Source organism: Flavobacterium sp. T50_26 (assembly GCF_057652995.1).
In genome coordinates, this window is the sequence record NZ_JBYFCC010000003.1 from 115,344 (window position 1) to 173,014 (window position 57,671).

Annotated in this window: 59 protein-coding genes and 1 other RNA gene (2 of these 60 cut by a window edge); 26 read left to right on the top strand and 34 right to left on the bottom strand. The window is 33.0% G+C overall.

The window, feature by feature from the left end; translation table 11 throughout:
* Positions 1-210: the start of an ABC-F family ATP-binding cassette domain-containing protein gene (locus AC23MC_RS02705; RefSeq protein ID WP_487566894.1), read on the bottom strand. The gene continues 1,407 nt to the left of window position 1, outside the view; 210 of the gene's 1,617 nt are visible here — the first part of the coding sequence; it begins with the start codon at positions 208-210; the stop codon falls past the left edge of the window.
* Between the two features lie 154 nt (positions 211-364).
* Here AC23MC_RS02705 and AC23MC_RS02710 point away from each other — a divergent pair, with 154 nt between their 5' ends.
* Positions 365-1,771 (top strand): TlpA family protein disulfide reductase, encoded by a 1,407-nt coding sequence (locus AC23MC_RS02710; protein ID WP_487566895.1) that lies wholly within the window; start codon positions 365-367, stop codon positions 1,769-1,771.
* 64 nt (positions 1,772-1,835) lie between these two features.
* On the opposite strand, the gene fsa is transcribed toward AC23MC_RS02710, so the two are convergent.
* Positions 1,836-2,492, bottom strand: a complete 657-nt coding sequence (fsa, locus tag AC23MC_RS02715) for a fructose-6-phosphate aldolase (protein WP_487566896.1) — start codon at positions 2,490-2,492, stop codon at positions 1,836-1,838.
* Between the two features lie 217 nt (positions 2,493-2,709).
* Entirely contained in the window at positions 2,710-3,513 is an 804-nt protein-coding gene (locus tag AC23MC_RS02720; protein ID WP_487566897.1) for an SDR family oxidoreductase, read from the bottom strand.
* A gap of 100 nt (positions 3,514-3,613) precedes the next feature.
* On the opposite strand from AC23MC_RS02720, the gene AC23MC_RS02725 reads away from it, so the two are divergent.
* A complete protein-coding gene (locus AC23MC_RS02725; protein ID WP_487566898.1) occupies positions 3,614-4,069 on the top strand; it encodes a hypothetical protein in 456 nt (151 codons plus the stop codon).
* 80 nt (positions 4,070-4,149) lie between these two features.
* On the opposite strand, the gene AC23MC_RS02730 is transcribed toward AC23MC_RS02725, so the two are convergent.
* Together AC23MC_RS02730 and ffs are read right to left on the bottom strand one after the other, a co-directional pair.
* Positions 4,150-5,145 carry an enolase C-terminal domain-like protein gene (locus tag AC23MC_RS02730; protein WP_487566899.1) on the bottom strand — a complete coding sequence of 332 codons (996 nt, stop codon included), beginning with the start codon at positions 5,143-5,145 and terminating at the stop codon, positions 4,150-4,152.
* Positions 5,146-5,417: 272 nt separating this feature from the next.
* Positions 5,418-5,516: signal recognition particle sRNA small type (gene ffs / locus AC23MC_RS02735), an RNA gene on the bottom strand.
* Positions 5,517-5,603: 87 nt separating this feature from the next.
* On the opposite strand from ffs, the gene AC23MC_RS02740 reads away from it, so the two are divergent.
* Positions 5,604-6,677: a glutaminyl-peptide cyclotransferase gene (locus AC23MC_RS02740; RefSeq protein ID WP_487566900.1), complete on the top strand. Its 1,074-nt coding sequence runs from the start codon at positions 5,604-5,606 to the stop codon at positions 6,675-6,677.
* 64 nt (positions 6,678-6,741) lie between these two features.
* On the opposite strand, the gene AC23MC_RS02745 is transcribed toward AC23MC_RS02740, so the two are convergent.
* On the bottom strand, positions 6,742-7,605 hold the full coding sequence (locus AC23MC_RS02745) for a hydroxymethylglutaryl-CoA lyase (protein ID WP_487566901.1): 864 nt from the start codon (positions 7,603-7,605) through the stop codon (positions 6,742-6,744).
* 281 nt (positions 7,606-7,886) lie between these two features.
* On the opposite strand from AC23MC_RS02745, the gene hemN reads away from it, so the two are divergent.
* Entirely contained in the window at positions 7,887-9,245 is a 1,359-nt protein-coding gene (gene hemN / locus AC23MC_RS02750; RefSeq protein ID WP_487566902.1) for an oxygen-independent coproporphyrinogen III oxidase, read from the top strand.
* 74 nt (positions 9,246-9,319) lie between these two features.
* On the opposite strand, the gene AC23MC_RS02755 is transcribed toward hemN, so the two are convergent.
* The 8 genes from AC23MC_RS02755 to AC23MC_RS02790 all read right to left on the bottom strand — a co-directional run bounded on the left by AC23MC_RS02755 (position 9,320) and on the right by AC23MC_RS02790 (position 20,580).
* Positions 9,320-11,449, bottom strand: a complete 2,130-nt coding sequence (locus AC23MC_RS02755) for an elongation factor G (protein ID WP_487566903.1) — start codon at positions 11,447-11,449, stop codon at positions 9,320-9,322.
* Between the two features lie 144 nt (positions 11,450-11,593).
* The gene (locus AC23MC_RS02760; RefSeq protein WP_487566904.1) at positions 11,594-12,295 is read right to left on the bottom strand and encodes a sulfite exporter TauE/SafE family protein; all 702 of its coding nucleotides are present in this window, start codon (positions 12,293-12,295) and stop codon (positions 11,594-11,596) included.
* Positions 12,296-12,579: 284 nt separating this feature from the next.
* Positions 12,580-13,026, bottom strand: a complete 447-nt coding sequence (locus AC23MC_RS02765) for a FixH family protein (RefSeq protein ID WP_248433368.1) — start codon at positions 13,024-13,026, stop codon at positions 12,580-12,582.
* 59 nt (positions 13,027-13,085) lie between these two features.
* On the bottom strand, positions 13,086-14,504 hold the full coding sequence (gene ccoG, locus AC23MC_RS02770) for a cytochrome c oxidase accessory protein CcoG (protein WP_487566905.1): 1,419 nt from the start codon (positions 14,502-14,504) through the stop codon (positions 13,086-13,088).
* A gap of 50 nt (positions 14,505-14,554) precedes the next feature.
* Complete coding sequence (locus AC23MC_RS02775) at positions 14,555-15,511, bottom strand: cbb3-type cytochrome c oxidase N-terminal domain-containing protein (protein WP_487566906.1); 957 nt, start codon at positions 15,509-15,511, stop codon at positions 14,555-14,557.
* 197 nt (positions 15,512-15,708) lie between these two features.
* A complete protein-coding gene (ccoN, locus tag AC23MC_RS02780; RefSeq protein WP_487566907.1) occupies positions 15,709-17,901 on the bottom strand; it encodes a cytochrome-c oxidase, cbb3-type subunit I in 2,193 nt (730 codons plus the stop codon).
* A 2-nt stretch (positions 17,902-17,903) separates the two neighbouring features.
* The gene (gene ccoS / locus AC23MC_RS02785) at positions 17,904-18,098 is read right to left on the bottom strand and encodes a cbb3-type cytochrome oxidase assembly protein CcoS (RefSeq protein WP_291093639.1); all 195 of its coding nucleotides are present in this window, start codon (positions 18,096-18,098) and stop codon (positions 17,904-17,906) included.
* Positions 18,099-18,156: 58 nt separating this feature from the next.
* Positions 18,157-20,580, bottom strand: coding sequence for a heavy metal translocating P-type ATPase (locus tag AC23MC_RS02790; RefSeq protein ID WP_487566908.1), 2,424 nt, complete (start codon positions 20,578-20,580; stop codon positions 18,157-18,159).
* Positions 20,581-20,687: 107 nt separating this feature from the next.
* Between AC23MC_RS02790 and AC23MC_RS02795 the strand changes: the two genes are divergently transcribed.
* From AC23MC_RS02795 to AC23MC_RS02805, 3 genes are all read left to right on the top strand, one after another.
* The gene (locus AC23MC_RS02795; RefSeq protein WP_487566909.1) at positions 20,688-21,368 is read left to right on the top strand and encodes a Crp/Fnr family transcriptional regulator; all 681 of its coding nucleotides are present in this window, start codon (positions 20,688-20,690) and stop codon (positions 21,366-21,368) included.
* Between the two features lie 84 nt (positions 21,369-21,452).
* Positions 21,453-22,439 (top strand): bestrophin family protein, encoded by a 987-nt coding sequence (locus AC23MC_RS02800; protein ID WP_487566910.1) that lies wholly within the window; start codon positions 21,453-21,455, stop codon positions 22,437-22,439.
* A gap of 18 nt (positions 22,440-22,457) precedes the next feature.
* Complete coding sequence (locus tag AC23MC_RS02805) at positions 22,458-23,087, top strand: carbonic anhydrase (protein WP_487566911.1); 630 nt, start codon at positions 22,458-22,460, stop codon at positions 23,085-23,087.
* A gap of 70 nt (positions 23,088-23,157) precedes the next feature.
* Here AC23MC_RS02805 and AC23MC_RS02810 read toward each other — a convergent pair whose 3' ends face one another.
* The 8 genes from AC23MC_RS02810 to AC23MC_RS02845 all read right to left on the bottom strand — a co-directional run bounded on the left by AC23MC_RS02810 (position 23,158) and on the right by AC23MC_RS02845 (position 27,322).
* Positions 23,158-23,460, bottom strand: a complete 303-nt coding sequence (locus AC23MC_RS02810; protein WP_487566912.1) for an antibiotic biosynthesis monooxygenase family protein — start codon at positions 23,458-23,460, stop codon at positions 23,158-23,160.
* 17 nt (positions 23,461-23,477) lie between these two features.
* Positions 23,478-24,257 (bottom strand): nucleoside triphosphate pyrophosphohydrolase, encoded by a 780-nt coding sequence (mazG, locus tag AC23MC_RS02815; protein WP_487566913.1) that lies wholly within the window; start codon positions 24,255-24,257, stop codon positions 23,478-23,480.
* A 75-nt stretch (positions 24,258-24,332) separates the two neighbouring features.
* Positions 24,333-24,764, bottom strand: a complete 432-nt coding sequence (locus AC23MC_RS02820; RefSeq protein ID WP_487566914.1) for a DUF5606 family protein — start codon at positions 24,762-24,764, stop codon at positions 24,333-24,335.
* A 27-nt stretch (positions 24,765-24,791) separates the two neighbouring features.
* Positions 24,792-25,379 carry a peptide deformylase gene (gene def / locus AC23MC_RS02825; RefSeq protein WP_487566915.1) on the bottom strand — a complete coding sequence of 196 codons (588 nt, stop codon included), beginning with the start codon at positions 25,377-25,379 and terminating at the stop codon, positions 24,792-24,794.
* Between the two features lie 104 nt (positions 25,380-25,483).
* Complete coding sequence (gene ruvX, locus AC23MC_RS02830; RefSeq protein WP_487566916.1) at positions 25,484-25,900, bottom strand: Holliday junction resolvase RuvX; 417 nt, start codon at positions 25,898-25,900, stop codon at positions 25,484-25,486.
* Position 25,901: 1 nt separating this feature from the next.
* Positions 25,902-26,183 (bottom strand): type II toxin-antitoxin system RelE/ParE family toxin, encoded by a 282-nt coding sequence (locus AC23MC_RS02835; protein ID WP_487566917.1) that lies wholly within the window; start codon positions 26,181-26,183, stop codon positions 25,902-25,904.
* On the bottom strand, positions 26,173-26,406 hold the full coding sequence (locus tag AC23MC_RS02840) for a hypothetical protein (protein ID WP_248433352.1): 234 nt from the start codon (positions 26,404-26,406) through the stop codon (positions 26,173-26,175). Before AC23MC_RS02840 ends, AC23MC_RS02835 begins: the two co-directional genes overlap by 11 nt.
* 28 nt (positions 26,407-26,434) lie before the next feature.
* Positions 26,435-27,322: a copper resistance protein NlpE N-terminal domain-containing protein gene (locus AC23MC_RS02845; RefSeq protein WP_487566918.1), complete on the bottom strand. Its 888-nt coding sequence runs from the start codon at positions 27,320-27,322 to the stop codon at positions 26,435-26,437.
* Between the two features lie 125 nt (positions 27,323-27,447).
* Here AC23MC_RS02845 and AC23MC_RS02850 point away from each other — a divergent pair, with 125 nt between their 5' ends.
* Positions 27,448-28,263, top strand: coding sequence for a 2,3,4,5-tetrahydropyridine-2,6-dicarboxylate N-succinyltransferase (locus tag AC23MC_RS02850; protein WP_487566919.1), 816 nt, complete (start codon positions 27,448-27,450; stop codon positions 28,261-28,263).
* Here the strand turns inward: AC23MC_RS02850 and AC23MC_RS02855 are convergent.
* A complete protein-coding gene (locus AC23MC_RS02855) occupies positions 28,260-29,003 on the bottom strand; it encodes a glycosyltransferase family 2 protein (protein ID WP_487566920.1) in 744 nt (247 codons plus the stop codon). The two genes, AC23MC_RS02850 and AC23MC_RS02855, sit on opposite strands and share 4 nt — an antisense overlap.
* Before the next feature lie 129 nt (positions 29,004-29,132).
* On the opposite strand from AC23MC_RS02855, the gene AC23MC_RS02860 reads away from it, so the two are divergent.
* Positions 29,133-30,212 (top strand): glycosyltransferase family 9 protein, encoded by a 1,080-nt coding sequence (locus tag AC23MC_RS02860; RefSeq protein WP_487566921.1) that lies wholly within the window; start codon positions 29,133-29,135, stop codon positions 30,210-30,212.
* Here the strand turns inward: AC23MC_RS02860 and AC23MC_RS02865 are convergent.
* Genes AC23MC_RS02865 through AC23MC_RS02875 form a run of 3 tightly spaced genes read right to left on the bottom strand, consistent with a single transcriptional unit; the run spans position 30,209 to position 32,683 of the window.
* Positions 30,209-31,021, bottom strand: a complete 813-nt coding sequence (locus tag AC23MC_RS02865) for a glycosyltransferase family 2 protein (protein ID WP_487566922.1) — start codon at positions 31,019-31,021, stop codon at positions 30,209-30,211. The two genes, AC23MC_RS02860 and AC23MC_RS02865, sit on opposite strands and share 4 nt — an antisense overlap.
* A 44-nt stretch (positions 31,022-31,065) precedes the next feature.
* Positions 31,066-31,827 carry a lipopolysaccharide kinase InaA family protein gene (locus AC23MC_RS02870; protein ID WP_487566923.1) on the bottom strand — a complete coding sequence of 254 codons (762 nt, stop codon included), beginning with the start codon at positions 31,825-31,827 and terminating at the stop codon, positions 31,066-31,068.
* Between the two features lie 4 nt (positions 31,828-31,831).
* Positions 31,832-32,683: a glycosyltransferase family 17 protein gene (locus AC23MC_RS02875; protein WP_487566924.1), complete on the bottom strand. Its 852-nt coding sequence runs from the start codon at positions 32,681-32,683 to the stop codon at positions 31,832-31,834.
* A 56-nt stretch (positions 32,684-32,739) separates the two neighbouring features.
* On the opposite strand from AC23MC_RS02875, the gene AC23MC_RS02880 reads away from it, so the two are divergent.
* From AC23MC_RS02880 to AC23MC_RS02910, 7 genes are all read left to right on the top strand, one after another.
* On the top strand, positions 32,740-33,537 hold the full coding sequence (locus tag AC23MC_RS02880) for a glycosyltransferase family 2 protein (RefSeq protein ID WP_248433344.1): 798 nt from the start codon (positions 32,740-32,742) through the stop codon (positions 33,535-33,537).
* Between the two features lies 1 nt (position 33,538).
* Entirely contained in the window at positions 33,539-34,450 is a 912-nt protein-coding gene (locus tag AC23MC_RS02885; RefSeq protein ID WP_487566925.1) for a glycosyltransferase family 2 protein, read from the top strand.
* 2 nt (positions 34,451-34,452) lie between these two features.
* Complete coding sequence (locus AC23MC_RS02890; RefSeq protein WP_487566926.1) at positions 34,453-35,022, top strand: L-threonylcarbamoyladenylate synthase; 570 nt, start codon at positions 34,453-34,455, stop codon at positions 35,020-35,022.
* Positions 35,023-35,139: 117 nt separating this feature from the next.
* Entirely contained in the window at positions 35,140-36,561 is a 1,422-nt protein-coding gene (locus tag AC23MC_RS02895) for a CCA tRNA nucleotidyltransferase (protein ID WP_487566927.1), read from the top strand.
* A gap of 72 nt (positions 36,562-36,633) precedes the next feature.
* Positions 36,634-37,653 (top strand): COX15/CtaA family protein, encoded by a 1,020-nt coding sequence (locus AC23MC_RS02900; protein WP_487566928.1) that lies wholly within the window; start codon positions 36,634-36,636, stop codon positions 37,651-37,653.
* A gap of 42 nt (positions 37,654-37,695) precedes the next feature.
* Positions 37,696-38,466, top strand: a complete 771-nt coding sequence (locus AC23MC_RS02905; RefSeq protein ID WP_487566929.1) for a CDP-alcohol phosphatidyltransferase family protein — start codon at positions 37,696-37,698, stop codon at positions 38,464-38,466.
* Positions 38,467-38,520: 54 nt separating this feature from the next.
* Complete coding sequence (locus AC23MC_RS02910) at positions 38,521-40,284, top strand: ABC transporter ATP-binding protein (RefSeq protein ID WP_487566930.1); 1,764 nt, start codon at positions 38,521-38,523, stop codon at positions 40,282-40,284.
* 178 nt (positions 40,285-40,462) lie between these two features.
* Here the strand turns inward: AC23MC_RS02910 and AC23MC_RS02915 are convergent, their stop codons facing one another.
* Positions 40,463-42,172 carry a DUF6029 family protein gene (locus tag AC23MC_RS02915; RefSeq protein ID WP_487566931.1) on the bottom strand — a complete coding sequence of 570 codons (1,710 nt, stop codon included), beginning with the start codon at positions 42,170-42,172 and terminating at the stop codon, positions 40,463-40,465.
* A gap of 3 nt (positions 42,173-42,175) precedes the next feature.
* Positions 42,176-42,655 carry a TlpA family protein disulfide reductase gene (locus AC23MC_RS02920; protein WP_487566932.1) on the bottom strand — a complete coding sequence of 160 codons (480 nt, stop codon included), beginning with the start codon at positions 42,653-42,655 and terminating at the stop codon, positions 42,176-42,178.
* 234 nt (positions 42,656-42,889) lie between these two features.
* Between AC23MC_RS02920 and AC23MC_RS02925 the strand changes: the two genes are divergently transcribed.
* From AC23MC_RS02925 to AC23MC_RS02935, 3 genes are all read left to right on the top strand, one after another.
* The gene (locus tag AC23MC_RS02925) at positions 42,890-44,605 is read left to right on the top strand and encodes an Omp28-related outer membrane protein (RefSeq protein WP_487566933.1); all 1,716 of its coding nucleotides are present in this window, start codon (positions 42,890-42,892) and stop codon (positions 44,603-44,605) included.
* A 95-nt stretch (positions 44,606-44,700) separates the two neighbouring features.
* The gene (locus AC23MC_RS02930; protein WP_487566934.1) at positions 44,701-45,408 is read left to right on the top strand and encodes a T9SS type A sorting domain-containing protein; all 708 of its coding nucleotides are present in this window, start codon (positions 44,701-44,703) and stop codon (positions 45,406-45,408) included.
* A 4-nt stretch (positions 45,409-45,412) separates the two neighbouring features.
* Complete coding sequence (locus AC23MC_RS02935; RefSeq protein WP_487566935.1) at positions 45,413-46,465, top strand: Omp28-related outer membrane protein; 1,053 nt, start codon at positions 45,413-45,415, stop codon at positions 46,463-46,465.
* Positions 46,466-46,515: 50 nt separating this feature from the next.
* Here the strand turns inward: AC23MC_RS02935 and AC23MC_RS02940 are convergent, their stop codons facing one another.
* From AC23MC_RS02940 to AC23MC_RS02965, 6 genes are all read right to left on the bottom strand, one after another.
* Positions 46,516-47,271: a LytR/AlgR family response regulator transcription factor gene (locus AC23MC_RS02940; RefSeq protein ID WP_487566936.1), complete on the bottom strand. Its 756-nt coding sequence runs from the start codon at positions 47,269-47,271 to the stop codon at positions 46,516-46,518.
* A 122-nt stretch (positions 47,272-47,393) separates the two neighbouring features.
* Entirely contained in the window at positions 47,394-47,702 is a 309-nt protein-coding gene (locus AC23MC_RS02945; RefSeq protein WP_487566937.1) for a 2TM domain-containing protein, read from the bottom strand.
* A 298-nt stretch (positions 47,703-48,000) separates the two neighbouring features.
* Positions 48,001-48,312, bottom strand: a complete 312-nt coding sequence (locus AC23MC_RS02950) for a 2TM domain-containing protein (RefSeq protein WP_487566938.1) — start codon at positions 48,310-48,312, stop codon at positions 48,001-48,003.
* Positions 48,303-49,640, bottom strand: coding sequence for a 2TM domain-containing protein (locus tag AC23MC_RS02955; RefSeq protein ID WP_487566939.1), 1,338 nt, complete (start codon positions 49,638-49,640; stop codon positions 48,303-48,305). Before AC23MC_RS02955 ends, AC23MC_RS02950 begins: the two co-directional genes overlap by 10 nt.
* Positions 49,641-49,646: 6 nt before the next feature.
* Complete coding sequence (locus tag AC23MC_RS02960) at positions 49,647-50,270, bottom strand: tetratricopeptide repeat protein (RefSeq protein ID WP_487566940.1); 624 nt, start codon at positions 50,268-50,270, stop codon at positions 49,647-49,649.
* A gap of 231 nt (positions 50,271-50,501) precedes the next feature.
* Complete coding sequence (locus AC23MC_RS02965) at positions 50,502-52,655, bottom strand: TonB-dependent receptor (RefSeq protein WP_487566941.1); 2,154 nt, start codon at positions 52,653-52,655, stop codon at positions 50,502-50,504.
* 290 nt (positions 52,656-52,945) lie between these two features.
* Here AC23MC_RS02965 and nudK point away from each other — a divergent pair, with 290 nt between their 5' ends.
* From nudK to AC23MC_RS03000, 7 genes are all read left to right on the top strand, one after another.
* Positions 52,946-53,524 carry a GDP-mannose pyrophosphatase NudK gene (gene nudK, locus AC23MC_RS02970; RefSeq protein WP_487566942.1) on the top strand — a complete coding sequence of 193 codons (579 nt, stop codon included), beginning with the start codon at positions 52,946-52,948 and terminating at the stop codon, positions 53,522-53,524.
* A gap of 86 nt (positions 53,525-53,610) precedes the next feature.
* Positions 53,611-54,150, top strand: a complete 540-nt coding sequence (locus AC23MC_RS02975; protein WP_487566943.1) for an IS1096 element passenger TnpR family protein — start codon at positions 53,611-53,613, stop codon at positions 54,148-54,150.
* Between the two features lie 117 nt (positions 54,151-54,267).
* The gene (locus tag AC23MC_RS02980; RefSeq protein WP_487566944.1) at positions 54,268-54,627 is read left to right on the top strand and encodes a four helix bundle protein; all 360 of its coding nucleotides are present in this window, start codon (positions 54,268-54,270) and stop codon (positions 54,625-54,627) included.
* Positions 54,628-54,670: 43 nt separating this feature from the next.
* The gene (locus AC23MC_RS02985) at positions 54,671-55,729 is read left to right on the top strand and encodes a nucleoid-associated protein (protein ID WP_487566945.1); all 1,059 of its coding nucleotides are present in this window, start codon (positions 54,671-54,673) and stop codon (positions 55,727-55,729) included.
* A 166-nt stretch (positions 55,730-55,895) separates the two neighbouring features.
* Positions 55,896-56,135 (top strand): DUF1660 family phage protein, encoded by a 240-nt coding sequence (locus AC23MC_RS02990; protein ID WP_487566946.1) that lies wholly within the window; start codon positions 55,896-55,898, stop codon positions 56,133-56,135.
* 84 nt (positions 56,136-56,219) lie between these two features.
* The gene (locus AC23MC_RS02995) at positions 56,220-57,116 is read left to right on the top strand and encodes an ABC transporter ATP-binding protein (protein ID WP_487566947.1); all 897 of its coding nucleotides are present in this window, start codon (positions 56,220-56,222) and stop codon (positions 57,114-57,116) included.
* A gap of 36 nt (positions 57,117-57,152) precedes the next feature.
* Positions 57,153-57,671 carry the 5' portion of an ABC transporter permease gene (locus AC23MC_RS03000; RefSeq protein WP_487566948.1) on the top strand. The gene runs 321 nt beyond the window's last position, so 519 of the gene's 840 nt are visible here — the first part of the coding sequence; it begins with the start codon at positions 57,153-57,155; its stop codon lies off the right edge, out of view.

The following is a 57,671-nucleotide window of genomic DNA, read 5'->3' on the forward strand; positions in this document are numbered from 1 at the left end:
GTTTAAAACCGACATTCTTTTTCCGGGTTCCAAAATGATACGTCCGGAAGTTGGATCCATATCGCCTGAAATAATTTTCATGAACGTGGATTTTCCGGCACCGTTTGCACCGATAATTCCGTAGCAATTGCCTTGTGTGAAGGTTACATTCACTTCGTCAAACAAAATTCTTTTGCCAAACTGAACTGATAAATTTGAAACTGTCAACATGTATTTTCTATTTTTAAAAAGCGTTGCAAAAGTAGAAAAAATAAAGCACTTTTGAGTTACAGTTATTTAGAATAAATATAGGTTTATTTTAACTGTCTGTTAACAAGATGTAAACATTAGAAAAAATACTTTTGTTATAAACTAATACCACAAAATGATTGCCTATTCAAAAAAAATACTTTTCACACTAAATATCGCTTTACTATTTATAGTATCCGGATGTCAAAAAGAATTTGACAATGATAACTATGTGGCCTATTTTGGTGGTGAAGTAATTAATCCTAAAAATAACTTTGTCTTGTTCCTAAAAGATGATGAAGTTGTTGATACTATTTTTTTGGATAAAAATAACCGATTCATTCACAAGTTTGATTCGTTAGCTCCCGGTTTATATACTTTTAAACACGAGCCTGAATATCAATATGTTTATTTTGACAAAAACGACAGTTTAATGGTTCGCATCAATCCGATTGAATTTGATGAATCAATTGTGTTTTGTGGACGTGGTGATGAAAAGAATAATTTTTTGATGGAACTTTATCTAAAAAATGAAGATGACAGAAACAAAATGTTTGATGTTTTTGATTATGATGTAGATAAGTTTATCACAAATTGTGATTCATCTTACGAAAGTAAAGTCAAATTTTACAATTCCAAAAAAGAAAAAATAAAATGGAATGATGACTTTGATTTGTATGCGAAAACAATGTTGAACTTTCATCATTTTTCAAAAAAGGAAATTTATCCGATGGCTCACAAAATGAGAACGGGTGAAAATGTAAATGAAAAGCTACCCTCAAATTATTATAACCACAGAAATGAAGTAGATTTCAATAATAAATCATTGGTCAATTATTCTCCATTTGTACGTTATCTTACTAATTTTCTGGGAAATGTGTCATTCAGTCAGCCCAATTCAACCAATTTGGAAGATGAAGATTTAGAACAACACATTCATAAATTAAACATTGCCGATACACTTTTTAAGAATGAGAAAATAAAAAATAAAATTCTTGATAATATTGCTTTCTCCTATTTATTAGAAGATCAAAATATCGTTAACAATCAGAAGTTTTTAGCTCGTTATAATGAATTATCGACTGATAAAAGCAAGCAAAACGAGATTAATAAAATTGGTTCATCTATTCAGAATTTAAAATTAGGAAATGATTTACCGGCAGTTACTTTGGTTGATTTGAATGGAAATAAAATCAACAGTCAAACTATTTTAAACAAAAGAACAGTTGTTTTCTTTTGGACAGAAAATGCAGAATCACATTTATTAGCCGTTCATAAAAAAGCATTGGATTTTCACAAAAACAATCCTGATTATCAGTTTGTAGCTATTAATATTGATGAAGATCAAACGAAATGGAAAAAAGTTTTAGAAAATCATCGATTTGGAACTATAAATGAATTTAGAGCCGATAATTTTGAAGAGTTAAAAGAAAAATGGGTAATTACCAAATTACATCGTTCTATGATTTTAGATGAAAATGGAAAAATTCACAATGGTTTTGTAAACTTGTTTGATGTAAAATTTGCAGAGAATTTAAAATAGAAAAATTATAAAATAGAAAATCCCGTCACTTGAAAAAATGACGGGATTTTTTTATGTTTAAAAACTATTGATTTGCTTTTGCATGATCGGCTAAAAACTGAGCCAATCCAATGTCTGTTAATGGATGTTTTAACAATCCTAAAATTGCTGATAAAGGTCCGGTCATTACATCGGCACCGATTTTTGCACAATTTACAATGTGCATTGTGTGACGAACTGAAGCAGCCAAAATTTGTGTATCATAACCATAGTTGTCATAAATGTCACGGATTTCTTCGATTAAAGCTAAACCATCTGTGGAAACATCATCCAATCTTCCAATGAATGGCGAAACATACGTTGCTCCCGCTTTAGCTGCTAATAAAGCTTGTCCGGCAGAAAAAACCAACGTTACATTTGTTTTTACTCCTCTGTCTGAGAAATATTTACACGCTTTGATGCCTTCTTTAGTCATTGGTAATTTCACAACGATTTGATCATGTAATTCCGATAACTCTTCACCTTCTTTTATCATTCCTTCGTAATCGGTTGCGATTACTTCGGCACTAACATCACCGGTTACAATGTTACAAATATCTACATAATGTTTCAATACATTATTTTTGCCGCTAATGCCTTCTTTGGCCATCAAAGACGGATTTGTAGTTACGCCATCTAAAACACCTAAAGCTTGAGCTTCTTTGATTTGGTCGAGGTTGGCGGTGTCAATAAAAAATTTCATATGTGAGTTGTGTTTAAATTCGGATGCAAAGTTACTATTTTTGTTTCAAGTTTCAGGTTTCAAGTTTCAAGTTTTTCTTCAAACAAGCTTTCAATTTATCTCACGCAAAGTCGCAAAGTCGCAAATTTTAGACTTCACTTTGCGTCTCAGCGTCTTTGCGAGATTTTCTTTCATTTTTTCTTTGCATGAAAAAAATATATTAAGTGCTAACTTTAATTCAAAGCTTATAATGATTCATCAACATTTTTTCATAAACCTTATCAGGCAAAATTCGTTTTAAAACAACTGAAAAACGTTGGAGAAAACTTCCTACCTTATAATGAACATTCGGTTTATTAGTTTCAATAATTTTATGAATTGCAAAAGCCATTTCGTTTGGATTACTACCTGAGTCAACGTGTTCATCCATCATTTTTAATGTATTTCCGTATGGGATTTTATAAGCAGAATCGCCCTTTAACGGAGCGTGATAACGACCGGAAGCGATGTTGGTAGCAAAATCTCCGGGAGCAACATTGGTTAATTGAATGCCGAAGGATTTTACTTCCATTCGAATGGCTTCGGTGATGATTTCCAACGCACCTTTTGAGGCAGAATAAACACTTCGATAAGGTAATCCCATGTAGCCCGCAATGGAAGTAATGTTGATAATTAAACCTGATTGTTGACTTCTCATTTGAGGTAAAACGGCTTTTATGACTTCAATTGGTCCAAAAAAATTGGTTTCAAAATTGTTTTTGATTTCTTGGGTAGGAATTTCTTCGAGCGGACCGGTAATTCCAACTCCGGCATTGTTGATGACAACATCCAGTTTGCCTTCTTTTTGAATTAATTCGGAAACTGCATTGTTAATACTGTTCACATCACGAACATCCAATTGTAACAATGGAAAAACAGAATCTTTTACTTGACTTGGATTTCTACTTGTTCCATAAACAACATAGCCTTTTTGATGAAGAAAAGTGCCGATGGATTTACCAATTCCGGAAGATCCGCCTGTGATGAGAATTACTTTTGACATGGTTAGGTTTAAAAAGCAAATATAGTGATTTGAAGAAGTTGTTTAAAATAAATTATATTTGTTAATCCTAACATTAGGAAATACATAAGACATTTGAACCATGAATAAAGTATTGATTACAATTTTGATTTTTATGATAATTTCATGTGGGAAGCTAAACAATGAAAAAGATAATCACAACACTAAAAATGTAAAGACTGAAAAAAGCAAAACACAAAAGAATAACAATCTTATATCGTTTGATGTATCTGGACCTAAAAACCGAGAACAGCATAAAGAGTTTAAATCAAAATTTTCAAATCCAATAAATATTGAGACCGATTACATTGAAGATTATATCGTTGCAACTACCTATGTCATTGGTAATGAATGTATGGGTATTAAAGGTGATTTTATTATTAGAAATGATTCAATCATCTTAATTTCTGAAGAAAAAGGTTCTGAACCTTGCGATGGAATAAGTATAAAAAAATTAGTCTTTAAGATAAAAAATCCTGAGAAAAAAAAATATAAACTTGGTTATGAAGGTGTGTTTTATGATTATAATTTTAATTAAAAAATCAAGCTTTTCACAATTTAGCGACTTCTCCAAAAATTAAATATGAATCTAATAATTTTTATATAACTCTTTTATATTTAAATTTTAATCCCCAACCCCGCATCTTCACTCAAAACCACTCTCCCATTCACAATTTTTGAACCATTAAATGTATCATTTGCAATTAAATTGGCACCATCCAAATCGAGATAATCAGCAAAAGAAGCCAAGGCAATTCCGGCAGAAATACCAACCGTTGATTCAGTCATACAACCAATCATAATTTTAAAATTCATCGCTTTTGCTTTTTGGATAATGGCTAACGAAGGTGTTAATCCACCACATTTCATCACTTTGATGTTGAGTGTTTTGTAATGTGGTTTAAGTAATTCCAAATCTTCAATGGATTGCAAATCTTCATCCGCCATCCAATTGGCATAACTATTTTGGGATAAGTTTTTGTAATTTTCTGCACCTTTTGACATCGGTTGTTCGAAATATAAGAATTTTGCAGAAAGCGGATCATTTTGAATGAATTCACACGTTTCCAATGAAAAACTTCCATTGGAATCAATGCTGATATTCTTTCCGGTAGCCAACAATTTATCCCGTAAGGAAGATGACCATGAATTGACTTTTACTTTACAAAACTCCCAATCCGAATCTATGATCTTCTTGAGCTGAACGGATTCCTCATCCATACTAATTGTAATCGAAGATTGAGGAAAATGAGTCGATTGTAGTTGATTTAATTCGGAAAATGTTTTGTTTTCAAGTTTTCCGTACAAATCCCAAAACGCACAATCTATTGCCGATTGCAAAAAAGGATGCAATGATAAAGCTTGAAGTTTCTTGAAAAAACCAAAAGGATGTTCGATCAGAAAATTGCTAAAAACGGGTTGAATTCGTTGTAAATCATTCACAAAATCAGCTAAATGAATGTGATAATAATCAATTTCGGTACATTCACCAAAACCGGTTTTACCATTGAAATCAATCGAAACAATTAAAGCATTTCTGAAATGATATACACCATAAGCAATTTTGAAAGGTTCTTTCAGTTGGTGTTGCACTATTTTCCAATTTAAATGCATGTTTTTGAATTTGTGAAAGCGAAAGTAATGAAAAGAACTAATTAGAAATCAAAAAAAGTAAATAAAGGCTTTCAACCATATAAGAAAAGTATAAGTTTGTAAAAGAAAACTAATACAAGCTTGAAAAACTTATATTTCATATATGCCTTATACGGTTTATAAAAGTATAATCTTAAAAAAAACTAATACAAGCTAGAAAAGCTTATATTTCTTAAATGCCTTTTTACGGTAAATAAAATGGTGAGATTGAATTCGACTGAAGAGTAAAAAAAAAATGGCAAGCGACCTACATCGCACCGCTACAACCACATACCTTTGCTGCGTTCCCACCCTGGAGGAGTTTGCAGGAGCTGGTCGTGTAGGACTTGCCGGTGCAAATATACAATCTTTTTATGTTTTTGCAAGGAAAATAGTTCGATTCAAATTGTTATATTTGTCGATATTATTACGAAATTCTCATGAAAAACTATAACTTATTCTCATTCATTTTATTAGCCGTTCTTTTTTCAAGCTGTGAGGACTCTAAAAAAGATAAATCAGGTTTATTTTTGTTGAATACAACCCAATCAAAAGCACAATTTTCAACTGATGAAAAAGCTGTTTTGACAATTTCCAACACAAAAAACAAATCAATTGATAGCATTGTTTACTTTGCTAACGATAAAAAAATAGGTTCTGTTGACGGTGCAAATAACATTGAATTTCCGTTATCCGATGAAAAGTTAGGTTATCAAAATTTGAAAGCCTTGGTTTATTATGAAAATGACTATGCCGAAGCAACCTACCGCATTGAACTCATTTCTAAAATTGAACCTAAGTTGCTCAAATATACCTTAGTAAACACCTATCCGCATGACATCAAAGCCTACACACAAGGACTGGAATTTCACCGTGACACATTGTACGAAGGGACAGGAAACGGAGCTGGAAATACTACCGGTTTAAAAGGCGTTTCAAGCTTACGTAAAACCAATTACAAAACCGGAGAAGTCTATAAAAAAGTAGAACATCCGGAAGAAATCTTTGGAGAAGGCATAACAATTTTAAATAATAAAGTGTACCAATTAACGTGGCAAAATTTGGTTGGTTTTATTTATGATGCAGATACTTTTAAAGAAATCAAACGTTTCAATTATTCCAAACGAATTCAAGGTTGGGGATTATGCAACGACGGAAAAATGCTTTATCAATCAGACGGTACAGAGAAAATATACTTCTTAAATCCGGAAACCCTTCAAATTGAAGGAAACATCAACGTGTATTCCGGTGCCAATAAAATCAAATCGGTAAACGAATTAGAATGGATCGATGGAAAAATCTATGGAAACATCTATCAAAAAGATGCTGTAGCAATCATTAATCCTAAAAATGGAGCGGTAGAATCAGTGATTTATTTGGGTGATTTAAAGAAATTGGTTACCCAACATCCTGATATTGATGTGTTAAACGGAATTGCTTATAACCCAAAAACCAAAACACTTTTTGTAACGGGTAAAAATTGGGATAAAATGTTTGAGATTCGGATAGAATAGTTGCAAGTTACGGGTTGCGAGTTAGGGTGTGAAACACGAAACCCGTAACTCGCAACCCGTAAATTTAATGAAACTCCCCAAACACCTTAGTTGCTTCATTATAAGCACTTTCAAAACTCATCGGACTGGTGTTAGTATTTTCTTTTTGGGTAGTAAAATAAGATAATAATTTCTCCGTAGGCATATTTCCGGTCAAATCGTCTTTCGCCATTGGGCAACCGCCAAATCCTTGAATAGCTCCGTCAAAACGGCGGCAACCTGCTTTGTAGGCAGCATCCACTTTTTCAAACCATTTATCTGGAGTTGTGTGCAAATGAGCTCCAAACTCAATTTCGGGATATTTTGTGATGAGATTGGAAAACAAATAATCTATTACTTCCGGTGTAGAACTTCCTACCGTGTCTGAAAGCGATAAAATTTTTACCCCCATTCCTGCCATTTTTTCTGTCCACTCTCCTACTATTTCCACGTTCCACGGATCACCGTATGGATTTCCGAAACCCATTGATAAATAAGCCACCACTTCTTTATTGGATTTGTCGGCTATTTCTAAAATTTCGTTTAATGTTATAATTGATTCCGCAATAGTTTTATGCGTATTTCGCATTTGAAAATTCTCTGAAATAGAAAAAGGAAAACCTAAATACTGAATTGCTTTGTGTTCCGAAGCCAATTCCGCTCCTCTTGTATTGGCAATAATAGCCAACAGTTTGCTTCGGGTTTGCGATAAATCCAATCGTGCTAAAACCTCAGCTGTATCAACCATTTGCGGAATGGCTTTTGGCGAAACAAAACTCCCAAAGTCCAATGTATCAAAGCCAACCCGCAAAAGCGATTGCAAATAGGTAACCTTTCTTTCCGTAGGAATAAACGTTTTAATGCCTTGCATGGCATCGCGTGGACATTCAATTATTTTTACTGGTTGCATAGGAGTTCAAATATAGGAAAGAAATTTTTCCTACGAAATCGTTTTCAGTGAATTTTTTATATCAATCTATTCGGTGATACGTTGGATTTGAAATTGTACTTAGTTTTTCTAAAAGTAAACTCTTCTCTATAGATAGAAAAAAGCTGTATGACAATTATCATTTTTTTTTTAAAGGAACACCAATACCTTTGACTAATGTTTTACTTCGATAGTGAGAAGTTAGGATGAAATGTTCTCATTGATTCTTAACTTTTTACTGTTTTAAAAAAGCGATAAAAAAGATGTCATTGATTCAAAAATATAATGTTCCCGGTCCGCGATACACCAGTTATCCGACAGTTCCTTATTGGGATGAAGATGGTTTTTCGGTAGCCGAATGGAAAGAAACCCTTCAACAATCATTTGTGCAAAGCAACACTTCCGAAGGAATTAGTTTGTATATTCATTTGCCTTTTTGTGAAAGTTTGTGTACGTTTTGTGGGTGCAATAAACGCATCACTAAACGACATGATGTGGAACATCCTTATATTGAAGCTGTTTTAAAAGAATGGCAATTGTATTGCGAATTATTACCAAAAAAACCAGTTATCAGAGAAATTCACTTAGGTGGTGGCACCCCGACCTTCTTTTCACCCGAAAATTTAGAACGATTAATAAACGGTTTATTTGAAAATGCACTAAAACACCCGAAACACGAATTTAGTTTTGAAGGTCATCCTAACAATACCACACGAACACATCTTCAAAAATTATTTGATTTAGGCTTTCGCAGAGTTAGTTTTGGCGTTCAAGATTATTCTGAAACCGTGCAAAAAGCGATTCATCGTATTCAAACATTTCATGATGTGGCCAAAGTGACGTTTTGGGCAAGAGAAATTGGTTATACTTCGGTTGGTCATGATTTAATTTTCGGATTACCATTTCAAACCGTTGAAGATGTGATTGATACAATTGATAAAACCAATTCACTTCAACCGGATCGATTGGCTTTTTACAGTTATGCTCATGTTCCGTGGATTAAAGGAAACGGCCAACGGGGCTTTAAAGATGAAGATTTACCAAAAGATGAAGAAAAAAGAATGTTGTATGAATTAGGAAAAAAACGTCTTTCTGAAAACGGCTATCATGAAATCGGAATGGATCATTTTGCATTGGAAACAGACAGTTTATATCATTCGTTTCAAGAACGAAAATTGCATCGAAATTTCATGGGTTATACCTCATCTAAAACACAAGTTATGATTGGTTTAGGCGTTTCATCCATTAGTGATAGTTGGTATAGTTTTGCTCAAAACGTAAAAACATTAGAAGAATATTATGCCTGTTTGGAAAAAAATGAATTACCTGTTTTTAGAGGTCATCTTTTAACCGATGAAGATTTGATTATTCGCAAACACATTTTGAATATTATGTGTCAATTGCATACTTCTTGGCATGAATATGGTTTTTATTTTTCTGAAATCAATCAAGTACTAGAAAGCCTTAGTGAAATGGAACAGGATGGATTAATCATCATCACCAATCATTCATTATCTGTAACCGAAAAAGGAAAGCCTTACATTCGAAATATTTGCATGGCTTTTGATTTACGGATGAACCGAAACAAGCCGGAAACAAAGTTGTTTTCGATGACGGTTTAGAAAAATATTACTAGATTTTACATTTAAAAAGCCCGATTTTCATCGGGCTTTACTTTTGGTTGCTTGTTTTGAATTTACACTTCTTGTAATTCTTTTTTGAATGACTTAATCAGTTCGTTTTGAATTTCATAAGGCACTTTATCATAATGCGAAAACTGCATCGCAATTTTAGCTCTTCCTTGTGACAGCGAACGAACAGAGGCCGAAAATTCATGCATTTCTGCAATTGGAATTAACGCTTTAATTTTGGTAAAATGTCCTTCTGAATCCATTCCTTCTACCATAGAGCGATGCGATTGAATAGAACTCATCACAGAACCGGTTATTTCATCCGGAGCTGTAATAATTGTGGTATAAATTGGTTCTAACAATTGCGGATTTGCATTTACAAAATTTTCTTTAAAAGCCATCATTCCTGCAATTTTAAAGGAAAGGTCGTTACTGTCTACTGCGTGCATTTTTCCATCGTAAACAACAACACAAACATCTTGCACGTGTGAACCGGTGAGTGGTCCTTCCTGCATTTTTTCCATAATTCCTTTAAGAATGGAAGGATGAAAACGTGCGTCAATAGCTCCACCAACAATACAATTATAATAAACTAATTTTCCACCCCAAGGCAACTCGATTTCTTCTTTTCCACGGATGGAATAGCCTTTTGGATCCGGAGTATCTTCTGTAAACGGATAAATTTTCATAGAAATTTCACCAAACTGCCCTGCTCCACCGGATTGTTTTTTATGACGGTAGGTTGTGTCTGCTTCGGTTTGAATTGTTTCGCGATACGCCACTTTTGGTTTTTGAAAATTGACAGATAATTTATAGGTGTTTTCTAATTTCCATTTGATAACAGCCAAATGAAGTTCTCCTTGACAATGCAAAAGTGTTTGTTTTAATTCGGCAGAAACTTCTACTTGTATACTTGGATCTTCTTCTACTAGTTGATGTAAAGCAGATGATAATTTTTCTTCTTCGCCTTTTTTAGTTCCTTCTACAGCGATAGTAAATGTTGGTGTTGGAAATTCGATTGGTTTAATAGCAATAGGAAATCCTTTTTCGTGAAGTGTGTTGTTGGTATGTGTATTTTTTAGTTTTAAAGTCGCCCCAATATCGCCGGCAGTTAATTCATCTACAGCAATTCTTTTGTTTCCTTCCATTTCAAACAACTGCATGATTTTTTCCACTTGACCGGTTTCTTCGTTAGTCAATTCGTCGCCAACTTTTACAGTTCCGGAAAGAACTTTAAAGAAACTCAATTCGCCCACATGTGGTTCTGCAATTGTTTTATAAATAAAAATGGCTGTTTTTCCTTTATCGGAACATTCTATTTCACGGTTATCAATGGTTAATCGAGGTGGCATTTCATAAGCTGATGGGCAAACATTATCGATAAATCCCATTAATCGACCACCGCCCATATTTTGCTTGGCTGAAATACAAAAAACAGGAAAAATTTCATGGTTTATGAGTGAATGATGCAAACCTAATTTCATTTCGTCTTCATTTAATTCACCTTTTTCAAAATAGTTTTCCATCAATTGTTCGTCATTGGTGGCAATGGTTTCAATTAATTCTTTGTGTAACTGAATGGCTTTTTCTTTTTCTGAATTTGGAATTGGTAATTTTTCCGGTTTTCCACCTTCTGGGGGATATTGATACATGACCATGTTGAGCACATCGATCACAGCATTAAAATTTGGCCCTTGATTTACCGGATATTGAACGATTACAATTTGATTGCCAAAATGAGCTTTAGCTTCGGCTACTGTTTTATCGAAATCGGCTTTTTCATGATCCAATTGGTTCACGGCAAAAATGGTAGGTAACTTGAATTCATTGGTATACTGCCAAATAATATCGGTTCCAACTTCTACGCCCATTCGAGCATTAAGAAGCATTAATCCGCATTCTGCCACTCGCATAGAAGAGATAATATCGCCTGATAAATCATCATAACCGGGAGTGTCTAGAATATTAATTTTATAGCCTTTCCATTTAGAATTAAGTAATTTTGAAAAAAGTGTTTTTCCTTTTTCATGTTCAATATCGGTATAATCGGCAATGGTATTTTGATCTTCCACGGTACCACGGCGATTAATTATACCTGATTCAAATAACATGGTTTCTGCCAAGGTGGTCTTACCGCTTCCGGTATGCCCGAGTAAAACCACATTTTTTACGTGCTTGCTGTCAAACTGTAACATATCCTAACTTTTTATAATTAATACTATAAATTTCGGATTTATTAAAGATAAAAAACATGATTAAAATCAGTTATAAGCACAAAAAAGCGGACAACTTTTTGAGTTATTGTCCGCTAAAAAAAAATTGGAAAACTAAAAAAATTATTAATGGCAATCCGGATTTGCCTGAACGATTAAATTTGTTGTTTTTGGTGAAATATAGGGTATGTCTAATCCCATTCCACGGATGATGAATAATCCGCCAATGATGATTACCATTATTGGAATGAATTTTTGAATTTTGTTTCGAACCGGTACTGTTATGAAATTTGAAATAAGTACCACGGCACTCATCATTGGAATTGTTCCTATTCCGAAAAGAATCATATAGGATGCTCCGATCCATTCATTTTGCATAGCAATAGCTCCAAAAAGTGCGGCATACACCATTCCGCATGGTAAAAATCCGTTTAATAAACCGATGGTAAATAAGGCATCAAATGTTTTCTTTTTGAATTGAGCTCCCAGATGACTTTTTACTTTTGAAATTATTCTGTAAACTGGTTTAGAAAAGTTGTATTGAGCCATTTTTTTTTCGGGAATAATGACAAAAAGAATCATTAAAACACCAACCAAAATGGATAATTGTTGTTGAAATCCGGCAAGGAAAAGTCCTTTTCCTAAAATTCCAAAAAACAGGCCTAGCATTCCGTACGCGGTTAATCTGCCCAAATGATAGAGAAAAAGTTGAAAAACTCGTTTGGCGGCATTGTTTCGATCAACCGGAATCATCATGGCAATTGGGCCGCACATTCCGATGCAATGGAAGCTGGAGAGTAAACCAAATATGAGTGCGGTGTAAAGCATGTCTGTTGTCGGTTGTCTGTTTTCTGTTGTTGGTTTTGCGGTTTTCTTTCCAGGTAGGCGATTTGTTTCCTTTTTAGCCCCGATTGCAGTGGAAATCTTTTTGTTGGCGAGCTTTGCTCGTGAACAAAAAATTGGAACGGAAAGCGGGAATAGGGATGGCTGAAAATGCCCGAGCTATCCGCTTCTTATCCGTTGTCTGTTGTCTGTTATCGGTTATCGGTTATCTGTTGTCGGTTATCTGTTGTCGGTTGTCTGATAACGGACAACGGATAACTGACAACTGTCTATAAATAAATTGTTTTTTTGGTTAAAATTTCTTTTCCTTCATAGGTCCAATCAATAGAAATGTCCCAGCGACCGCCCACCAAATTGTTTTTAGGTATGAGCAAATGTGAACCGGAAAGTGAAATTGGAACTTCAAAATCCAGTTTCTGGTTAGACGGTCGGTAAAGGGACACTTTTCCTTTGATTTTTGTAGCATCTATATCTGTTGGGAAAACGATTTTTAAACCGTCTTCTTGAGCGATAACCTCAACCGGAAGAGCTAAGTTTTTGTCGTTTTGCTCTTTTTCCATTCGTTTTTCAAAAACGAGTTCTTGTTTATAATATTCTTCTACAACTAATTCATTGTCGTATTTACTGTCTGATTGCACTTTGAAAACAAAGTATAATATGAATGTCATAAACAATGCAAATGCAATTACGATTCCTGTTCCCCAATTTATTTTCATAATTTTTGTTTTTTTAGCATCGGACTGAAGTCCGATGAAAGTTAGCTAAAGCAAGAAGATTAATTGAAGCTTCTTGGCCCCATGAAGTTTGTTGTGGTGGTTTCTATTAAGTTTTCACCATCGTAGACTTCGATTTTTATTTTTATTTTATCACCTTCCAAATAGGCAGGATTTATTTCTATGAACAATGTTCCTTTTGCAATTCCGTCCGGTTTTACTTTTACTTTTGGTTTTCCAACTAAAATAATTTTACCTTTAGGTTCTATTAGTTTAAACGTAACTTCTTCAAATTGTTTTGTTGTTTTATTGACGATTTTATAGGTGTAAACGTTGCTAATATTTTCTCCTTTGTGTTGGAAAAGTTGTCCTGGTAATCTTAGAACCGTTGCTTCCACATCATTTCGTAAAAAAAGCATTCCGATTAAAACACCAATTAAAATTACTAAAACTGCGGCATAGCCTTTCATTCTTGTGGTAAAAACGAATTTTTCTTTTTTTACAATTTCGTTTTCGCTGGCGTATCGAATTAAGCCTTTTGGTAAACCAACGCTTTCCATGATGGTGTCGCATTCGTCGATGCACGCTGTGCAATTGATGCATTCTAATTGTGTTCCGTTACGAATGTCTATTCCTGTTGGGCAGACATTAACACATAATTTACAATCGATACAATCTCCTTTTCCGGTTGATGCTCTGTCTTCTTGTTTATTGAATTTGGCTCTTCCTAATTCTTTTTCACCTCGCACATAATCATAAGCAACATTGATTGATTTATTGTCTAATAAAACCCCTTGCATTCTTCCGTAGGGACAAGCAATAATGCAGACTTGTTCTCTAAACCATGCAAAAATGAAATAAAATACAGCTGTAAAAATCAATAAGGCAATAAGTGTACTGGTGTGTAAAGCCGGGCCTTCTTTTATCATTAATAATAATCGATCACTACTCACCAAATAGGCTAAAAAAACATTGGCGATGAGGAAAGAAAATATAAAAAAGATAATCCATTTTGTAATTCTCTTTCTAATTTTTTCTGCGTTCCATTCTTGTTTTTGTAAACGAATTTGTGCACCTCTATCGCCATCAATCCAATATTCGATTCGGCGAAAAACCATTTCCATAAAAATAGTTTGTGGGCAAAACCATCCGCAAAAAATTCTTCCAAAAGCAACTGTAAACAGAGCTAATCCCACTACCCCAATTATCATTGAAACTACAAAAAGGTGAAAATCCTGAGGCCAAAATGGAAAACTAAAAATATTAAACCTTCTTTCTAATACATTGAACATCAAGAACTGATGCCCATTTATTTTAATAAAAGGTGCAGATATTAAGAAAACTAATAAAAAATAACTTAGTAGTTTTCTCTTATCATAAAAAGGACCTTTTGGCTTTTTAGGAAAAATAAAAGCTCTTTTACCTTCTTTATTGATGGTTCCGATCGTGTCTCTAAAACTTTCTTCGGGTAACTTGTTCATGCTTTTGTTTTTAATTTACAAATCCCGCTTTGATACGGGATTTGTATTTTTTATTTTATGGCAACTTCTGCCACTGTTTTGGTAGAATCTGTAACAGTAGAATCTTTACTTGTTTCTGTTTTTGGTGCATTTTCATCAACCCAAATATCTCCTTCGGCAGGTTTTGCATCCGGTGGATTTGTTCCTTGAAGAGATAAAACGTAACTGGCTACTTTTTGCAGATCAGATGGTTTTATGGTAGCTTTCCACGACACCATACCTTTTCCTTCGCGACCACCTTCCATTAATGTATTGAATACGTTTTTAATACCTCCGCCTAAAATCCAATGTTCATCTGTAAGATTTGGTCCGATAGAACCTCCTCCATCTGCTTTATGGCAAGCAACACAACTTGTTTCAAATAGTTTTTTACCTTCAGCTAGAGCAGTTGCATCTGTTAATAAAGTAACTTTATCTTTATCCATTAAATCAGGAGCTGTTAATTTATATTTTTCAACCTCAGCTTTTGCGATAGCCATTTCGGTTTCAAATTCCGTAGCTTGGTCATAATCATTGTAAATGTGGAATCGCACCAAATAAACAAAAGCAAAAATGATAGTTAAATAGAACAAATTCACCCACCAAGGAGGTAGTACATTATCTAATTCTTTAATACCGTCATAATCGTGGTCTAACATTATATCATGTTCTTCTTCGATTTCTTTAGAACGAGTTAATTTTTTTGACAAACTTTGATAAAAAGCACTTTCTGTAAAAGGCAATGATTGTGCTTCCTCCAATTGTTTTTTCTGTTCTTCAGAGAGCATGTGGTAGGTTACTTTATCCACAGCACTTACTACAATTTCGATGGCGACTAATAAGAAAAGGAAAACTCCTAAAAATAAGGCAACCATTGGGTATTCGATAAAAGCCGGTTTGTCTCCTGAGTCTATAAAATATTCCATTGCACCCATTACAAGGGCAAAAATCAACGGAACTCTAACGTATGATGGAATTAATTTTTTCATTTTTAACGTATAAAGGGTTAACTAATTATCTTCTTTTAAAGGTATGTCACCTAGTTCATTGATTGTTTCTTTACTATAGGAAAATACCCAAACCAAAAGCAATACAAAGAATGTAAAGAAAATGCTTAAAGAGATGATAGGATATATTTCAATACCTACAATCGTATCCATGTGGTGTTTAATAAACTTTAGCATGATTATTTATTTTGAACAGTTTCTTTTACTTTAATATCAGTTCCCAAACGTTGCAGATATGCAATTAACGCCGTAATTTCTCTGTCTTTCATCGGAACAAATTCTTCGCCACGAGTTGCTGCATTCTTTTTACTTTCTTCATACGATTTTACAAAATCAGGATCGGCGTGAAGATTTTTTTCGATTAAAGCACCTTGTTCATCAATGGATTTTCTGGCATTTTTAATATCCTCTTCTGTATAAGGAACACCTAAGGTTACCATTGCTTCCATTTTTTTCTCAATTAATGAATAATCCATTGGATCATTGTCATACAACCATTTGTAGCCCGGCATAATTGAACCCGGAGATGTACTTTGCGGATCCCACATGTGGTTAAAGTGCCAATTATCATTGTATTTGGCTCCAACTCTATGTAAATCCGGACCTGTACGTTTAGAACCCCATAAGAATGGGTGATCATATACATATTCTCCTCCTTTTGAATATTCACCATAACGTTCTACTTCTGAACGGAACGGACGAATCATTTGCGAGTGACAGCCCACACAACCTTCACGGATATATAAATCACGACCTTCCAATTCCATTGGTGTATATGGTTTTACAGAAGCAATAGTTGGAATATTAGATTTCACTACTATAGTTGGAATAATTTGAATTATACCTCCAATTAAAATAGCTACCAGCGATAAAACTGTAAATTGGATTGGTCTTCTTTCTAGCCAAGAGTGCCATTTTTCACCTTTCATTCTTTTTGAAGAAATCACGGCTAAGGCTGGTGCTTCGGCTAATTCATCTTCTACTTTTGAACCAGCAGCAACTGTTTTGATTACGTTATATACTAAAACTAGTAAACCTGCAACATATAAAGTTCCTCCGATGGCACGCATCCAATACATTGGCATGATTTGCGTAACTGTTTCAAGGAAATTACCATATACTAAAGTTCCGTCTGGATTGAATTGTTTCCACATAGAAGCTTGGGTAAATCCGGCAACATATAATGGTAAAGCATATAAAATGATTCCTAATGTTCCAATCCAGAAATGGAAATTGGCTAATTTTTCAGAATATAATTTGGTTTTGGTCATTCGTGGAATTAACCAATAAATCATACCAAAAGTCATAAATCCGTTCCAAGCTAATGCTCCAACGTGTACGTGGGCAATAATCCAATCGGTAAAGTGAGCAATAGCGTTAACGTTTTTAAGCGAAAGCATTGGACCTTCAAACGTTGCCATACCATAACCTGTAATTGCAACAACGAAGAACTTTAACACTGCGTCTGTTCTAACTTTATCCCAAACACCTCTTAACGTAAGAAGTCCGTTAATCATACCACCCCAAGATGGAGCAATTAACATCACAGAGAAAACAACTCCTAAGTTTTGAGCCCAATCCGGTAAAGCTGTGTATAATAAATGGTGAGGTCCGGCCCAGATATATATAAAAATTAACGACCAAAAGTGAATGATAGATAATCGATAGGAATAAACAGGACGATTAGCCACTTTAGGAACAAAGTAATACATCAAACCTAAGAATGGTGTTGTTAAGAAGAAGGCAACGGCATTGTGTCCGTACCACCATTGTACTAACGCATCTTGAACTCCGGCATAAACCGAATAACTTTTTAAACCAGAAACCGGTAATTCTAAACTATTAAAAATATGAAGAATTGCAACAGTTACAAATGTGGCGATATAAAACCAAATTGCTACATAAATATGACGTTCTCTACGTTTTAGAATTGTCATAATCATATTAATACCAAATACCACCCAAATTAAAGCAATGGCAATATCAATTGGCCATTCTAATTCGGCATATTCTTTAGAAGTTGAATACCCTAATGGTAACGTAATTGCAGCCGCAACAATGATTAATTGCCATCCCCAAAAGTTGATATTACTCAATAAATCACTGTACATTCTGGTTTTTAGCAATCGTTGCATTGAATAATATACTCCGGCAAAAATGGCGTTTCCAACGAAGGCAAAGATTACTGCGTTGGTATGTAAAGGTCTTAATCTACCAAAACTTAGGAACGAGATTCCATCGGTTAAATTGGGAAATAAAAACATGATGGCCAAGATGAGGCCTACTAACATTCCGACTACACCAAAGACGATACAGGCGTAGAGGAACTTCTTTACAATTTTGTTGTCGTAATAAAATTGTTGCATCTCCATAATTATACTTGTTTTTCTTTAATTGTTTGTATTGGTTTTTTGTTTGTTGAGATTTTGAGTTCATCGTCAAAAAGCATTCTGACTGATGGAGTGTAATCATCATCATACTGCCCTTTTTTTACTGCTCTTATAAATGCATACAGAAAAAAAATAGCTACAATAATGCTGATAGTGATTAAAATGTAAATGACGCCCATACCTTAAATTTATGTTAACAAAATTAGACTTACTCGATTTTATAAAATATGATAATTGTCATGCAGTATTATTTTTTGTTGTGGGTTGAAAGTTGCGGGTTAAGGGTTGCGAGTTCCGTGCATAAAAATTTGTCATAATCGTCACAAAACTTACTATAGTAATGGTGCTCAATGGCATAATAATCGCTGCCACTAAAGGCGATAAATTACCAGAAACGGCATAAGTCAATCCAACAACATTATAGGCTAAAGAAAGTGCAAAACTCATATAAATTGTTTTCATGGCATTTTTGGAATAGTTCATAAAAAAGCCAATTTTTTGAAATTGAGAAGCATCCAAAATTCCGTCACAAGCGGGCGAAAAAACATTAACATTTTCGGAAATAGAAATCCCGATGTTACTTTGTGCCAATGCTCCGGCATCATTTAAACCATCGCCAATCATCATAACATTTTTACCTTGTTTTTGAAGTTCTTCAATGTATTCCAGTTTTTGTTCCGGTTTTTGATTAAAAACCAATTTTGTAGTGGATGGAAGCATTTTCTCTAATATTTTTCGTTCACCATCATTATCACCGGATAAAATAATTAGGTTATACTTTTTTGATAAGTGAAGAAATAACTGCTCTAAACCTTCACGATATTGATTATTAAACACATAACTTCCTTTATAAACACCATTGATTTCTACATGTACTTTGGTCTTCTTATGCGTGTTTTCACTCATGTGTTGCAAGAATTGCGAAGAGCCTAATTTTATAGTTCCTTCTTCAAATTTTGCATTGATTCCTTTACCAATTATTTCTTCAAAATGTGTAGGAGTAAGTTTAATTTGTTTGGGAATAAATTCATACAATCGTCTGCTTAAAGGATGATTCGAACCTCTTAATGCATTATTTAATAACTTTAAATCAAAATCAGTTAAAGGAGTTCCTTCATACGTGATAGACGTTTTTTTATTGGTTGTAATTGTTCCTGTTTTATCAAAAACAATGCTATCTACTTTGGCTAATTGTTCAATTACGATGGCATTTTTTAGGTAAAATTTCCGCTTACCTAAAATTCGCAACACATTTCCCAACGTAAAAGGAGCGGTTAATGCCAATGCACACGGACAAGCCACAATTAAAATGGCTGTAAAAACATTAAAGGCCGTGTTGGTATCGATAAAAATCCAATACATAAAGGAAACAACTGCTAAACCAAGCAAAGCTGGTGTGAAATAACGACTGATTTTATCAGTTATAGTTTTGTGTTTAATGTCGATTTTCTTCTGAAAAACATCATTGCTCCACAATTGCGTGAGATAACTTTGAGAAACTGAAAAAAGCACTTCCATTTCTATGACTTTGCCAACTTGTTTTCCACCCGCGAAAATTTTGTCGCCTGATTTTTTTTCAATGGCAACTGCTTCTCCGGTTACAAAACTGTAATCAATAGATGCTTTTTCGGAAATTAAAATGCCGTCAACCGGAATCAATTCTTGGTTTCTAATTAAAAGTCGATCACCTTTTTGAATATCATATACTTGAACAGAAGTTTCGGAACCATCTGCTAAAATCTTTGTTATTGCAATAGGAAAATAGGATTTATAATCACGTTCAAAAGATAAAAAATCATAGGTTTTCTTTTGAAATAATTTTCCTAAAAGCATAAAGAAAATCAGTCCGGTCATGCTATCAAAAAAACCTTGACCGTAATCAAAAACGATGTCAACTGTGCTTCGGATAAACATCACCACAATCCCCAAAGCAATCGGAATATCGATGTTGAGCATTCCCGATTTGATGCTTTTGTATGCCGAAACATAGTATCCGCTTGCCGAATAAAAAAAGGCAGGAAGCGAAATGGCAAATATCAACCAACGGAAAAATCCTCGGTATTCATTTATCCAATATTCTTCTACTTCAAAATATTCCGGAAAAGAGAGCAACATAATGTTTCCAAAACAGAAAAAAGCAACGCCAATTTTATAAATCAAACTTCGGTCGATGACTTTTTTACCTTCATCAAAATTGTCTAAACTGATGTACGGTTCATAACCAATGGAACAGAGAAGTTCAACGATTTTTTTTAATGAAGTTTCTTCGGGATTGAATGTAATTCTAACTCTTTTCTCCGGAAAATTTACTTGAGAAGTGTTTATTCCCTGCTGAAGTTTCTGTAGATTTTCCAAAATCCAAATACACGAACTACAGTGTATATGAGGAATATAGAGTGAAACAATGTGTGTTGCATCCTCTTGGAATTCGAGAAGTTTTGAAACAATATCTTCATTGTCTAAAAAATCATATTTGCCTTTAATGTCAAGTGGTGTTGCACCCGGAGATGCTTGAAAATCATAATAACATGATAAATCATTTTGACTAAAAATTTCATAAACCGTCTTACAACCGTTACAACAGAAACTTTTTTCATCATAAATAATCTCTTCTTTTTTGTTGATTTCTAAACCACAATGGAAACAATTTCCAGTGTTCATAATTTGCTCATTTTACCTGTAACAAAGGTTGCAAAAGGATGAAAATTAAAATATGATATTTGTCATACTTTAATTATCTTTGTAAATACCAATAAATCTAAATAGTAATGAGCAAATGTGAACAATGTATTGTGAGGGAATTCAGTTCATTAAAAGCCCTAAACAAAGATGAGCTATTAAAAATGGCTAATTGTAAAACATCTTACACCATAAAAAAAGGTGAACCTATTTTTGAAGAAGGTGAATCTGTTAATGGTATATACTGCATTAAAGATGGTGTTTGTAAACTATCTAAGTTAAGTGCCAACGGAAAAGATCAAATTGTAAAATTGGTTAAACCCGGTGAACTTTTGGGTCAACGTTCGATGATTAGCGATGAGCCTGCGAATTTGAGTGCCGTAGCTTTGGAAGATATGGAGGTTTGTTTTATTCCTAAATCGGAAGTACTAGGGTTTTTCAACAATAACAACCAGTTTTCGATGAATATGATGAAAACTATTTGTGGCGATTTAAAAGACGCAGATGATCATATGGTTTCAATGGCTCAAAAAACAGTGAAAGAACGTTTAGCTGAAACTTTGCTCTATTTAGAAGACACCTTTGGCAAAAATGAAGATGGTTCACTTCACATTCAATTATCAAGAGAAGAATTAGCAGGAATGATTGGAACGGCAACTGAAAGTTGTATTCGATTACTTTCTGAATTTAACAAAACAGGTTTGATTAATATTACCGGAAAAAAAATAGTGATTTTAGATAAAAATAAATTAAAACGAATGGCGGAGTAATTTTTTGGATAAAGTATATTTTAAAACTGTTTTTTAAACAGTTTTTTTTATTTTTAACGGTACTTAGTTAATTAAAAATAATTTATGCACTCAGGAAGACAATACTCACTCAAGGAATTTTTATTTTGGACCAGAAGAGACATTTATGTTCTCTTATTTTTAGCCATTATCCCTACTCTACTTTTTCAGGTGTTTGAATGCAAATGGATGTCTATTCCGTGGGTTCCGATTGCATTAGTCGGGACAGCCGCAGCATTTATAATTGGTTTTAAAAATACGCAAACCTATAATCGTTTATGGGAAGCTCGTCAAATTTGGGGAGCAATTGTCAATTCAAGTCGGTCTTGGGGAATGATGACGAAAGATTTTGTTATAGCGGATAAAACCATTCATCAGGAATTAATTTATCGTCATTGTGCTTGGTTGACTGCTTTGCGTTATCAATTGAGAGAACCCAGGAATTGGGAAAATATGACCAAAAGTTATAACGTTGAATACAGCCGTTTGTTTACTATTTTAGAAAAATCAATTCCGTTGGAGGAAGAATTAAAAAAATATTTATCCGAAGAAGAACAAAAGTACATCTTATCAAAAAAGAACAGAGCCACTCAGCTCATCGCCTTTCAATCTAAACGATTAGCCGAATTATATCAACAAGGAAAAATCGAAAATTTTCAATATGTTGAAATGGAAAAACGCTTAGCCGATTTATATGACCAACAAGGAAAATGCGAACGAATTAAAAACTTTCCTTATCCTCGGCAATTTGCCAGTATCAATTTATTCTTTATTTGGTTGTTTGTCATTTTGTTACCTTTTGGAATGTTAAACGAATTTCAAAAATTGGGAGAGCATTATGTGTGGTTAACTATTCCTTTTAGCATAGTGGTTTCGTGGGTTTTTGTATCGATGGAAAAAGTAGGCGAAAGTACCGAAAATCCATTTGAAGGAAGTGCAAACGATGTTCCAATTACTGCATTGAGTCGAACAATTGAAATCGATTTAAGAGATATGTTAGATGAAGAAAATCTTCCTTCGCCAATAACAGCAGAAAATAAAATTTTAATGTAAATCTAAAAAATATCAATTATGGAAATTGAAAAAGTATTTAAAAACAACGAAAAGTGGATCGCTGAAAAACTATCAGTTGATGCCAATTATTTTGAAAATTTATCAAAAGGGCAAAGTCCTGAAATTCTCTACATCGGTTGTTCCGACAGTCGGGTTACAGCCGAAGATTTAATGGGTGTTGAACCCGGAGAAGTTTTCGTTCATCGAAATATTGCCAATATGGTGATTAGCATTGATTTAAACGTAATGTCGGTTATGAATTATGCCGTGGATCATTTAAAAGTTAACCATGTGGTGGTTTGCGGACATTATTTCTGTGGAGGTGTTAAAGCAGCAATGCAAGCTAAGGATTTAGGAATTTTAAATCCGTGGTTACGCAACATTCGTGATGTGTATCGTCTTCATAAAAAAGAATTGAATGCTATTACTGATGAAAACGCCCGATATAATCGTTTAGTTGAATTGAATGTGCAGGAACAATGCGTCAATTTAATCAAAACAGCCGCCGTTCAAAAAGCATATCGCGAAAGAAATTTACAAGTACACGGTTGGGTTTTTGACATCCATTCCGGAAAATTAATCGATTTAAAAATTAATTTTAAAGAAGTTTTAAAAGATATTATGGAGATTTATAATTTGGGAGAGTAAATTTTCTCCTAACTGAAAAAAATCAAGTTCGATTAGATTTAATTCTTAATTGAACTTGATTTTTTTTTTATCATTTCTGAAAACTATACTCCTTTTCAACCAAACAAATTCGAACGGTATAATTTTCATACCATTTTGAAATTCCTTTTCGTTGAGCATCCAAATGATCTAAATTTTGTTTCCATTGCTTAATTGATTCCAACGATTTCCAATACGAAACGGTAATTCCTATGTCATTTCTAGCCGATTCTACACCAAGAAAACCTTCTTGTTCTTGGGCTAATTCAACCATTTTTATTGCCATTTCGTTGTATGATTCATCCACTTCTGTTCGAGTAGATGTAAAAATTACGGCATAATAAGGTAGATTCATTTCTTTAAAATTAAGTTCTACTTAGGAAGTTTTTTTGCTTCTTCCCAAAACACATCCATTTCTGCTAAAGTCATATTTGCTAAAGGCTTTCCTAATTCTCCAGCTTTGCTTTCTAAATACATAAACCGTTTCATGAATTTTTTGTTCGTTCGCTCTAAAGCATCTTCAGGATTAATTTTTAAAAACCGTGCATAATTAATCATCGAAAACAAAACATCACCAAATTCGGCTTCCATCTTTTCAAAATTTCCTGATTTTACTTCCTCCTGAAATTCTGAAATTTCTTCCTGAACTTTATCCCAAACTTGATGTGGTTCTTCCCAATCAAAACCAACGCCTTTCACTTTATCTTGAATTCGACTTGCTTTTACGAGAGCAGGCAAACTTTTCGGCACACCTTCTAAAACTGATTTTTTACCTTCTTTAAGCTTTAGTTTTTCCCAGTTTTGTTTTACTTCTTCTTCATTGGCCACAATCACATCGCCGTAAATATGTGGATGACGATCAATCAATTTATCACAAATACTATTGGCTACATCGGCAATATCAAAATCATTGGTTTCGCTTCCAATTTTGGCATAAAAAACAATATGCAACAACAAATCGCCCAATTCCCTTTTGATTTCCTGCAGATCATTATCCAAAATGGCATCGCCTAATTCGTAGGTTTCTTCGATGGTAAGATGGCGTAAACTTTCTAAGGTTTGCTTTTTATCCCACGGACATTTTTCACGCAAATCGTCCATAATATCAAGCAATCTTCCAAAAGCTTCGAGTTGTTTTGTTCTTGTATTCATTTGATTTTGATTTATGTAAAAATAAAAAATCCTACTCGAAAGCAGGATTTAATTATGATTTAATTTTTTATAAAATTATTCAGCCGGTTTTTCAGCTTCTTTCAATTCCTTTGATAATGCTTCAACCGAAACTAATCCTTTTGGTTGCAACATATTGTACCAATTAATGATTTTTTTAATATCCGAAGGATAAACTCTGTCTTCATCAAATTCAGGTAAAACTTCTCTGAAATAAGTCGTTAAAATACTATAATCGTCTTTATGAGAAATAGTAGTTGGTCCGTCATTTTCCTTTGTAGCAATGGCTTTAAAAACTTCTGCTAACTTAATTTCTTCGTTGTAGGTGTAAACGGCAATTTCAGAAAGTAAACTCACATTGCTTCTCATTCCAACTGTGATTTTTTTTCCGTCTAAAAAGCTTTCAGCTACAAATCCTGTTCTGGTTTGAATTTTTAATTCGAATAATCCCGGTTTTCCCGAAATGGCTAATATTTTTTGTAAACTCATTTTTAAAATATAAATTAAACTTGTGTATTATCTTCCTTTTTTGTTGAAAAACTTCATTCTATAATCGGGGAAAATTTTTCCGTCGATGATGTTTTGCAATCTTTTTTTAATTAACGTTTTTTTGAGTGATGATATTTTATCGGTAAACAAAATGCCTTCAATATGATCATATTCATGCTGAATAACTCTGGCGATTAGACCATCGTAAACATCGGAATGTTTAACGAAATTTTCATCAACATATTCAATTGTAATTCGCTCTTTTCTGAAAACGTCTTCACGCACTTCGGGAATGCTCAAACAACCTTCGTTGAAACCCCATTCATTGCCTTCTTCTTTTACAATTTTAGCGTTGATGAATGTTTTTTTAAATGATTTTAATTGCTCTGTTTCTTCTGTTGATAAATCATCACTTTCGGCAAATGGAGCGGTATCAACAATAAATAAACGAATGGCTAAACCAATTTGAGGAGCCGCCAAACCAACGCCATACGCATTGTACATAGTCTCATACATATTTGCAATAAGTTCCGATAAATTGGGATATTCCGGTGAAATTTCTGCACCTACTTTTCGTAAAACCGGATCACCATATCCAACAATTGGTAAAATCATAAGAGCAATTTTATTGAATTAGAATTTAAAAATTTTGATTAAATTCGGATGCAAAAGTAATAAAAAGAATCTTGATTTTTGCTTTAATTCAGGTAGGTTTTCTGTTAAATCATTTTTCTGGTCAAATAATCCTGTAACAAAATGGTTGCGGCAATTTCATCCACTAAACCTTTGTTTTGGCGTTGTTTTTTACTTAAACCGCTGTCTATCATCGTTTGAAAAGCCATTTTGGATGTAAAACGTTCATCCACACGAACGACTTTCATCTCTGGAAATTCAGTTGAAAAGGTAGCCACAAATTTTTCAATAATTGGTGTGCTTTCTGATGGTAAACCGTTCATTTGTTTAGGCTCACCAATTAAAACAGTTGATACATTTTCTTTTGAAAAATATTCTTTCAAAAAAGAAATGATTGTTTCGGATGGAATGGTTGTTAGTCCGGATGCAATGATTTGTAATTCATCGGTAACGGCAATTCCGGTGCGTTTTATTCCGTAATCTATGGCGAGGATTCGTGGCATTTTATAAAGATTCTTTGTATTTAAGAAAACCAAAAATGGTTACTATTTTATTTTCTGTGTCAATGAAATAAACACAAACATAGCCTTTGAAAACGTAATCTCTGATAATTTCATTATCAAAATGTATGGATTTTTTAAAATGAAATGGTCTTTTTAAGTCTTTGCGGAGATTTTTAACCAAATCAGATTTAAACTTTCTTGCAGCTTTTGGTTTATCTTTTGCAATATATTCAACTTGTTCGTTTAATGCCAATAAAAAATCCTTTTCAAATCTAATCTTCATATTTAGAAATCGTTTTTTCTAAATAATTATCAAGTTCATCAAGTGAATAATACTCGGCAGTTCCATTTGCCATTTTTTCTAAAGTGGCTTCAAGTTTTTTCTTATCGTTTATAAATGATGCATCTTCTGTGATTATTTTATAATCGTTTGAAGAAAAATTATTTAAAAACTCTACTATTTTAGTTTTGATACTTGGTTCGCAATCAATTCTTATCGTTTCCATAACAAATACTTTTTACAAATATACATGATTATTTCATCGCTTCAAACCTCGCTAACGGAGCCATTCTTGCTCTATTGAATGATAAACTATTTCCGTTTATACTGTAATTATCAACTTTTTCAAGCATTTCTGCAAATTCTTGTTCAGTTGTCATATCCGGACAAGCCATCATAGTGGAAGCTCCTTTGGTGAATTTGATTAGTGACTTTTCATCTTTCAACTCAAAACCGCCCATCATATTATTACAACCGGCAAAAGCGGAATATCTACCTTCATTGTTCATTCGAATAAACATTTCCTTTTTGTGATCATTATTATTTACAACAGGTTTACCATTAAGTTCAACTAATCTCCATTTATTTTTAATCAAAGAAGTGTTTTCAAGACTCTTAGGGTGATATGAAACATCTTTTATCAATATTGGTGCTGGTGGCGGAGGTGGAGGTAACACTTTTACATTTGATTTCTTTTGCAACACATACTTCTCAGCCAAATCACCTTCAATTTTATTTCCATCCATATCCAATTGTTTTAGATAATTTTCTCCCACAAAATAACGATTGGGAGCATTTTCAATACCTGCTAAAATAATCGTGTTTCCTTCTTCATTCCATGAATAAACTCCACGAACTTCGTTGGTTGTTGAATTCTTTTTACCTAAATAGTTGGTTTTTAAAACATAGTTTTTGTCGTCTTCCAATAATATTGAAGTTTCAATTCCCTCGCAATCAGCACATGGTAAAATACCTTGATACATTCCCATATAATCTAAAGAATTCTTAGCATTATGATCATCATTAACAACAACTTCAGTTGAATCTACGACCGTTGTATCGGTTGTTTCATTTTTATCCTTTTTAGCACAACTCACTACTAAAAAAAATAGAGTCATTAGAGTAATTACTTTTATTTTCATATTTTGCTATTTTTAGGTTTATCACAAATTTACTGCTTTTTGTTTTCAAAAAATTTAAAGTTTACAAAAATCAAACCATTTTTTGTGGTTAAAAGATTTTATCTTTGTTTCAAATTAAAATAACGATGAACGAATTACAACTTATCATAGAAAAAGCTTGGGAAAACAGAGCTTTATTGCAAGAAGAAAATACAATTTCTGCCATTAGAAATGTTATTGATTTATTAGATAACGGAAAACTTCGCGTTGCCGAACCAACAACTGATGGTTGGCAAGTGAATGAATGGGTTAAGAAAGCGGTTGTGATGTATTTCCCAATTCAAAAAATGGAAACGTGGGAAGCCGGGATTTTTGAATACCACGACAAAATGCTTTTAAAACGCGATTATGCCGAAAAAGGAATTCGTGTTGTTCCGCCAGCTGTTGCAAGATATGGTTCATATATTTCTAAGGGTGTGATTTTGATGCCAAGTTATGTGAATATCGGAGCCTATGTTGATGAAGGCACGATGGTGGATACGTGGGCAACCGTGGGAAGTTGTGCTCAAATTGGAAAAGACGTTCACTTGAGTGGCGGAGTTGGCATTGGTGGCGTTTTAGAACCGCTTCAAGCAGCACCGGTTATTATTGAAGATGGAGCTTTTATTGGTTCACGTTGCATTGTAGTAGAAGGAATTCGAGTAGAAAAAGAAGCCGTTTTAGGAGCGAATGTGGTTTTAACCGGTTCAACCAAAATTATTGATGTTACTGGCGAAAGCCCAGTTGAGTATAAAGGATTTGTTCCTGCTCGATCGGTTGTAATTCCGGGAACCTACACCAAGAAGTTTCCTGCCGGCGAATTTCAAGTTCCGTGTGCGTTGATTATTGGTCAGCGTAAACCATCCACAGATTTGAAAACGAGTTTGAACGATGCTTTGAGAGAATATAATGTGGCGGTTTAGTTTTTTTGCAACTTAATCAATTTGGCATACTTTGCGTAAGAGAAAAAACCTTGAATTAAAGAAATTGTTAGACCATCTAAGCCGTTCAAAAATCCTTTTTTGAGAAAATAACATCTTAAAAAAGCAACTGAACCGTTTAGAACCGGTTTAAAAGCGTTGATTCTTTTTCCTTGATCATAAAGTTGTTGAGCATGCCACGTTGAATATTGATTTTTCTTAGCAATTATTTGGTCTAAAGAAGCCCAGCCATAATGAAGAATGTGAACTGAAACCTTTTTTTCATTTTGCGTAATGATTTTTTGATGTACTTTTGAATCAGACGGTTTGGCAGTTTGCTTATTAAAAAATCTAACTTTATGATCGGGATACCATCCTGCAAAATCAATTAATTTATCTGCAAGATAATTTTTAACTCTAAAGCTAAAAGCATCGTAATTTCCAATTAAATACTTTTCTTTTACAATAAATTCTTCAGCATCTTTGTCTAAAAATTCATCGGCATCCAAATTCAAAATCCAATCATTTTTGCAGTAAGGCAAACCATGAGATCGCTGCGGACCATCACCTAAAAAAGCTTGTGAAATAACGATCGCTCCTTTCTCTTTAGCAATTTCAACCGTTCTATCTTTACTTAATGAGTCAACGATAATCACTTCGTCACACACTTTAAACAATGCATCGATGCACTTGCCAATCATTTTTTCCTCATTAAAAGTTATAACCAAACCACTTATTGCCATTTTCTAAAAATCATTAATTTGAAAACAAAAGTATAACATTTAGCATTATTTTATTCAAAAAGTGTGAATCAAAGAAACCGTTCTACAAATAGTTTGTATTTTAGCAACCGGATAAAACCTTAAATAAATATGAAAATTTTAGTGATTCAACAAAAGAGAATTGGCGATGTTTTAACGAGCACTATTCTTTGTAACAATCTGAAAAACAAATATCCGGATGCTAAAATTGATTACATGTGTTATCCAAATTGCATTGATGTTTTGCTTGAAAATCCATCGATTAATGAAATCATAGTTTTAACTAATACGGTTAGAAAATCGTATCCAAAATTATTCAAATTCATTTTTGAAATCAGAAAGAAAAAATATGATGTGGTTATTGATGCTTACAGCAAATTAGAAACCAATTTAATTACTTTCTTTTCAGGAGCAAAGTATAAAATTTCTTATGATAAAGGCTATTCGTCATTTTTTTACAATCACAATATCAAGCGATTTAAAAACGGGACAAAATCGGAATTAGGTTTAGCAATTGATAATAGACTTTTGCTTTTAAAACCATTAATTTCTGAATCGATTACAGATTATAAACCAAAAATTTTTCTGAGAAATGATGAAATTAAAGGGGCAGAGCAATTGCTTCAAAAAAATGGTATCATTTACGGTCAAAAGCCTTTAATTATGTTTGGAATTTTGGGGAGTGAATGGTATAAAACCTATCCACTTGAAAAAATGGCCAAAATTATTGATTTTACGGTTGAAAAACTAGATGCAGATATTGTCTTTAATTATATTCCTTCTCAGTTGGAAGAGGCAAAAAAAGTCTATGATTTTTGTGATGAGAAAACAAAAAGCAACACCCATTTTGATTTGTATAGTGAAGGTTTACGACCTTTTTTGGCTTTACTTTCACGTTGTTCAATGTTAATTGGAAATGAAGGCGGAGCAGTAAATATGGCAAAAGCATTAAGTGTTCCTACTTTTTCTTTATTTTCTCCTTCGGTGGATAAAGAAACCTGGCAAATTTTTGAAAATGAAAAAGAAAATGTATCAATTCACTTAAAAGATTTGAAACCGGAAATTTATGAAGAGCATGATGAAAAATACATCAAAGAGCACACTTTTAAGTATTTCGATGAATATCCGTTGGAGTTAATTTTAGAAAAATTGAATGATTTTTTCAACGAATTAAATATCAAAAAAGCTTAAAGCGAATCAATTCCTTCTTCAATTTTAATCACTTTGTGCTTTTTATTATATGCTCTAATAGCGTTATTTGTATTCCATATTTCGGTGGAAGAATAACCTCTTTTGTGATCTAAATGCAAGCAAATAGCACTGTATCTAATTTGTTTAGACAACAATCCTAAATTAAACAATCGCTCACCTAATTCTCTGTCTAAACCGCCATATTTCATTTGGTGATTAAATCCGTTTACGGCTAGAATATCCTTTTTAAATCCGGAAGAATTGTGTCCGTTCCAGGAGCGTTTTGTTGGTGTAAGCCAATTCATAAATCCTGCAAAAAGCCTACTGTGTGTGAGTTTTGTGAGCTTAAAACTCACTTTGAGTCCATGTTTTTTAAGCCAAGCAATTTGAAAACAGTTTTGATTGAGAATATTTTCTGCTGAAATTGCCTCAGAAATAAACATTGGAAGTTTAAAATATCCACCGGACAAAAAATAGCCTTCTTCTTTATTATTTAGATGGACTTCTACAAAATCTTTTCTAGGAATACAATCTCCATCTGTAAACAAAAGATAATCTGAGGATGATTTAAGTATGGCTCGATTTAAAATTTTTGATTTTTGAAAACCATCATCTTCATGCCAAACATGAACAATTGGATGTTTAAATTTTGATGAAAAGCTATCAATTATTTCTTTTGTTTTTGAAGTAGATCCATCATCGGCAATAACAATTTCAAAATCATCTACAGATTGAACGCTAAATCCAATTAAGACTTTTCGCAACCATTCCTCTGCATTGTATGTGGTGATAATTATTGAAACTTTCATCAACTCTTTAAAAGAATGGAAATTTAGTGGTTTTTTTAGACATATTATTTCCAAAAAAGGAATTTCTTTTTCAATCTTTTTTTTCTGTAATATTTGTACTGAAAATCAGCAGTATATTTCCACAACGTTTCAAAAATTAAACTTTCAGATTCTCCGGAAATTCTAGCATACTCGTTACTCATGACGGCTACCATTTCTTTATGAGGAGTAAGTCTGCATAGGTTTTTCATTCGAAGATTAAAATCCATTTTATCATGAAATTCCATCCGATTTAAATCGACTAAAAAGAATTCATATTCTCCATTTTCGGTTTTCTTAATTAAAGTATTTCCCGGAGAATGGTCTTTAAACTCAATTCCTTTTTGATGCAATTGATAAGAAAACTGAGTAAATTGTCTTAAAATTTTATCTCGATTAGGATAATCCGGAATTTCAACCAACTCACGGTAAGTCAAATCACAATTTAAATGTTCGCTAACATAATAGCTGTCCTTCAAACCTATCCAATCATAATTTTCTAAAAAAGCAAAGGGTTGCGGAGTGCCAATTCCGTTTTCTAACAATTTATTTGCAAACTCAAAGGAACGTCTCGCTTTAGATTTTCTAAAAAAACGATAAACTATTTTGTTAATGAAGTTTGGGATTTTAAACGACTTTACATTGATTGTTATTTCATTAAATTGAAAAAGTTTAATTTTATTTCGCTTTCGATCATCAAACAATTTCCCTTTTTGATTGAAATTTTCAATTGCATCAACAATTTTTTCTTTATCAACATTTTGTTGAATCAAAAAGGATGATTTCATATTTCTAATAGATGAATAAATCTTTAAATTTTTGTTGAGCCTCGGATGTTTTTAAATACTTGGGTAAGTTATACGATAAATCAACAACTTCAAATTCCATATCTCTTCCAAACAAATCTTTACCCTTTTTTATCAACTCGCTAATCTTATTGATATCTTTAAATTCATCTAGATTATACTCTGTATGAGAAAATGATTCCAACTTTTCAACTATTTTTTTTGCTCCACCAACATACGTAAAATGCCATCCAGCATTTGGAAGAATTTCATAAACTTCTCCTCTTCTTTTCGTTCGCATTATCGTTTTTCTAATTTTATAGGGTTTTTTCTTTAAAAGTTTATAAGGCAATAATGCTGTACAGTGCCATATACCATCTTTTGATTCTTCTTTAGACATGTTACTTCCTCCATCAAAAGTGAGTTTATTATTAAGATAGTACATAAACATATCCATCTTTAATCCATATATCTTATGAACTCCTTTTTCCATTTGATATTTAATTACTTCCGGATTTGGTATTTCATCTACATCCGAAATCATGATTATATCATCAGGCTTACAGTTAACTAATCCATTAACAACAGAATCACGTTGAAAAAATTCAATTTTCCATGGCGAAAATGGATTAATAACCGGTATAAATAATGGATATTTAGTAAGTTTTATGTGTATTATTTTATGTAAATACTTTGAAAAACGTTCTTTATTTTCTTCAAAAATGAAAGGTTTTTTTGTATTTTGAAATGTTCTGTCAGCTTCAACTAAAACAAATTTATCAACCACACCATCTAATTCATTCAATCTAATTTCCAACAAATCCAATTCGTTGAAAAAAATGAAACAATCATATAACATAATGTATTTTTTACAAATATAAAAAAATATCCTAACTTGCCAGATTATTTAAAAGTATGAAAAATAAACTTAAATGTTCACTCGTAACTCCAACATACAATTGGCCGGAGGCATTGGATTTGTTGTTATTGAGCATAATGAATCAAACGGTTTTGCCAAATGAAGTAATCATTGCAGATGATGGTTCAAAAAGTGATACAAAAGTTTTAATTGACTATTATCAAACCATTTTTCCGGTTCCATTAATTCATATTTGGCAAGAAGACATTAAAAATCGTAAGCCGCGAATAATGAATAAGGCTATTGCCAAAGCTCAATATGACTATATTATTGAAATTGATGGTGATATTATTATGAACAAACATTTTGTTGAAGATCATCTTCAATTTGCTCAAAAAGGGTTTTATCTTTTTGGCTCAAGGGTTAATATTCAACCATCGCTTTTAGAGGATCTTTTTTCAAAAAAAATAATTCATTTTAATTTATTTTCAAACGGAATAAAAAAACGAGGGAGAACAATTCGCATTCCGTTCATGATGAACTTTGCTAAAATTGTAGAGAAAAGATCCTCAAAACTTAGGGGTTGCAATATGTCATTTTGGCGAGAAGATTTCATTAAAATAAATGGTTTTAATGAAGATTTAGTGGGCTGGGGCATAGATGATTCAGAAATGATTGAACGATTGCATAATTTAGGAATCAAAGGAAAACGCCTCAAATTTGCCGGAATTGCGTATCATATTTACCATAAAGAACAATCAAAAAGTCACATCGAAATTAACCATGAAATTGAACGTCAAACAAAAGAAAAAAAACTGACTTTCATCGAAAAAGGAATAAACCAATTTTTATAATATGTTTGATATTGCAATAATTTTGATCAATTATAATTCAAGCGAGTTAAGTATTGACTGTATTAATTCAATTTATGAAAAAACATCAAACGAAATTAATTTCCAAGTAATCATAACTGATAATTGTTCTGAAAAGAAAGATTTTGAAAACCTGAAAAGCTTTTGCGATAATTCAAATTTACCCAATTTAAAACTGCTTAAAAATAATATTAATGCGGGTTTTGGTGGCGGAAACATGTATGGTTTTAAACATTCTAACGCAAAATATCTTGCATTTGTAAACAACGACACACTCTTTTTGAATAATTGTTTGGCTATTTTAAAAAATGAACTTGACAATAATTTATCGATAGGAATTGCAGGAGCTCAAGCATATAAAGAAGACAATAAATTTCTAATTTCATTAGATCATTTTGCCTCTCCAGCTAGAGAAATTTTTGGAAGAAGTTTTTTGGAACTAATTAATCCTAAAAAATACCCTAAACGAAAAAAGAAATACAACTCGCCTATCCAAGTAAATTTTGTTCCGGGAAGTTTCATGTTCATTAGAGTTGATGATTTTGTAAAAGTGGGTGGTTTTGATCAGCAAATTTTTTTGTATTACGAAGAAACTGACCTCTGTTTAAGACTCGCTAAAATGAATAAATTTGCCTATTTAATTCCTGGAGCAGAGTTTATCCACTTTCACGGAGCAAGTACCGAAAAATCGTTAGCCATAAAAAAAGAACTCAAAATTTCCTTGCTTTATATAATGAAGAAACATTACGGTAATTTTGGTTATCAATCAGTTCGATGGTTTTTACTTTTTAAATATGGATTGAGTAGTTTAATTAAAGCTAAAAACAGACCTTTGTTTTCATTAATTTGGAGAGGAGCTCCAATGAGTGAATCACTCCAGTACAAACAAAAATAGTTATGAACGACATCAACACCGAAATCCACAATGCATACGAAGTCATTCAAAACGGAGGAATCATCCTCTACCCTACCGATACAGTTTGGGGAATTGGTTGTGATGCCACGAATCCAGAAGCCATAAAAAAAATCTATGCTCTTAAAAAAAGAGAAGAATCAAAAAGCATGATTGTGTTAATGAATGGTGAAAAAATGATGTATACTGTTTTCAAGGATATTCCCGAAGTAGCTTGGCAAATTCTCGATTTATCAGAGAAACCAACGACTTTAATTTTAGATAAACCACGAAATGTGGCTCCAAATATCATTGCAGAAGACCAATCGTTGGCCGTTCGATTAGTGAAAGAACCATTTTGTTTTAAATTGATGGAACGCATGAAAAGACCGTTGGTTTCTACTTCTGCAAACATTTCCGGACAACCTACTCCAAAATCATTCAAAGAAATCAGTCCCGAAATTATTAAAGGTGTAGACTATGTTGTAAATTTGCACCGCGAAAAAATTTGTGATAAGCCATCCACGATTATAAAATTAACGTTGGATAGTCAGGTTCAGATTATTCGGAAATAAAATGTGACAATTGGACAATGTGTCAATTAGTCAATTGGAGAGATGTCAATTAATCTAGTTTAATTGATAACCTCTCACTGTCACATTGACAAATTTTCACATTGACACATTAAAAAAATGAATTACACACAAGCCCTACATAACCCGATCTTCAAAATCATCTCGCAAGCAGCACAAGAGCTTGGTGTAGAAAGCTACGTGATTGGAGGTTTCGTGCGTGATTTTTTGTTAGAAAGAGATTTCAAAAAAGACATCGATATAGTTGCCGTTGGAAGCGGAATTGAATTAGCTCTCAAAGTTTCAGAACTTCTTCCCAACAAACCAAAAGTACAAGTTTTTAAAACGTATGGCACTGCAATGCTTCGCTTTCAAGAAATTGACATTGAGTTTGTAGGTGCTCGAAAAGAAAGTTATCATTTTGAAAGTCGAAATCCGGTTGTAGAAAACGGAACCCTGAAAGACGATCAAAACCGACGCGATTTTACCATAAATGCCTTGGCTTTTTCGTTGAATGAAAAAAATTATGGCGATTTAATCGATCCTTTTAATGGTTTGGAAGATTTGGAAAATAAAGTCATCCGAACACCTTTGGATGCCGATATTACTTTTTCGGATGATCCATTGCGAATGATGCGTGCGATTCGTTTTGCCTCGCAATTGAATTTTTCGATTGAAGAAAAATCATTAGCCTCCATTTCAAAAAATTGTGAACGAATAAACATCATTTCCGGCGAACGAATTGTGGATGAATTAAACAAAATTTTATCCACAGAAAAACCGTCAACTGGTTTTATTTTATTGTATGAAACCGGTTTGTTAGATTTGATTTTACCGGAATTGACCGCTTTAAATCAAGTGGAAGAAATAGAAGGTCATACTCACAAAAACAACTTTTATCACACGTTAGAAGTAGTGGATAACATTTGTCCGAACACCGATGATGTTTGGCTACGTTGGGCGGCTTTGCTTCACGATATCGGAAAAGCTCCCACAAAAAAATTCAACAAAAAACAAGGTTGGACGTTTCACGGACACGAATTTTTGGGTGGAAAAATGGTCAAGAAAATCTTCGAACGATTACATATGCCACAAAATCATAAATTGAAATATGTTTCTAAGTTAGTGATGTTGAGTTCGCGACCAATTGTACTTTCACAAGAAATCGTTACTGATTCTGCAGTTCGACGTTTGCTTTTTGATGCCGGCGAAGACATTGAAGATTTAATGATTTTGTGCGAAGCAGATATCACGACCAAAAACCCAAATAAATTTAAAAAATACCATAATAATTTTAAGGTCGTTCGCCAGAAAATTGTTGAAGTGGAAGAACGCGATCATGTTCGAAATTTTCAACCGCCAATTTCCGGAGAAGAAATTATGGAAATTTTCAATTTAAAACCCTCTCGTGAAATTGGAGTTTTAAAAGAAGCAATCAAAGAAGCTATTTTAGAAGGTGAAATTCCTAATGAATATGAGGCTGCTTATGCTTTCATGCTAAAAAAAGCTGAAAAATTAGGATTGCATACGCTTAAAAATTAACGATAAGATTAACTTTTGTTCATAAAAATTAATGAACAAAAGTAATGTAATTTTGTATTAAGTATATTAAACATGAAAACCAACAAACCCGTTATAATTTGGCTTCTTTCCGGCTGTGTTTTATTGTTTATTATGGTAATGGTTGGTGGTATCACTCGCCTTACCAATTCCGGACTTTCTATGACCGATTGGCATTTGGTTACGGATACTTTCCCTCCTACTTCAGACCAAGCTTGGAATGAAGCTTTTGAAGAATATAAAAAATTTCCCGAATACCAAAAAATCAATATTCACAACGATTTTACACTAGACGATTACAAATTTATTTATTTCTGGGAATGGTTTCACCGCTTCATCGGTAGAATTATTGGTGTTGTTTTCATCATTCCGTTTGTTTATTTTCTGATTAAGAAAAAATTAGACGCTTCAACCATTAAAAAATGTATCATCCTTTTATTTATGGGTGGATTTCAAGGATTTTTAGGTTGGTTTATGGTGAAAAGTGGCCTAATTGATAATCCGGATGTGAGTCATTATCGACTGGCTTTGCACCTTACTTTTGCATTCATCACATTTGCATACACACTTTGGGTTGCGTTGGATTTAATTTATCCCAACAAAATCGAAGTCATTTTACCTTTGAGAAAATTAGCTCGAATCGCGATGGTAGTTTTGATTATCCAAATCATTTATGGTGGATTTGTAGCAGGTTTAAACGCCGGATTAATTCACAATCACTGGCCATTGATGAGTGAAGGAAAATTAATTCATGAAACGGTTTGGATTGAACAGCCCACTCTTTTACAAAACTTAACCGAAGGAAAAAGTGGCGTGCAATTTGTGCACAGAACACTCGCTTATGTTGTGGTTGGATTGATGATATTATTATTTGTTAGAAGTAAAAAATATTCTCTTTCAACGCTTCAATCAAAATCAGTTAAAACATTGGTTTTGTTTGTATTTATTCAATTTATTTTGGGTATTTTTACCCTTTTATTTCATGTTCCACTTTGGCTGGGATTGGCTCATCAATTGATGGCTTTTTTACTACTTAGTGCCATGACGTTTACTTTACATCGCTTTAGTAAATAAATTTTCAGACTATATTGTCGCAGTTTCGTTAGAATACATTAAATGTCTAAACTCGCCGTCGAGGATAAATTTTTAGATTTATCAGATTATGGAAGAAGATTCGGAAGAATTTTTGCTTTACAATTAAAAAATACTCGCTTTACACCTATTCACGTGACGCTCCTTTTTGGAATCAGCGGATTACTAGCGATGTATTGCATCCTCTATAATCATTATGTTTGGGCTGCTTTTTTTATCATTTTAAAATCCATTATTGATGCCGCAGATGGTGAATTGGCTCGGTTGAAAAAAACGCCATCCTACTCCGGAAGATACTTGGATAGTATTTTTGATATTTTCTTAAATTTCGGATTTCTGATGACAATTTGTTATGTTTCTTCCACCTCGTTTTGGTTCACAATTTTAGCTTTTATTGCCATTCAATTACAAGGAACATTATACAATTATTACTATGTAATCTTACGAACAAAATCAGTTGGAGGTGATTCAACCAGTAAAATATTTGAATATAAAACTCCCAAAGCACTGCCTGGAGAGAGTCAAAAAGTAGTTAATATTCTTTTCAAAATTTATACGATTGTGTATGGATCATTTGATAAAATAATTCACTTTTTAGATTCGGATGCCTACAAAGTCAAAACCTTTCCAAATTGGTTTATGACGTTACTTTCTGCTTATGGATTAGGATTTCAATTGCTAATTATTGCCATTATGCTTCCATTGGGTTGGATAGAATGGATTGTGCCGTTTTTTGTAATTTATTCTGTTTTACTATTTGTTTTAATTGCAATTCGGAAAACATTCATTTCATAAATTACTTCAAGCTTATTTTTAGTTATATTTGATAATTAAGCCAAAATTATCACTATGAATTTACTTTGGAAATATTTAAAGCCATACAGCAAATGGGTTTTTCTTGCCTTATTTTTAGCCGGAATTGCACAAATTTTAGCTCTTTACGACCCCATCATTTTTGGTCAAATTATTGATGATTATGCTCTGAATCCCGGAGATAAAACCAATGAAGAAAGAGTTAACGGTGCTACAAAATTACTTTTTCTTGCCATCGGAATTGCATTGGCTTCGAAACTGATTCTATCGTTCAAAGATTATTTTATTCGTTTAGTAGTTCAAAAATTTGGTATGCAGATTTTTAACGACGGACTTCGACAAACTTTGCGTTTACCTTTTCAAGAATTTGAAGATCAAAGTAGTGGTGAAATTTTATCGATTTTACAAAAAGTACGTTCGGATACAGAAAAATTTATTTCTTCCTTTATCAATATTTTATTTTCCTCAGCAGTCGGAATCGGATTTCTGCTTTGGTATGCCATCACAAAACATTGGGCTTTAATTCCTGTTTTCTTAATCGGAATTGTGTTGCTTGGCGGATTAACGAGTGTTTTAAGTCGTTCCATCAAAACTTTACAACGATCATTGATTCGACAAAATCGCCAAATGAGTGGAACAATTACTGAAAGTTTACGAAACATCGAATTGGTTAAAAGTTTGGGACTCACCTACCCTGAAATTCGCCGATTAAAAGTTCATACGCAGGAAATTTATGATTTGGAAATGGAAAAAGTCAAAAAAATGCGAGTGCTTACTTTTTTGCAAGGAAGCATTTTGACGCTTTTGAAACAATCCATTTTATTCATTTTGTTATGGTTAATTTTTAAGGATGTTTTAACGCCGGGAGAATTAATTTCGATGCAATTTATTTCTACCGGAATCATTGGTCCGCTACAAGATTTAGGAAGCATTATTTTGTCGTATCGCGAAGCTGAAACTGCCTTGCAACTATTCAATGAATTGATGCAAAAAAAGCCGGAATTCAGTCCCGAAGAACCTGTAGATATTGGTCCGATTGGAGAATTGTATTTTAAAGATGTTGTTTTCCGACATAAAAATGCAAGTTACAACGCCATTCAAAATATTTCATTTAAAGCAAAATTAGGCGATACCATTGCATTCGTGGGTCCATCCGGCTCAGGAAAATCAACTTTAGTGAAATTATTAGTGGGATTATATCGTCCGATTGAAGGTGATATTTTATATGATTCCATTTCGATAAAAGAATTACGTTACAACAGAATTCGTCGACAATTAGGATTTGTAACGCAAGATACTCAACTTTTTTCGGGAACCATTCGTGAAAATTTATTGTTTGTAAAACCCGAAGCGACCGAAGAAGAAATGTTAGAAGCCATCAAAAAAGCATCGGCGATTTCAATTCTTCAAAATTCAGAAAAAGGATTGGATACGGTTTTAGGTGAAAACGGTAAAAAACTTTCCGGTGGCGAAAAACAACGCTTATCGATTGCCAGAGCTTTGCTGAGAAAACCACGTTTATTAATTTTTGATGAAGCTACATCCGCCTTAGACTCACTAACAGAAGAACAAATTACGGAAACTATCAAAGAAATTTCGGCCAACAAACAACAGATGACGATTTTGATTGCACATCGATTATCAACAATAATGCACGCTGATACAATCTATGTTTTAGAACGAGGAAAAATTGTAGAAGAAGGCAACCACGACGAATTAGTTGCAAAAAAAGGATTGTATTTTGCGATGTGGCGTCAACAAATTGGTGAAAGAAAGGTTTTTGAAGTTGTTGAGGATTAATTTTATGTTTGCCACGAATTTCTCTAATTGCACGAATTAACTTGCGGATATTTGTGAAATTCGTGGCAAAACTAAAGTGCAGAATTTTAAACTATTTCCAAACCAATAAAAAACCACAAATTCTCAAATTTTAAATTCGTGAATTTGTGGTTGATTTATGAATTCTATTTACTATTTCTTAAAAAGCTGTATTAATAGAAAGTGAAAAACCTGTACTTTCCGGAACAAAACGACAAACTCCTCCCACACACACTAAACCACCACGTTGACGACCGTAATTCATCGCTATTCTAGTTGAATTGATACGATACGCTCCACCAAAATTGTAATAATGTTTTTGTTTGGAAGAATCATCATTACCGTAATTGATAATATCCCAAACATAGAAAGAATATTTGTCATTCAAGTTAAGTTCAACAGTTCCACCAGCCCAATTCTTGAAATCGGCATCGGCCCACATGTGTTCTGCTTCAAAACGGATGGATTTATTAGATTCAAAGTTATAAACAGCTTCTGCAGTAACGATATTTGTTCGAACATCAGAACTACCGTCTTCAACCCAAGGTTTGTTGTAATATTGGTTGATGTAATAAAATCCGGTTCGCCAATTTTCAGACAATTGTTTTTTAACTTCTAAATTATAATCGGAAAAATATTTTGTTCCAACTCCAAAAAAGTTGGTTTCATATTCAGCCGGAGTTAATCGGTATTGACCGGGTAAATTATACCATGAAGCCATATTTAAAGCAACTTTGGTTCCATACTTTCCGCCAAATTTCGTGTCCTTAGCAAATTCATAAAACACATCAATTTGTCCTCCGGTTTCACCTACTTTTAAAATACGAGGATCTTTAAAATCAAAACCAGCTTGAGCTTGATAAACATATATATTAGCCAAATTAGAATGATGCTGCTTGGTGAGTGCCGGAGTAAAATTGACTACTTTATCATTAAAATTCAAACTAGTATTATCACCTGAAACAGTTGGAACTCTTTCGGATAAAAAAGTCATGTTTTCGGTTCTACGCAAAGTAGCATCGATTCCTAAACCTTGCTTAGAATAACCTAAATTTAAACTCACTGCGTTACCATCTTTAACTAAATCTTCATTCAGTGTGTTACTGATTCGATTTAAAACGGCATCTTTGGATTTGTAATTGTATTCAAAATTAGAATAAAAAGAATTGTATGAATAATTCATTCTTCCAGAAATTCCATGTGTAATTTCATCAAATTTAGGATTTTCAATGGATGGATCAATCGCTTCATCTCTTCCCACGTAGCTTAATCCAAAAGACAAATCAGATTTATCAAATTTTAATAATTGTGCTAATTGAAAATCGGAATCAAAACCGAAAATCTTACCATCAGAAACATCAAAGCCGGTTCGTTGTTGACCATACAAACCTGTAAGTCTAACATTATCAGAAGGACGATAAATAATTCTACCTCCACGCAACGCCGTATTTATGCCTAATGCTCTGTCTTCCCAAGCACGAAGTAGCATTCCGCTACCAAATTGTTCGTAAAAATATCCGGCTGTTATATCAAATTTATTGGTTTTATAATTGATAAAATAAGTAGCAACATTGGTTCCTTCAAATTCCGGATTGTAGTTTAGTAAAGCATTTTTTTCATATGCTTCTACTTGCACTCCGGCTGTCCATCCTTTAATTTGGTAATTTAAAAACAGATAATTATTTGAACGAATTGGATCTTCCGGTTGAATGATTCCTCGACCTTTGTCATTCAAATACCATTGCGAATTGGATTCAAATCCACCAAAAATTCTGCCGTAATCTTTTTCAACTTCTGTTGAATCAATTTGAGCGAAAGCCAAAGCAGAACAACTTAAAAAAGTTGTTACGAATATTTTTTTTAAATACATTTTTTAAAGTTGTTTCAATTTATTAAACAACTCTTTTTCTGCACCTTGACTGTAACCATTGTGTACATATACAATTTTTTGATTCTTTACAACCACTGTATAAGGAACGTTGGCAATTGACAAAGCTCTTTTTAAATCTTGATTAGTATCTAACAGAACTGTGTAAGGCCAATTTTTTCCATTTAAAAGTGGTTTTACTCGTTTTTGAGTTCTGGTATCATCAATAGAAACAGCAACAACTTCCATATTTACTTCTTTTGTCCATTCGGAATAATTTTCCTTAATAGCATCTAATTCATTGAGACACGGAGCACACCAAGTCGCCCAAAAGGTGAAGACATATAATTTATCTTTTTCATTAAAGTCATTTTTTACATTAAATGATTCATTGTCATTTGATTTTAAAACAACATTTGGCATTTGTTTTTGTGCATGAAGGCTTAAACTTGCAACAAAAAGAAGGATAATAAAAAAATTTTTCATTGTTTTTTGTGGTTTGTGAAAAGTAGTTAGTTTAAAAATTGTTTGTTTTATGAATTTAGGACAATATTAAAAAAATACTTTCAAATTAAGTTTAATACTTAAAAAAATGTTTAAAAAAAATTAATGAAATGTAAATTCTTTTGAAAAAAAGTATATTTTTGGGAATTATTAAACTTTAGCTAAACTATTAATTAACAAACCACTAAACAACTTTAATTAACAAACCACTAAACTATGAAAAAAACACTACTTACAGCAATTTTGCTGACTTTTGGTTTTGCAAACAGTCAAACTTTCGTTAGTACTACACCAGAAAACAAAAAAGTTATTTTAGAAGAATTTACAGGTGTCAATTGCGTTTATTGTCCACAAGGGCATACTATTGCAAATAATATCAAAAATGCAAATCCAGACAATGTTTTTTTGATTAATATTCACCAAGGATCATTTTCAACCCCCGGAGCTGGGCAACCAGATTTCAGAACAAGTTTTGGTAACGGAATTGCAAATCAAGCAGGAATTGCTGGTTATCCTGCAGGAACCGTTAACCGAACAGTTTTTACAGGTCTTTCACAAAATCAAGCAACTGGAACTGCTATGAATAGAGGAAGTTGGGCAACTGCTTCTAATCAAATATTAGGACAGAGTTCTTATGTTAATGTTGGTGTTCAAGGAGTTATCAATGCACAAACTCGAGAATTAACAGTGACTGTTGAAGTTTACTACACTGGCAATAGCCCTGTAGCCACAAATAAACTTAATATAGCTCTTTTACAAAACAACACTTTTGGTCCTCAAACAGGAGGAAATATGGGTAATAATTATAATCACCAACATCGTTTAGTGCACATGCTAACTGGACAATGGGGTACTGATATCACAACTACTACATCAGGATCTTTTACTACGCAAACATTTAATTATACTATACCAGCGAGCTACAACAATATACCTGCTGAAATTGGTGAAATGGAATTAGTTGCTTTTGTAACAGAAACACAACAAAAAATCATTAGCGGGAATGGTGCAAAACCAACTTTTACTGGTTTAGCTGAAAATGATGTTAAACTAAAAAGTATTGAAGGGATTAGCACGCAATGTGTTTCATCACTTAGTCCAAAAGTAACGATTCAAAACATGAGTCAAACTGCTATCACAAGTTTACCAATTGAATATAGTATAAATTCTGGTGAAGTTTCGGTTTATAACTGGTCTGGAAATCTTGCTCCATTAACTAGCACAATAGTTCAACTTCCAAATTATAACTATACTTTAAATCCTTCCAACACACTGAGCATTTCTATTCCAAGTGATGATAATAATAATGATAATGCTGGTATTACAAATTTCAACAAAGCTATTGAGACCGATCAAACTAACATTACTATCAAAATTACAACAGACGCATATGGTTCTGAAACAACTTGGAATTTAAAAAATGCTGCAGGAGTAAATGTAGCACAAGGTGGGCCCTATGGTGATGCTCCAGCTGCTGGTGCTTTTCCACAAGCAGATGTTAATGTAACTTTGCCAAATGATTGTTATACTTTTACAATTAATGATGCTTTTGGTGATGGTATGAATAGTGCTACCTATGGCTTAGGAGGATATCAAATTTTGGCCAACGGTGTTTTAATTTCAGGAATGAGCGGTGGTGTATTTGGAGGTTCAGACATGAGAAGATTTGGTGTTAATACAAATTTAAGTGTTGAAGATTTCAATGCTTCTTTAATCAAATTTTATCCAAATCCTACAAATGGACTACTAACTATTTCTTTACCTGAATCAGCGACAATCACTTTAACCGATTTGAGCGGGAAACAAGTTTTAATTAATAAATTTGAATCAGGTGAATCAACTTTAAATTTAGGTTCACTTTCTAAAGGATTATACTTAATTAATTTTGCCGGAGATAGATTCTCTAAAACGGACAAAATTATTGTAAAATAAATTAAATAAAGGGTGTTAATTTTAATGATTTAACACCCTTTTATTTCCCTAAATCTATTTTTTAATTAGATTTGTAAACTACTAAAACTTCAAAAATGAAAAAAATTACATTATCTATTTTATTTTCAATGGTATTTCTGAATGCATTTTCTCAATTTGTATTTAGAAAATCAGACGGAACACCGATTACAGACGGAACTGTTTTAACTTATGGACCAGGAAGCAATTATCTTAATTTTAGAGTTCAAAACACAAGTAATCAAGACCTTGACATCAAAATAAAATGTACTAATCTTGTAAACACAACCGGTACACAATTTGAATTATGTTATGGAGGATCTTGTTATGAAAGCGTGGCTTTAAATGGAGTGTATCCTGAATATGAAAACCCTTTAACACCGGGTCAAAGTAATCCTGCACAAGGAGATCATTTTGTAAATTTTAATGCGGGTAATGGAGAAGTAATGGAACTACATTTTTCTATATATCCAATTGGTTTTGAAAACGATGCAATTAATTTTACTTATCGTTTTGATCCTCTTTTAGGAGTTAATTCTTTTGAAAATTTGTCATCACTAGGAATAAATATTGAAAACACTACCATAAAAAGTGATTTAAAATTCAATTCTACTCAAAGCGGAAATCTTTCTATTTTTAATTTGAATGGTCAATTAATAAAAGAATATAAATTTTCAGAAGGTGCTCAAAATTTAAGTTTATCAGAATTGAGTTCAGCAATTTATGTTGCAAATTTTTCAACAACAGAAGGAAAAACATCCTCAGTTAAAATAATAAAAAACTAATTAAATGAATAAATTTGGTTTAATAGGTGTTTTTGTTGCTTTTATCTGCTGTTTTTCTTGCAGTAGTGATTATACTATTTTAGATTCAGTAGAATCAATCAGTTTAACGGCTGACAGTTCTGTTAAAATTATTGGTGAAACCATAACTTTTTCTATTACTACCAATGCCGGAAATAACATTACAGAGGAAGCGACGATATTTGTAAACGATAATCAAATTGAAGGAAATACTTATACAGGTTCAGAAACAGGCGATTTAACTATTTGGGCAGAATACCTTGGAGTAGAATCTGCACCGATAACAATTCGTTTTCACGATGGCTCCGAAACCAATTTTGTTAAACGTGTTTTGATTGAAGATTATACCGGAACGTGGTGTGGTAACTGCCCGAGAGTAAATCATGCTGTTGAATTAGCTCGTGCTCAAACAGATAAAATTGTGACAGTTGGAATACATCGCTCAAGCTCTAATCCTGCTGATGCGAATTATGATCCTTATAACTTTGATACTTCAGAATTAGAAGCAATTCTTAATATGTCTGGTTATCCAAAAGCATTATTAAACAGAATGACTCGTTGGCAACCATTAGAACAGAATAACATTACACAAGTTATCAACTTAACGCAAGGTGAAAATCCTAAATTAGGTTTAGCCATGGATGTTTCTATTGTGGGAAGTACTTTAAATTTAGAAACGAAAGTAAAATTTAGCAAAGACTTTTCTAATTTACGATTAGTAGTTTATGTTTTAGAAAACGGATTGATTTATGACCAAGTGAATTATACAAATTTTTATACTGGTCCTGGAACAATTTCAAACTTTCTTCACGATCATGTATTAAAAGCATGTTTAACGCCATTATTGGGTGAGACGATTGCAAATAGTAACACAACAGTTGGACAGACTTATACGAAATCTTTTTCTGTTCCTGTTCCTAGCACTATTTCGAACTTAAACAATGTTGAGTTTGTTGCTTTCATTGTAGATGAAAACAATAAAACTATCAATGTGAGAAAAGCTGGTGCTGGAGATAACCAAGATTTTGAAGAATTATAATTAAAACCAATTCTATACTTGAAAAGGCTGTCATTTTTGGCAGTCTTTTTTTATTCTAACCAAATTTTAAAATCATTCACTCGTTCACGACTCACTATTACCTCATCGGCTTTGTAAGTTGGTAGAATAACTTTTAAACGCGAATTACTATAAACCACAATATCTTTAATTGTTTTTAATGGAATGATGAATTTTCGGCTGACTCTGAAAAAATTTTTCGGATTTAATTCGGTTTCCAATTGTTCTAATGTATTATCTAAAAGATAATCTCGGTTGTCTACTGTATGAAGATAAGTTCCTTTGTTTTCGCTGTAAAAACATTCCACCTCATCAATAGAAATCATTTTTAGATGTTCGCCAATTTTGATGGTAAAACGTTGTTTATATGTTTTTTCTGTGGGATTAACTAACATTCGTTTAATGGCTTCAAAATCTAAAGAAGATATACTACTTTTTTGAAATTGATTTTTGAATTTCGCAATTGCAATTGATAAATCATCTTCATCAATTGGTTTTAATAAATAGTCAATACTGTTTAATTTGAAAGCTCGCAACGCATATTCGTCAAAAGCGGTGGTGAAAATTACAGCACTTTTGATTTCGATTTTTTCAAAAATTTCAAAGGATAATCCGTCTGATAATTGAATATCTAAAAATATCAAATCCGGATGTTGATTCAAATTAAACCACTGCAACGCTTCTTCTACAGAATGAAGCATTGTTTCTACTTGCATTCCTAATTTCTCAACTTTTCTTTGAAGCAATCGGGCGGCGGGCTTTTCGTCTTCGATGATGATGATTCTCATTTATTAATGGTAATGGGTTATTGGTGATAGGTTTTAAAAAAATTAGGTTAAAGGTTTTGCCCGCGTTGGCGGGAGATTACTATTTCGACTTCGTCATCTTGCGGAATGACAAAACCTGAAAACTATTCCCATTTTTTATTTTTCTCTTTTTCCATGAATTCTTTGATTTTGCGTTCTTCCCAGTTTTGACCCATGATCCAATTAGGCATGAAAACTGAAAGTCCGTGGGCAACTAACCCAATTCCCCAAAAGAAAGCAGTCATGAAGTTTTTAAACTGAAAATAACTTTCGCCTTCGTTCAGGTTTTGAATGTTAATTATGACAATCATTATATTCACAATGATATATACAATTGCGTGTGTGTAGAAGCCTTTTATTTTTTTTACTCGTTTTAAAGCTTCTTGATAGTTGATTTCTTCTTGTGTGTTCATGATATTTTTGTTTTCTGTTGTCTGTTGTCTGTTTTCTGTTGTCTGTTGTGTGTTATCTGTTGTCTGTTATCTGTTTTTCTGTTGTCTGTTGTCTGTTGTCTGTTTGTGAAATTGCTTCTAATAACTGAAAACTGCTACTTTTAACTGAATTCCTGCCCCAGATAGTAGCGGAAAGCTTTTTGCTTAAAAAATTTAGTTTTGTTGCTATAAAAAAGCGACCTAAGAAGCTCTTTTTATAGCTTACAAAAACTTATTTTTTGGGCAAAAACTTGTAGCGAATAGCTGGATTAGGCCCAAATTATTCCCATTTGGTATTTTTTTCTTTTTCAATGATTTCTTTAATTTTATTTTGTTCCCATTCTTTTCCGAAAAATGGAATGAAGTTAAAAACTGCTACAGCGTGAAAAAAGAGTCCGATTCCCCACCCTAACATTGGCCAATAAAACCAAATGCGTTCTGGTGAAAAGCGAAAATTGAGAAAAGCCAAAAACAAAATCACTAAAATAAAACTCGCTAAATGACCATAGAAACCTTTGATTTCTTTGACACGTTTTTTGGCTTTTTGATACTTTTCTACATCAAATTGATTTGATTCCATGACTATTTCCATTTTTTTGAGTTGTTATCTTCTTTGTTCATTAATTCGTGAATTTTGCGTTCTTCCCATGATTTTCCGTAGCCAAATGTTTCGAGTGTGTGAAAGATTAAGCCCATTCCCCACCCTAACATTGGGAACCAAAACCACTGAAAGTCTATTGTTCTCAAATTAATTAAAATCAAAACCGGAATTACGATGCAATACGAAATTAAATTTCCATAAAATCCTTTTAATTGTTCTACTTTGTCTTTTGCTCGTTGGTAGGCTAAATTTTCGTTGTATATATTTTGTGTTTCCATAATTGTAATTTGTTTAGTTAAAATAGGTAATAAAACTTTGAATGTGTTTTCTTTTTCTTCTACTAACACATTTCTTTTGGTTAAAATGGCGTAACGACTCACTATATTTTGTAATCCGACCCCTTTTCTATCGGACAAAATTTCTTTTTTTTGTAAATTGTTTTCAACTACTAAAAAGTTGTTTTCAATATAAATTTTGATATGCAACGGTTTACTCTCACTCACCACATTGTGTTTGATGCAATTTTCTAAAAGCAATTGTAACGACAATGGCACCACTTTGGCTTCTTCGTTATCAAAATTCTCTGGCAACTCATAGGTGATGCTGTTTTCAAATCGCATTTTCAACAAGTTCATATACGTTTTTGCAAAGGCTAATTCTTCCTGAATCGAAACCAATTCTTTGTCCTTTTGTTCCAAAACATATCTGTAAATTTTGGATAAAGAAGTGGTGAACTTTTGTGCGTTCTCCGGATTTTCTTCAATTAATGAACTCAACACATTTAAACTATTAAACAAAAAATGCGGATCGATTTGATTTTTTAAACTTTCAAATTGTGCAGAGGCATTTCCGGCAATTACTTTTTGTTCTTTTACTTTGTTTTCCTGATAATCTTTGTAAAAATAAAAGGCATGAATGGCAAGTGTAACAATGAGTGTGATGACCATTGCAACGATATAATTACCGGGATTTTCATTGGCTAGAAAATCGTTAAAAGACTTATTTTCAATAATAACATCTTCTAAAATCCGCAATAAAAAAATAACCAAAAGTGTAATTAAAAATGAAGCAAATGCACCAACGAAAAGTCGCACTTTTGTAAATCGATTGTTTTTAAAAACATCATCTAATTTACTAAAAACAAAACTGTTAGCAAAGTATAAAAAATAACCATAAAGCATTGTGTAGCCAAAATTTACAAGTAAATTGTTGTCGAAAATTACTTTTTCGCCCATTAAAAAACGAATTAAGACAAGCACTAAAAAAACGCTCACACTAATCCAGGTTGCTCTGGGAAATTCTTTGATATACTTTTGCATTTGTTATTATTGTTTACAGTCTTTTGCAGCTTCTTGTGCTCTTTCTAATCCCCATTTTGGATGAAAAACCGTTTGAGGTTTAAAAGTAGCAAAAAGTTCGATAGATTTTTCAATTTGAGCACAGATTGGTTTAGTATCTGTTCCGAAAAATTTGGCAGAACCCATTTCAAATTCGGCTTTACTAAACACAACTCTTGGATTATTTGGCTCAATTTGTTCTGCTTTTGCATAGATTTCCATTACTTTTCCGGATAATTTCATTCCGTTGGTCATTGGATCAAAAGCTATCCAAGCTGTGTGAATCATGGCTTGCATCACTAACAATTCTGCATTGTTTGGATATTTGTTCAACTCCACATCCAACGCAGATTGAGCTTTGCTTAATAACACATTCACTTGATCTTTGTCTTTCGTTGCAAAAGCGGTAGTTGTGTTTACTAAAGCTAAATAGTAATTTGGTAGCCAGTTGTCTTTTTCGGCCGAAGCAATTCGTTCAAACATAGCTGAAGCTTCTGTGTTTTTTCCTTCTCCCCAAAGTGAGAAAGCTTTTCCCATTCCTTGTTCAAATTGACCTTGTGAGAATAATTGCGATGTTACAAGTAATACGATGGTAATGATAATTTTTGTCATAATATAAAAGTTTAAATTGTTTAAGATGATTTAAAATTGTTTAATGTTGTTAGTTTGATGAGTCAAATTTCCGTCATAAAATCAGGTTTTAAAAAAGAGTTTGACTGAGTTGTTGATTTTTTGGGATGAATTGATTTTTTGAGTTACTGAGATTCTGAGTGGATAAGTTGCTGAGAAAATTGACTGTAAAAAACTCAGGTACTCAGCATCTCAGTAACTCAGCATCTCAGCCTACAAATTCTCCAATTGATTCGTTTTCTTATTATCGCTAATCGTCCAAAAGAAACCTACAAAGAAAAATCGATCTGCAGGTTGACCGATAGCTCTACGTTGAAACTGGCCATTCATATCCGGTGAATTGGCGTATTGATATCCAAAAACATTATCAGTTCCAATAATATTAGAAACCGAGAAATACAAAATCTTTTGCTGCGAAATCAAATAAGCCCAATTGAAACTCAAGTTTTGAAAAGCTTTTGTTTTTCCATTCATAAATTCCATTTCATTTGGATTATTGTAAGGTCGACCGGAATTAACAGTGTACGAAAACCCAATTTGCGATTTCCAATCTTCAAACCAATGTTTGGTAACAATGGATAATGTGTGATTAGCAATAAAACTTGGCGTAACTTGGTTTGGAAAATTCAAATAATCACGTTCTGAATCGATGTACGAATACGAAACCCAATAATCGGTGTTTTTGAAGGTTTTATTATCTCTCCAAAAAATATCAATTCCTTTGGCAAAACCGGAACCTTCGTTGTTGAAAGCCGAATTAAATTGAGCTGTTTCTGTATCAAATTTCACTAAATCGTCATATTTTTTATAATAAGCCTCCGCTCTAAATAAACGACCATCTTTGTTATGTTGAAAATTTAAAATAAAATGACTTGCTTTTTCCGATTGAAAATCATCCGAATATTTGATATAATCTGCTCTTGGAGTTTGAACAAAATCGCCATAAGCAAATGAAAATTGTCCGTTTTTTGAAACTTTATAAGCAAAAGAAGCTCTAGGCGAAAGTCGGAATTCATCCAACAAGCTGTTTTGCGAAGCCCTTGCTCCTACTTTCATCGCTAATTTTTTACTAAAGAAAATATCTGATTCAGCATAAGCTGCAGCAATAGAATTTTGATAACCTACATTAAAAGTTTCTCCTTCAAATTCAGTAAATTTTTCATCAAAATCAGTCACAAAATAATCCCCTCCGGCTGTAATTTTAATTCGTTCGGTGATTTTCTTACCAACTTTCATTTTTAAATGAATGGCATTTTCATCATTTTCAACTTGATCAGAATTGATTCCGATTTTATTCACACCTAAACCATAACTCAATCCTGTGTGAAGATTCCAATTGCTGCCAAACGTTCCTTTGTATGAAGCATTTCCATAAAAATTATCATTTCTTAAATCAAATCGAACTTTCTCTGGCTGGTTAATATCTTCCTGATTAATATCAAATTGCGACACATCAAAAGCTCCGTAAACTTTCAATAATCCATTCTTAAATTGATAACGATAAACCATTTCTCCGGCTAACGATTGATAAGGTTTATTCCAATCAACTGCTTGCGGAATCAATTTTTGATAGGGTTCTAAATTGATGTAAGCCGCATTAAAAGTCAACGAATTTTTATTCCATTTTTGCGTATTTCCGATTCCTAATCCAACGGTCATCAACGAAATATCGGTTTGTTCTTGTGTTGGTTCGTCGATCGTATTTAATGTCAACACACTCGAAAGTGCTTCACCAAATTCGGCACTGTAACCTCCTGTTGAAAACGAAATTCCGTTAAATAAAAAGGGTGAAAAACGTCCGCGGGTTGGTAAATTCTGTGCCGTTGCACCGTATGGTTGAGCTACTCGAAGTCCGTCAACAAACGTTTGGGTTTCATCGGCTTCACCACCTCGAACGAATAAACGTCCGCTTTCTCCGACAGTTTGAGTTCCTGGCAAGGTATTTAAAGCTCCGATGATATCTCCGGCTGCACCGGCTGTAGTGACAATGTCTAAAGGTTTTAGCACAGAAACTCGGGCTTTATCACCTGCTTCAAAAGTTCCGGCAGTAACTATAACAGCATCCAACGTATTGACACTTTCTCTGAGTTTTATGGTTTGATTTTTGAAATTGTTTACATCAATTTCCTTTTTAAATGTTTCAAACGAAAGAAAACTAACCACAATTATTTTAGTTCCCGTTTCTGAAATTGAAAATGTAAAATTTCCATTTTCATCGGATGAAGCTCCGTCATACGTTCCTTCTAAATAAATGTTTGCACCGGGAATGGCGATTCCTTTTTCATCAGTAATTTTTCCCGAAATTTCAGATTGTGCATTGCTTTGCATTGCTATGATAAAAAGTAAAAAAGTAATAATAGATTTCATTTTGTTTGATTTTGATGAGACAAAATTGCTTCAAACTACAGAATTTTAAAATTGAATGTTGCTGAGTTGTAAAAAATGATGGATGAATTGTGTTTTATGACATTATTTTTTTTAACAATTAAGAAGTTAAGAAAATTAAGCCTTTTTCATTAAGGTTTATTGTATAAATGTTACAAACTTAATGAACCTTAACTACTTAATGGTTTAAATTTTTAGTTATATCAAATCGAATAAAAACTTCATTTCTTCGTTTAAGTTTATGATATTTGTAAAACCAGAAAATAAGCTCAATGAACCCAAAAATCCAAATCACCAAAACCGAATTACTTTCCGATAATTGGTATCTTCTTAACAAAGTTACCTACGAATTTACTCCCGAAAACGGTGAACCCGAAATCCAACGCAGAGAAGTGTATGATCGCGGAAACGGTGCGGCAATTTTGTTATACAATAAAGCTAAACAAACCGTTATTTTAACCCGTCAATTTCGTTTACCCACTTTTTTAAACGGAAATGAAAGCGGTATGATGATTGAAGTTTGTGCCGGATTGTTAGATAAAAAAAATCCCGAAGACTGCATCAAACGCGAAACCGAAGAAGAAACCGGTTACCGTATTCAAGACGTAAAAAAAGTATTTGAAGCCTACATGTCGCCCGGAGCTGTCACAGAAATTTTATACTTTTTTACTGCCGAATACCAACCGGAAATGAAAGTGAGTGAAGGCGGCGGATTAGCAACTGAACACGAATACATTGAAGTTTTAGAACTAGATTTTAACCAAACTTTGAAAATGGTCTATAATGGAGAAATTAAAGATGCTAAGACAATAATGTTGTTGTTGCACGCTAAAAATCATCAACTTTTATAATCCAAAATCTTATCAACAAAAAACAAATCTTCCCACATAAATCGTAAATAATCGTTACTTTTGCCTTCCGTAAAAATGCAACGAAGATGATTTACAAATTACGAGTAATACTCGACAACGAAGAAGATGTTTTTAGAGATTTAGCCATTGAAAACAGCGATACTTTAGAAGATTTACACAATGCGATTGTGAATGCTTTTGGCTTTGACGGAAGTGAAATGGCTTCTTTTTACACCTGTGATGACAACTGGAATCAAGAAGATGAAATTCCGCTTTTTGATACTGGCGATGTTCCCGGCGAAATGCGAATCATGAGCGATTTGTCGCTGGAGGATATGCTGTATGAAAAGCAAACCAAAATCATTTATGTATATGATTTTCTAAATATGTGGACGTTTTTAGTTGAATTAGCCGCCATTGAAGAAAAACAAATTGGAGCAACATACCCCGATCTATTGTTTTCACACGGATTAATGCCGCTTGGAGCCAACGACCCCACTTTTGAGGCAGATGAAGACTCTTTATTCTCCGAATTTGAAGACGAGTTAGACGAAGACGATTTGGATATGTTTGAAGGCGGAGATGATTCGTTTGAGGATTTTGGTTTTGAAGAAAACTGGAATTAAGTAGCTGAGTAGCTGAGTAGCTGAGTAGCTGAGTAGCTGAGTAGCTGAGTAGCTGAGTAGCTGAGTAGCTGAGTAGCTGAAAATAAAATATATAAACCATTTAAAACAATTATAAGCATGAAAAATTTCAGATCTTTACTCATTTGGCAAAAATCAATGTCATTGGTTACAGAAACTTATTTATCCACAAAAGAATTCCCAAAAGAAGAAATTTTTGGATTAACATCACAAATTCGAAGAAGTTCAATTTCGATTCCTAGTAACATTGCAGAAGGATTTGGAAGAGATGGAAATAAAGAATTTTTACGATTTTTAAAAATTTCATTAAGTTCACTTTTTGAATATCAAACCCAAATTGAGATTGCAAAAAACATAAATTATTTAAACGAAAATCAATTTAACAAATTATACGAGTTCAGTAGAGAACTAGAAGCTATGCTTGTTTCATTCATCAAAAAAATTGAAGAATCAAAGTAAAACTTAGCAACTCAGTATCTCAGCAACTCAGCAACTAAAAAATATGATCAACCTTTTCAACGCCCACATCGAATCTCTTTCCATCCACAGAGTTGGAAACAAAAGCCGTAACGAAGCTATTTTTTTATCGGAACAACCGTATCAAACCAATGACGAAATTACGCCTTTATTGAAAGAGTTTTTCCTGAAATCGTTTCGTGAGAAAGAAGAAAACTATTATCAATTTGCTCACGAAGTAGATTTGGAATACAATGATATGTTCAAATTGGCTTCAGAAGTTTTTGAAAATCCATCCAATGTTCACGATGTTTCAAAGAAAATTACGAAACATTTGTTTGAACAATCCAATCATCCGCACATTAAAAACGGAGAAGTTTACGTGGTTCATTTTACAAATTTGACCATTGATAACAATCAAGTTGATGCGATTGGTGTATTTAAAAGTGAATTGCAATCAGACTTTTTACAGTTTGAAGAAAAAGGAACGAATTTAGAAATGTTGCTTCAACACGGCATCAATTTGAATAAATTAGATAAAGGTTGTTTGATTTTCAATTATAAAAAAGACGAAGGTTATAAAATTTTGACCGTAGACAGTAATCGATATGATGCTCGTTATTGGTTGGAACATTTTTTAAGCGTTGATGCTTTTCAAGATGAAAATTTTATCACCAAAAAGTACTTGAAATTTTGTCAGGATTTTGCAAAAGATGTAGTATTTCCTGCTGAAGACAAAAAACAAGAAGTAATGTTTATGAATCGTTCGGTAAATTATTTTGCTAAGAACGATGAATTTGAAGAAACTAATTTCTTGAATGAAGTTATGGATAATCCTGACTTGATTCCTGAATTCAAAAGTTATAAAGTGGACAAAGGCGAAAAATACAGCATCGAAGATGTAACCAATTTCCCGATTGCCAATGCTGCCGTTTCCGATGCAAGAAAGAAAATTAAAAACGTGATTAATTTGGACACTAACATTCAAATTAAACTTGATTTCATCAACCCAGAAAGTGCCGAAAAATTTGTTGAAAAAGGTTGGGACGAAGAAAAACAAATGTATTATTACTTGGTTTATTTTAATAAAGAACAAAAATCATAATTAACATATCCTCAATCAGTTAAAACGGTTGAGGATTTTTTTATTCCTTCAATTTTGTAAGTTTTTTATGTCTTAAAATTAAAATTTCAATCAGTTTATCGACTTTTTTTGGCACTTCATCTATGTTTTTGTAGTTTTCGCTAACCACAAATTAAATACCACATTTATGAAAACCTACACAACCAACAATTCCGTTTCTGCCACTTCCGTAATTTGCTCCGTTTTGGGGCACAAGTATCGTTCTTCGCGTAAAATCACAAATCATTTTAGCGAATACCAATGTCGCTGTTGCGGAAAACAAATGACCGAAGACACAAGAGGTCGTTTGATTTCATTAACACCCGAACTTCGTGATATTAATGAAACGCTGAATATGATTTTCACCAGAAGGCAAATTCAGTTGTAAAAATTCAAAATAAGGTTTTTCAAGAAACATCCGTAACAAATTGCTATCTTAGTCGTCCTATCAATAACGATTAAACAATTTATCTTGGAAACTATTCTCACTATCGAAAATCTGAACAAACGATTCGGCCCCGTTCATGCGGTTAAAAACGTCTCGCTTGAAATAAAAAAAGGAAATGTTTACGGAATTCTCGGTCCAAACGGCAGCGGAAAATCGACTACGTTAGGAATTGTATTGAATGTTGTGAACAAAACTTCCGGAGAATACCGATGGTTTGGCGGTGCGATGGAAACGCACGAAGCTCTCAAAAAAGTGGGAGCCATCATCGAACGCCCCAACTTTTACCCTTATATGACTGCCCAAGAAAATTTGGAATTAGTTTGTAAAATCAAAGGAACTCCGAATACCAAAGTCATTGAAAAATTGGAAGTCGTTGGACTTTTAGATCGAAAAGACAGCAAATTCAGAACTTTTTCATTAGGTATGAAACAGCGTTTGGCAATTGCTTCTGCACTATTAAACGACCCAGAAATTTTAATTTTAGATGAACCAACAAACGGATTAGATCCGCAAGGCATTCGTCAAATTCGTGATATTATCAAAACCATTGCTTCACAAGGAACTACTATTTTGTTAGCTTCACACCTTTTGGATGAAGTAGAAAAAGTGTGTAGTCACGTCTTAGTTCTTCGAAAAGGCGAAATTTTATATTCAGGAAAAGTGGACGGAATGATTTCAAACGAAGGGTTTTTTGAACTTCAATCAGATAATTTAAATGAATTAAAGTCAGCTTTGCAAAATCATCCTTCCATAGAAAAAATGGAAATGGAAGAAGGTAAATTAGTTGTTTATTTAAAATCAGCTTTGGAAGCAAAAGATATGAATAAATATTTAGTTGATAAAGGAATTTACCTCAATCATTTAGTCAAAAGAAAACACAGTTTAGAAGAACAATTTTTACAATTGACTAATAATAACTAAACCTTTTACCCATTACCAATAACCCATCACCTTTTTATGATACGTCTTCTTCAAATAGAATTTCAAAAAATATGGAAAAACAAAGCGAGTAGAATACTAACGATTTCTTATTTTGTTATTCTTTCTTTCATTGCGTTAATTGCTTCCATAAAATTTAACATAGGGAATTTTGAATTGCGAATTGCCGAACAAGGTATTTTCAACTTCCCATATATCTGGCATTTCAACACGTATATTGCGGCTATTTTAAAATTTTTCCTTGCCATTGTTATCGTTTCGATGATGGCAAACGAATATACGTACGGAACATTAAAACAGAATTTAATTGATGGTTTAAGTAAGAAAGAATTCATTCAATCTAAATTTTTAACCGTTTTAGCATTTTCAGTTGGTTCAACAATTTTCGTTTTCATCATGAGTTTGCTATTAGGTTTAAGTTTTTCATCGTATAATGAAATCGGTATTATTTTTTCAGATTTAGAATATATTCTCGCCTACTTCTTGAAACTGACTGCCTTTTTCTCTTTTTGTTTATTCTTAGGAATATTGGTAAAA

Coding starts and splice junctions, on each gene's coding strand:
- ccoG (WP_487566905.1), bottom strand. CDS start 14,504: ATGAACAAGTTACCCGAAGAAAGTTTTAGAGACACGATCGGAACCATC.
- AC23MC_RS02930 (WP_487566934.1), top strand. CDS start 44,701: ATGAAAAAAATTACATTATCTATTTTATTTTCAATGGTATTTCTGAAT.
- AC23MC_RS02835 (WP_487566917.1), bottom strand. CDS start 26,183: ATGAAGATTAGATTTGAAAAGGATTTTTTATTGGCATTAAACGAACAA.
- AC23MC_RS02720 (WP_487566897.1), bottom strand. CDS start 3,513: ATGTCAAAAGTAATTCTCATCACAGGCGGATCTTCCGGAATTGGTAAA.
- AC23MC_RS02990 (WP_487566946.1), top strand. CDS start 55,896: ATGAAAACCTACACAACCAACAATTCCGTTTCTGCCACTTCCGTAATT.
- AC23MC_RS02975 (WP_487566943.1), top strand. CDS start 53,611: ATGATTTACAAATTACGAGTAATACTCGACAACGAAGAAGATGTTTTT.
- AC23MC_RS02840 (WP_248433352.1), bottom strand. CDS start 26,406: ATGGAAACGATAAGAATTGATTGCGAACCAAGTATCAAAACTAAAATA.
- AC23MC_RS02900 (WP_487566928.1), top strand. CDS start 36,634: ATGAAAACCAACAAACCCGTTATAATTTGGCTTCTTTCCGGCTGTGTT.
- AC23MC_RS02920 (WP_487566932.1), bottom strand. CDS start 42,655: ATGAAAAATTTTTTTATTATCCTTCTTTTTGTTGCAAGTTTAAGCCTT.
- AC23MC_RS02855 (WP_487566920.1), bottom strand. CDS start 29,003: ATGGCAATAAGTGGTTTGGTTATAACTTTTAATGAGGAAAAAATGATT.
- AC23MC_RS02980 (WP_487566944.1), top strand. CDS start 54,268: ATGAAAAATTTCAGATCTTTACTCATTTGGCAAAAATCAATGTCATTG.
- AC23MC_RS02875 (WP_487566924.1), bottom strand. CDS start 32,683: ATGTTATATGATTGTTTCATTTTTTTCAACGAATTGGATTTGTTGGAA.
- mazG (WP_487566913.1), bottom strand. CDS start 24,257: ATGAATACAAGAACAAAACAACTCGAAGCTTTTGGAAGATTGCTTGAT.
- AC23MC_RS02870 (WP_487566923.1), bottom strand. CDS start 31,827: ATGAAATCATCCTTTTTGATTCAACAAAATGTTGATAAAGAAAAAATT.
- def (WP_487566915.1), bottom strand. CDS start 25,379: ATGATTTTACCAATTGTTGGATATGGTGATCCGGTTTTACGAAAAGTA.
- AC23MC_RS02845 (WP_487566918.1), bottom strand. CDS start 27,322: ATGAAAATAAAAGTAATTACTCTAATGACTCTATTTTTTTTAGTAGTG.
- AC23MC_RS02895 (WP_487566927.1), top strand. CDS start 35,140: ATGAATTACACACAAGCCCTACATAACCCGATCTTCAAAATCATCTCG.
- AC23MC_RS02810 (WP_487566912.1), bottom strand. CDS start 23,460: ATGAATCTACCTTATTATGCCGTAATTTTTACATCTACTCGAACAGAA.
- AC23MC_RS02945 (WP_487566937.1), bottom strand. CDS start 47,702: ATGAACACACAAGAAGAAATCAACTATCAAGAAGCTTTAAAACGAGTA.
- AC23MC_RS02740 (WP_487566900.1), top strand. CDS start 5,604: ATGAAAAACTATAACTTATTCTCATTCATTTTATTAGCCGTTCTTTTT.
- ccoN (WP_487566907.1), bottom strand. CDS start 17,901: ATGGAGATGCAACAATTTTATTACGACAACAAAATTGTAAAGAAGTTC.
- fsa (WP_487566896.1), bottom strand. CDS start 2,492: ATGAAATTTTTTATTGACACCGCCAACCTCGACCAAATCAAAGAAGCT.
- AC23MC_RS02725 (WP_487566898.1), top strand. CDS start 3,614: ATGAATAAAGTATTGATTACAATTTTGATTTTTATGATAATTTCATGT.
- AC23MC_RS02765 (WP_248433368.1), bottom strand. CDS start 13,026: ATGAAAATAAATTGGGGAACAGGAATCGTAATTGCATTTGCATTGTTT.
- AC23MC_RS02965 (WP_487566941.1), bottom strand. CDS start 52,655: ATGAAATCTATTATTACTTTTTTACTTTTTATCATAGCAATGCAAAGC.
- AC23MC_RS02915 (WP_487566931.1), bottom strand. CDS start 42,172: ATGTATTTAAAAAAAATATTCGTAACAACTTTTTTAAGTTGTTCTGCT.
- AC23MC_RS02910 (WP_487566930.1), top strand. CDS start 38,521: ATGAATTTACTTTGGAAATATTTAAAGCCATACAGCAAATGGGTTTTT.
- AC23MC_RS02860 (WP_487566921.1), top strand. CDS start 29,133: ATGAAAATTTTAGTGATTCAACAAAAGAGAATTGGCGATGTTTTAACG.
- AC23MC_RS02985 (WP_487566945.1), top strand. CDS start 54,671: ATGATCAACCTTTTCAACGCCCACATCGAATCTCTTTCCATCCACAGA.
- AC23MC_RS02890 (WP_487566926.1), top strand. CDS start 34,453: ATGAACGACATCAACACCGAAATCCACAATGCATACGAAGTCATTCAA.
- AC23MC_RS02935 (WP_487566935.1), top strand. CDS start 45,413: ATGAATAAATTTGGTTTAATAGGTGTTTTTGTTGCTTTTATCTGCTGT.
- AC23MC_RS02905 (WP_487566929.1), top strand. CDS start 37,696: ATGTCTAAACTCGCCGTCGAGGATAAATTTTTAGATTTATCAGATTAT.
- AC23MC_RS02730 (WP_487566899.1), bottom strand. CDS start 5,145: ATGCATTTAAATTGGAAAATAGTGCAACACCAACTGAAAGAACCTTTC.
- AC23MC_RS02805 (WP_487566911.1), top strand. CDS start 22,458: ATGGAAATTGAAAAAGTATTTAAAAACAACGAAAAGTGGATCGCTGAA.
- AC23MC_RS02880 (WP_248433344.1), top strand. CDS start 32,740: ATGAAAAATAAACTTAAATGTTCACTCGTAACTCCAACATACAATTGG.
- AC23MC_RS02865 (WP_487566922.1), bottom strand. CDS start 31,021: ATGAAAGTTTCAATAATTATCACCACATACAATGCAGAGGAATGGTTG.
- AC23MC_RS02790 (WP_487566908.1), bottom strand. CDS start 20,580: ATGAACACTGGAAATTGTTTCCATTGTGGTTTAGAAATCAACAAAAAA.
- AC23MC_RS02960 (WP_487566940.1), bottom strand. CDS start 50,270: ATGACAAAAATTATCATTACCATCGTATTACTTGTAACATCGCAATTA.
- AC23MC_RS02940 (WP_487566936.1), bottom strand. CDS start 47,271: ATGAGAATCATCATCATCGAAGACGAAAAGCCCGCCGCCCGATTGCTT.
- AC23MC_RS02755 (WP_487566903.1), bottom strand. CDS start 11,449: ATGTTACAGTTTGACAGCAAGCACGTAAAAAATGTGGTTTTACTCGGG.
- AC23MC_RS02775 (WP_487566906.1), bottom strand. CDS start 15,511: ATGAAAAAATTAATTCCATCATACGTTAGAGTTCCGTTGATTTTTGCC.
- AC23MC_RS02850 (WP_487566919.1), top strand. CDS start 27,448: ATGAACGAATTACAACTTATCATAGAAAAAGCTTGGGAAAACAGAGCT.
- AC23MC_RS02955 (WP_487566939.1), bottom strand. CDS start 49,640: ATGCAAAAGTATATCAAAGAATTTCCCAGAGCAACCTGGATTAGTGTG.
- nudK (WP_487566942.1), top strand. CDS start 52,946: ATGAACCCAAAAATCCAAATCACCAAAACCGAATTACTTTCCGATAAT.
- AC23MC_RS02710 (WP_487566895.1), top strand. CDS start 365: ATGATTGCCTATTCAAAAAAAATACTTTTCACACTAAATATCGCTTTA.
- AC23MC_RS02745 (WP_487566901.1), bottom strand. CDS start 7,605: ATGCAACCAGTAAAAATAATTGAATGTCCACGCGATGCCATGCAAGGC.
- hemN (WP_487566902.1), top strand. CDS start 7,887: ATGTCATTGATTCAAAAATATAATGTTCCCGGTCCGCGATACACCAGT.
- AC23MC_RS02800 (WP_487566910.1), top strand. CDS start 21,453: ATGCACTCAGGAAGACAATACTCACTCAAGGAATTTTTATTTTGGACC.
- ccoS (WP_291093639.1), bottom strand. CDS start 18,098: ATGGGCGTCATTTACATTTTAATCACTATCAGCATTATTGTAGCTATT.
- AC23MC_RS02885 (WP_487566925.1), top strand. CDS start 33,539: ATGTTTGATATTGCAATAATTTTGATCAATTATAATTCAAGCGAGTTA.
- ruvX (WP_487566916.1), bottom strand. CDS start 25,900: ATGCCACGAATCCTCGCCATAGATTACGGAATAAAACGCACCGGAATT.
- AC23MC_RS02795 (WP_487566909.1), top strand. CDS start 20,688: ATGAGCAAATGTGAACAATGTATTGTGAGGGAATTCAGTTCATTAAAA.
- AC23MC_RS02760 (WP_487566904.1), bottom strand. CDS start 12,295: ATGCTTTACACCGCACTCATATTTGGTTTACTCTCCAGCTTCCATTGC.
- AC23MC_RS02950 (WP_487566938.1), bottom strand. CDS start 48,312: ATGGAAATAGTCATGGAATCAAATCAATTTGATGTAGAAAAGTATCAA.
- AC23MC_RS02925 (WP_487566933.1), top strand. CDS start 42,890: ATGAAAAAAACACTACTTACAGCAATTTTGCTGACTTTTGGTTTTGCA.
- AC23MC_RS02820 (WP_487566914.1), bottom strand. CDS start 24,764: ATGAGTTTACAAAAAATATTAGCCATTTCGGGAAAACCGGGATTATTC.